General features: G+C 61.4%; 29 protein-coding genes and 2 riboswitches (1 of these 31 running past the window's edge). Of the genes, 16 read left to right on the forward strand and 13 right to left on the reverse strand.

What is annotated here, in order from left to right:
• Positions 1–218: 218 nt before the first annotated feature.
• A complete protein-coding gene (locus tag ACOZK9_RS23100; protein WP_058411687.1) occupies positions 219–1,631 on the reverse strand; it encodes a transglycosylase SLT domain-containing protein in 1,413 nt (470 codons plus the stop codon).
• 98 nt (positions 1,632–1,729) lie between these two features.
• Positions 1,730–2,497, reverse strand: coding sequence for a hydroxyacylglutathione hydrolase (gene gloB, locus ACOZK9_RS23105; protein WP_421556648.1), 768 nt, complete (start codon positions 2,495–2,497; stop codon positions 1,730–1,732).
• A gap of 65 nt (positions 2,498–2,562) precedes the next feature.
• On the opposite strand from gloB, the gene ACOZK9_RS23110 reads away from it, so the two are divergent.
• The 4 genes from ACOZK9_RS23110 to ACOZK9_RS23125 all read left to right on the forward strand — a co-directional run bounded on the left by ACOZK9_RS23110 (position 2,563) and on the right by ACOZK9_RS23125 (position 5,470).
• Positions 2,563–3,321, forward strand: a complete 759-nt coding sequence (locus ACOZK9_RS23110) for a class I SAM-dependent methyltransferase (protein WP_058411685.1) — start codon at positions 2,563–2,565, stop codon at positions 3,319–3,321.
• An 88-nt stretch (positions 3,322–3,409) separates the two neighbouring features.
• Entirely contained in the window at positions 3,410–3,862 is a 453-nt protein-coding gene (gene rnhA, locus ACOZK9_RS23115; RefSeq protein ID WP_029291380.1) for a ribonuclease HI, read from the forward strand.
• Between the two features lie 82 nt (positions 3,863–3,944).
• Positions 3,945–4,685 (forward strand): DNA polymerase III subunit epsilon, encoded by a 741-nt coding sequence (gene dnaQ / locus ACOZK9_RS23120; protein WP_183141072.1) that lies wholly within the window; start codon positions 3,945–3,947, stop codon positions 4,683–4,685.
• A gap of 212 nt (positions 4,686–4,897) precedes the next feature.
• Positions 4,898–5,470: a GNAT family N-acetyltransferase gene (locus tag ACOZK9_RS23125; RefSeq protein ID WP_058411683.1), complete on the forward strand. Its 573-nt coding sequence runs from the start codon at positions 4,898–4,900 to the stop codon at positions 5,468–5,470.
• Here ACOZK9_RS23125 and ACOZK9_RS23130 read toward each other — a convergent pair.
• Positions 5,467–6,357: a LysR substrate-binding domain-containing protein gene (locus ACOZK9_RS23130; RefSeq protein ID WP_152749452.1), complete on the reverse strand. Its 891-nt coding sequence runs from the start codon at positions 6,355–6,357 to the stop codon at positions 5,467–5,469. The genes ACOZK9_RS23125 and ACOZK9_RS23130 overlap by 4 nt on opposite strands.
• A 157-nt stretch (positions 6,358–6,514) precedes the next feature.
• Between ACOZK9_RS23130 and gspG the strand changes: the two genes are divergently transcribed.
• On the forward strand, positions 6,515–6,964 hold the full coding sequence (gspG, locus tag ACOZK9_RS23135) for a type II secretion system major pseudopilin GspG (RefSeq protein ID WP_421556633.1): 450 nt from the start codon (positions 6,515–6,517) through the stop codon (positions 6,962–6,964).
• A gap of 100 nt (positions 6,965–7,064) precedes the next feature.
• Here gspG and ACOZK9_RS23140 read toward each other — a convergent pair whose 3' ends face one another.
• On the reverse strand, positions 7,065–7,301 hold the full coding sequence (locus tag ACOZK9_RS23140; protein WP_058411680.1) for a hypothetical protein: 237 nt from the start codon (positions 7,299–7,301) through the stop codon (positions 7,065–7,067).
• A gap of 228 nt (positions 7,302–7,529) precedes the next feature.
• On the opposite strand from ACOZK9_RS23140, the gene ACOZK9_RS23145 reads away from it, so the two are divergent.
• Entirely contained in the window at positions 7,530–8,087 is a 558-nt protein-coding gene (locus ACOZK9_RS23145) for an NADPH-dependent FMN reductase (RefSeq protein ID WP_058411679.1), read from the forward strand.
• Positions 8,088–8,129: 42 nt separating this feature from the next.
• Here ACOZK9_RS23145 and poxB read toward each other — a convergent pair whose 3' ends face one another.
• The 3 genes from poxB to ACOZK9_RS23160 all read right to left on the reverse strand — a co-directional run bounded on the left by poxB (position 8,130) and on the right by ACOZK9_RS23160 (position 12,426).
• Positions 8,130–9,854 (reverse strand): ubiquinone-dependent pyruvate dehydrogenase, encoded by a 1,725-nt coding sequence (gene poxB / locus ACOZK9_RS23150; protein ID WP_152745216.1) that lies wholly within the window; start codon positions 9,852–9,854, stop codon positions 8,130–8,132.
• Positions 9,855–10,289: 435 nt separating this feature from the next.
• Positions 10,290–10,784 carry a DUF934 domain-containing protein gene (locus tag ACOZK9_RS23155; RefSeq protein WP_058411677.1) on the reverse strand — a complete coding sequence of 165 codons (495 nt, stop codon included), beginning with the start codon at positions 10,782–10,784 and terminating at the stop codon, positions 10,290–10,292.
• A complete protein-coding gene (locus tag ACOZK9_RS23160; RefSeq protein ID WP_421556634.1) occupies positions 10,768–12,426 on the reverse strand; it encodes a nitrite/sulfite reductase in 1,659 nt (552 codons plus the stop codon). Before ACOZK9_RS23160 ends, ACOZK9_RS23155 begins: the two co-directional genes overlap by 17 nt.
• Positions 12,427–12,848: 422 nt before the next feature.
• Between ACOZK9_RS23160 and ACOZK9_RS23165 the strand changes: the two genes are divergently transcribed.
• Positions 12,849–13,916 (forward strand): ABC transporter substrate-binding protein, encoded by a 1,068-nt coding sequence (locus tag ACOZK9_RS23165; protein WP_421556635.1) that lies wholly within the window; start codon positions 12,849–12,851, stop codon positions 13,914–13,916.
• 179 nt (positions 13,917–14,095) lie between these two features.
• Positions 14,096–21,331: an NEL-type E3 ubiquitin ligase domain-containing protein gene (locus tag ACOZK9_RS23170; protein WP_421556636.1), complete on the forward strand. Its 7,236-nt coding sequence runs from the start codon at positions 14,096–14,098 to the stop codon at positions 21,329–21,331.
• A 105-nt stretch (positions 21,332–21,436) separates the two neighbouring features.
• On the opposite strand, the gene ACOZK9_RS23175 is transcribed toward ACOZK9_RS23170, so the two are convergent.
• Complete coding sequence (locus ACOZK9_RS23175) at positions 21,437–26,236, reverse strand: dermonecrotic toxin domain-containing protein (protein WP_421556637.1); 4,800 nt, start codon at positions 26,234–26,236, stop codon at positions 21,437–21,439.
• A gap of 137 nt (positions 26,237–26,373) precedes the next feature.
• Positions 26,374–30,084: a methionine synthase gene (gene metH / locus ACOZK9_RS23180; RefSeq protein ID WP_421556638.1), complete on the reverse strand. Its 3,711-nt coding sequence runs from the start codon at positions 30,082–30,084 to the stop codon at positions 26,374–26,376.
• A gap of 167 nt (positions 30,085–30,251) precedes the next feature.
• Between metH and ACOZK9_RS23185 the strand changes: the two genes are divergently transcribed.
• Positions 30,252–32,558 carry a fatty acid cis/trans isomerase gene (locus ACOZK9_RS23185; protein ID WP_122249982.1) on the forward strand — a complete coding sequence of 769 codons (2,307 nt, stop codon included), beginning with the start codon at positions 30,252–30,254 and terminating at the stop codon, positions 32,556–32,558.
• A gap of 275 nt (positions 32,559–32,833) precedes the next feature.
• Complete coding sequence (gene nfuA, locus ACOZK9_RS23190; protein ID WP_017136914.1) at positions 32,834–33,418, forward strand: Fe-S biogenesis protein NfuA; 585 nt, start codon at positions 32,834–32,836, stop codon at positions 33,416–33,418.
• 135 nt (positions 33,419–33,553) lie between these two features.
• Here the strand turns inward: nfuA and cobM are convergent, their stop codons facing one another.
• The 4 genes from cobM to ACOZK9_RS23210 all read right to left on the reverse strand — a co-directional run bounded on the left by cobM (position 33,554) and on the right by ACOZK9_RS23210 (position 35,665).
• Positions 33,554–34,300, reverse strand: a complete 747-nt coding sequence (gene cobM, locus ACOZK9_RS23195) for a precorrin-4 C(11)-methyltransferase (protein ID WP_058411670.1) — start codon at positions 34,298–34,300, stop codon at positions 33,554–33,556.
• 71 nt (positions 34,301–34,371) lie between these two features.
• Entirely contained in the window at positions 34,372–34,764 is a 393-nt protein-coding gene (locus tag ACOZK9_RS23200) for a cobalamin biosynthesis protein (RefSeq protein WP_421556639.1), read from the reverse strand.
• Positions 34,761–35,465: a CbtA family protein gene (locus ACOZK9_RS23205; RefSeq protein WP_421556640.1), complete on the reverse strand. Its 705-nt coding sequence runs from the start codon at positions 35,463–35,465 to the stop codon at positions 34,761–34,763. Before ACOZK9_RS23205 ends, ACOZK9_RS23200 begins: the two co-directional genes overlap by 4 nt.
• A gap of 11 nt (positions 35,466–35,476) precedes the next feature.
• Entirely contained in the window at positions 35,477–35,665 is a 189-nt protein-coding gene (locus ACOZK9_RS23210; protein ID WP_058411667.1) for a CbtB domain-containing protein, read from the reverse strand.
• A gap of 97 nt (positions 35,666–35,762) precedes the next feature.
• Positions 35,763–35,980, reverse strand: a riboswitch (cobalamin riboswitch).
• Positions 35,981–36,205: 225 nt separating this feature from the next.
• Here ACOZK9_RS23210 and ACOZK9_RS23215 point away from each other — a divergent pair.
• The 6 genes from ACOZK9_RS23215 to ACOZK9_RS23240 all read left to right on the forward strand — a co-directional run.
• Complete coding sequence (locus ACOZK9_RS23215; RefSeq protein WP_421556641.1) at positions 36,206–37,669, forward strand: M10 family metallopeptidase C-terminal domain-containing protein; 1,464 nt, start codon at positions 36,206–36,208, stop codon at positions 37,667–37,669.
• 135 nt (positions 37,670–37,804) lie between these two features.
• A riboswitch (cobalamin riboswitch) is annotated at positions 37,805–38,004 on the forward strand.
• A 93-nt stretch (positions 38,005–38,097) separates the two neighbouring features.
• A complete protein-coding gene (cobW, locus tag ACOZK9_RS23220; protein WP_421556642.1) occupies positions 38,098–39,165 on the forward strand; it encodes a cobalamin biosynthesis protein CobW in 1,068 nt (355 codons plus the stop codon).
• Positions 39,166–39,168: 3 nt separating this feature from the next.
• Positions 39,169–42,927 (forward strand): cobaltochelatase subunit CobN, encoded by a 3,759-nt coding sequence (cobN, locus tag ACOZK9_RS23225; protein WP_421556643.1) that lies wholly within the window; start codon positions 39,169–39,171, stop codon positions 42,925–42,927.
• A 99-nt stretch (positions 42,928–43,026) separates the two neighbouring features.
• A complete protein-coding gene (locus tag ACOZK9_RS23230; RefSeq protein ID WP_058411663.1) occupies positions 43,027–44,025 on the forward strand; it encodes a magnesium chelatase ATPase subunit I in 999 nt (332 codons plus the stop codon).
• 2 nt (positions 44,026–44,027) lie between these two features.
• Positions 44,028–44,681, forward strand: a complete 654-nt coding sequence (locus ACOZK9_RS23235) for a vWA domain-containing protein (protein WP_318284168.1) — start codon at positions 44,028–44,030, stop codon at positions 44,679–44,681.
• A gap of 219 nt (positions 44,682–44,900) precedes the next feature.
• Positions 44,901–57,671 carry the 5' portion of an amino acid adenylation domain-containing protein gene (locus ACOZK9_RS23240; protein ID WP_421556644.1) on the forward strand. The gene runs 141 nt beyond the window's last position, so 12,771 of the gene's 12,912 nt are visible here — the first part of the coding sequence; it begins with the start codon at positions 44,901–44,903; the stop codon falls past the right edge of the window.

The following is a 57,671-nucleotide window of genomic DNA, read 5'->3' on the forward strand; positions in this document are numbered from 1 at the left end:
CGACGGGGCAGGGACGCCCCGTCGCGGCGGCCCGCTCCGTAATGTCGGAGTGAGGGCACACCGAGCCTAAGCGAGGTGCCGAGTGGTGGGGCGAGGACCTTTTGGTTAGTTTTGGCTGGGCCGGCTTCCGGGCCTTTCAAAAGTGACCCGCTGTAAGAGCGGAACCGATATAAGCCATAACCTCAATAAAGGATATGCACTCAAAACCCCGCAGCGCCTTATCTAGGCCCCGAAACCACCAGCATCTGCCCCGGTTTCAACGCCTGACCCGTCCGCGGGTTCCAGCGTTTGAGATGCTGCATCTCAACGTTAAAACGCTTGGCCACGATATACAGCGAGTCGCCTTTTTTGACCTTGTATTGCACCGGCTTCTTGCTGTCAGCCTTGGCCACTACCTTGCGCGTGTCCTGCATCACCAGGCTTTGGCCAACCTTCAGCGCCTGCCCATTGAGCTTGTTCCAGCGCTGCAGGTCATGCACGTCAACCTTGTTCGCCTTGGCGATCAGCGTGAGGTTGTCGCCGGTGCGCACCTTGTAGCTGCGCGTGCGCCCGGCAACGCGGGCGGTCTCAACTTCGTCGAATACTGCCTTTTTAGGGCGCATCGCCAGCAGTTCATCAGGCCGCATCGCCGAGAGGCTGCTGGCCAGCAAGTGTGCCTTGGAGCTGGGCACCAACAAATGCTGAGGGCCGTCCAGGGTTGTGCGTTGTTTCAAGGCCGGGTTGAGCTGGAACAGTTCGTCTTCGTCAATTTCGGCCAGCGCGGCAACCCGTGACAGGTCCATGCTTTGCTTGACTTCAACCACTTCGAAGTACGGCGTGTTGGCGATCGGGTTGAGGTTCACGCCATACGCTTCGGGCGCCAGCACCACTTGCGACAGCGCGAGGAACTTGGGCACGTAGTCCTTGGTTTCCTGGGGCAGCGGCAGGTTCCAGTAGTCGGTCGGCAGGCCGAGCTTTTCGTTGCGCTCGATGGCCCGGCTGACCGTGCCTTCGCCGGCGTTATACGCCGCCAGGGCCAACAGCCAGTCGCCGTTGAACATGTCGTGCAGACGGGTCAGGTAGTCGAGGGCGGCGGTGGTGGAGGCGGTGATGTCGCGGCGGCCGTCGTAGGCGCGGGTCTGGCGCAGGTTGAAGTAGCGCCCGGTGGAGGGGATGAACTGCCACAAGCCGACCGCATCGCTGCGCGAATAGGCCATTGGGTTGTAGGCACTTTCAATCACCGGCAGCAGCGCCAGCTCCAGGGGCATGTTGCGTTCTTCAAGGCGTTCGACGATGTAATGAATGTAGAGACTGCCGCGTTCTCCGGCGTTCTCCAGGAAGGATGGGTTGCTGGCAAACCACAAGCGCTGTTGCTCGATGCGCGGGTTTACGCCCAGGCCTTCCTGTAATTGAAAGCCCCGTCGCATGCGTTCCCAGACATCCTGGGGCACTTCGGGGCTAGGCTTTTCTGAAAGCCAAATAGGTTTTTGCTTGATCTTGGCGGCAAGATTGGGTTTGGGTTGCACGGTGGATTGTGCAGCGAAATTCGTCGATTGGCAGCCCGCCAGCGTCGCGGACACAGCCACCGCCACAGCTTGAGCCAGGCGGGTCAATGCGTCTGAAGAGATGGATTTACGAATAGATGACGACATTGGCTGGAAGTAAGTTCCGGGCAAAAATGTCGGGCGATTCTAGAAAGCGCGTGGGTCGCGGTCAACCATTCAGAATTTACGTACCAGATTGCACGCCCTTAGAACTTATCTTTCCATGCCCTCAAGCTAGCAAACACCTCGGCCCCAGAGCGGTTGTCGCGACCATTCCGTTCGTCCGCTTTTTGTTTAACAGATGTTTCAGCGGTGCGTAAAAAAGGGTTAGTACGTTTTTCCAGGGCCAGGTTGGACGGCAACGTTATCTCGCCGCGGGCGCGCATTTGGTTGACGTTTTGCACACGCTCGGCAATATCGGCGTTGTCCGGTTCCACCGCGAGGGCAAACTTGAGGTTACTTTGTGTGTACTCGTGGGCACAGTAAACCAGCGTATCGTCGGGCAGGGCGGCCAGACGTTCCAGCGACGTGTGCATTTGTAGCGGGGTGCCTTCAAACAGGCGGCCGCAACCGGCAGCGAACAGGGTGTCGCCACAAAACAGCACGCCTGAATGGTAAAAGGCAATATGGCCGAGCGTATGGCCCGGTATTGTATACACCTCGAAGTCCCAGCCGAGCGCGGTAATGCGGTCGTTATCCTGCAGGGCTGTGTCGCGCGCCGGGATGTTCTCGCTCGCCGGGCCGTAGACCTTCGCGCCGGTAACACTTTTCAGTTGCTCCACACCGCCGACATGATCATGGTGATGGTGGGTAATCAGGATGTCGCTGAGGGTCCACGCCGGGTTCTGCTTGAGCCAGGCCAGCACCGGCGCGGCATCGCCGGGGTCGACCACCGCGCAGCGCTGGGTTTGCGGGTCTTGTAACAACCAGATGTAGTTGTCGGTGAAGGCGGGTAGGGCACTGATCTGTATCATTCGTCGATTCGCCAAGCTGAACACATTGGTGCATCTTAGAACGTCTAGGCGAGTTGGAGAATGCAATGACTGATAAAGCGTTCGCCCAGGCCGATCCTGAGTGGCTGGCCCTGATCGGCGCAGCGCGCGACTGGCTGAACGGGCCGATCGGGCAATTTTTGCTGGATGAAGAGCGGCGCATGCTCGAAGACGAGCTGGGCCGGTTCTTTGGCGGCTATCTGGTGCATTACGGCCCCTCGGCCCAAACGCCGCCCGCCGCGCCGCAGGTGCAGCGCAATGTGCGCCTGGGCGCACCGTTGCCCGGTGTGGAAATTGTGTGTGAGGAACAGGCCTGGCCCTTGAGCGAACACGCCGCCGATGTGGTGGTGTTGCAGCACGGCCTGGATTTCTGCCTGTCACCCCACGGTTTGCTGCGCGAAGCGGCGAGCAGTGTGCGCCCTGGTGGCCACTTGCTGATTATCGGTATCAACCCCTGGAGCACCTGGGGCCTGCGCCATATGTTCGCGCATGACGGCCTGCGCCAGGCGCGCTGCATCTCGCCTTCTCGGGTGGGCGACTGGCTGAACCTGCTGGGCTTTGCGCTGGAGAAACGCCGCTTCGGGTGCTATCGTCCGCCGCTTGCGTCGACCCAGTGGCAAGGCCGCCTGGCGGGCTGGGAGCGCCGCGCAGGCGCCTGGCAGTTGTCGGGTGGCGGTTTCTACTTATTGGTGGCGCGCAAGATCGTGGTCGGGCTGCGGCCGGTGCGCCAAGTGCTGCGCCAGCCCATGGGCAAGCTGGTGCCGATGCCAATGGCCAAGGTCAACCGCAAGCAAAGCGAACCGTAACACCCTCTTTTTTGATTTCAGGCCGAACTTGTCGGCCTCGGGATACTGTCGGCCGATTGCCGCCAGCCCGTTTTGATGGATGCAACCGATGACCGATAGCGTAGAACTCTTCACCGATGGCGCCTGCAAGGGCAACCCTGGCCCCGGCGGCTGGGGCGCCTTGCTGGTGTGCAAGGGCGTGGAGAAGGAACTGTGGGGCGGCGAAGCCAACACCACCAACAATCGCATGGAGCTGATGGGCGCCATTCGCGGCCTGGAAGAACTCAAGCGGCGCTGCGATGTGCTGTTGGTGACCGACTCGCAATACGTGATGAAGGGCATCAACGAGTGGATGGTCAACTGGAAAAAGCGCGGTTGGAAAACCGCCGCCAAGGAGCCGGTCAAAAACGCCGACTTGTGGCAATTGCTCGATGAACAATGCAACCGCCATAACATCACCTGGAAATGGGTGCGTGGGCACATCGGCCACCCTGGCAACGAGCGCGCCGACCAGTTGGCCAACCGTGGCGTGGACGAAGTGCGGGGCTACAAGCAGAGCTGAGGCCGGCTGACGTGTTAACATCGCGCCCTTTGATTCACACCACACTGCATAACACACCGTTGAGAGCTGAACCCTGATGGCCATCCGATCTGTTGTACTCGATACCGAAACCACCGGCATGCCGGTGACCGATGGCCACCGGATCATTGAAATCGGCTGTGTCGAACTGATGGGGCGCCGCCTCACCGGGCGTCACTTCCACGTGTACCTGCAACCGGACCGGGACAGTGATGAGGGCGCCATCGGCGTGCACGGCATCACCGACGAATTCCTCAAGGGCAAGCCGCGTTTCGCCGAAGTGGCCGATGAGTTTTTCGACTTCATCAACGGCGCGCAGCTGATCATCCATAACGCGGCGTTCGACGTCGGCTTCATCAATAACGAGTTTGCCCTGATGGGGCAGACCGATCGGGCGAATATCGCGCAGCACTGCTCGATTCTCGACACCTTGATGATGGCCCGCGAGCGTCACCCAGGCCAGCGCAATAGCCTGGATGCGTTGTGCAAACGCTACGGCGTCGACAACTCTGGCCGTGAACTGCACGGCGCGTTGCTCGACTCCGAGATTCTGGCCGACGTTTACCTGACCATGACCGGTGGGCAAACCAGCCTGTCACTGGCCGGTAACGCTTCGGACGGCAGCGGTTCGGCGGAAGGCTCGGGCAACCGCGCTTCGGAAATTCGTCGCCTGCCGGCGGAGCGCAAACCCAGCACGATTATTCGCGCCAGTGAGCAGGACCTGGCTGAGCACGCGGCGCGGTTGGAGGCTATCGCCAAGTCGGCGGGTGCACCGGCGTTGTGGGCTCAGTTGACCCAGCAATAAGCCGGTTGAGTGGTTGGGTCAAAAGTGCTTTTTTGTGGGAGCGGGCTTGCTCGCGATGCAGCCAACTCGGTGTACCTGACAGACCTAGGCGCCTGCATCGCGAGCAAGCCCGCTCCCACATAAGGCGCATTGCAACAGTGAAGCGGGTGCCTTAAACGCCGAGTCGACAGGGTCGATTGCATCAAGGGTTAAGTATGTTTATGCACGCTGTAATGAACCCGAAGTACCCGGGGCTCAGTGTACGGGTCGCCGACGAGGGCTTTGATGCCTACGTGTGGGGCAATGATTTCAGCTTTGAGGTCAGTGCCTACGGCGTGCCCGAAATGGGCCTGCGCGTCGACCAATGGCCCGTCGAGCGCATCGTGCCGTACCGCAAGTGTTATGGCATCGACCCGGAAGAGTTCAGGAGTTTTCGCGACGCACCCGACAGCGCGATCTTCATGGCTTACCTGGATGACCGTGCGGTCGGGCATATCGTGGTCAGCACCAACTGGAACGGTTTTGCCCATGTTGATGAACTGGCGGTGGTATTGCCTGCACGGCGGCATGGCGTGGCCAAGGCGTTGCTCGATGTGGCGCAGTTCTGGAGCCGCAAGAAAAACCTGCCGGGCATGATGCTCGAAACCCAGAACAACAACCTCGGCGCGTGCCGCTTGTACGAGCGTTGCGGCTATGTGATGGGCGGCATCGACCACCTGCGTTATCGCGGTATTGACCCGCAAACCCGCGAAGTGGCGATTTTCTGGTATCGGTTGTTCAAGTCAGAACGGGACGCGGCGGGCTAGGTCAGCAAGGCCTCGGCCTTGAGCGCGATGATCTGCAGCAGCGCGTTCAGCGCTGGCGTGGGTTCTGCACCCTTCAAGCTCAATGCGTAAAGAACCACCGGGATCGGCGGCGATAACGGGCAGGCGTCCAGCCCGGCCTCGCGCGCGCCGGAGGCGGTGAACGGGTCGACAATCGCCAGGCCTTCGCCGGCTTCGACCAGGCTGCGCATCATCTGATAAGTCTGCACGCGTGTGTGCACCACCGTCAGTGGGCGCAGCGCTTGCAGCTTGGCGTCCAGCAGGCGGCTCAGCGGGTCATGCCCTTCAAGCCCGATCATCGACTGCCCGGCGAGCTCCTGCAACGCGATGTACTTTTGCTTGGGTTTGAGCCAGCCGTGGGGCGCGAGCAATTGCAGTTTGCCCTGCGCGAGTACTGTGCTGTGGATGTGCGCATGTTGCGGGTCATGCAGGCTCAGGCCCACATCGGCTTCGTGCAGCAGCAGGCTTTTGACAATCTCACGCGTCGGCTGGCTGGACACGTTGCACGGTGTGTCCTGAAAGCGTCGGCGCAGCAGCGCGATGCTTTGCGGCAGCAGTTGGTTGGCCAGCGGTGCGGTACACACCGCACGCAAGGCGGGGGCGTGAGGGTGTTTCAAGCGGCTGGCCAGGCGTTGTAGCGGCTCCAGCGCCTCGTAGAGCTGGGCGATGGCGGGCTGCAACTCAAGTGTTTCACGCGTCGCTTGCAAACGCCCGCGCACACTGGCAAACAGCATGCAGCCCAGTTGTTGCTCGGCGTCCTTGAGCGTCGCGTCCACATCGCCCACGGGGAGTTGCAACCATTCGGCGGCCGTGCCGAGGTGTCCGGTCTGCAAGATCGCCTGAATCACTTCGATATGACGTAAACGCATCGCGGGAGTCTATGTTCAGTGCGGTGTGGTTTCAATGGCTGGGTAAAAAACAGCGCGGGCGTGGGTGTGGTTGCGCTACCGTTAAGCGCGTAGGCCGCTGCAAACAGCCTGTCACACCGCGCGTGTAATAACCGACCAATAATCAGGGAGCCTTGCGATGTCCGGCAAAACCGCAGTCAGGGGTAACGTGCGCAATCAGCGAGGGCTTACGCGTTGGGCAGTGCTGGTGGGGTTGATCGTCATCGGGCTGTTGGCCCTGGCCGTGGGGCCGCGGCTGTTTGGCGATGTGGCGCTGGCGGAAATCGCCCAGACCAAGGCTCAGTTGGGTGATTTGGGCGCAGCGCTCGAACGCTTTCACCAAGACACCGGTCGTTATCCCAGGGACGAGGAGGGCTTGGACGCGTTGACCACGCAACCCGCCGGTGAAGCGAAATGGAAAGGCCCTTACATCACCGAAGACCAGCTCACCGACCCATGGGGCGTTGCCTTTCAGTATCACTACCCGGCAACCCAGCCCAACACGCCCTTCGACCTGTTTTCGTTCGGCAAGGACCGCACGTTGGGCGGCGTCGGCGATAACAAGGATATTACCTACGGCGACCACTGATTCATCTGGGGTTTAAGTGAAGGAGATCCGTCGGCCGTGATCACCCGGCCCAGTCAACGCCATCAATGGCCAGGACTGAGCAGGTCGATAAGGCGAGATCTTATGAAGCGAGGGTAGTTTGCGATTCGCGGGTGATAATGGTGCCCGACTGGATCAATCTGAATTCATCGCCTTCCAGTTTTTCTACACGATCGCCAATGGCCAGCTTGTAGGTTGTGGAGGGCGCCGAGCCAGCCAGGTCGCCTTGCACCGGGTTGGATTCCTGGAACTCATGCACCGAATACACGCGTCCTTCCGCGTCTCTGGCATGGAACTGTCCGACAAGTACTGCAGCCATCTGTTTAGAACCTCTGGAGATAAACACTCGATTTGCGGTTCTGTAGACCGTCAGAGAGCGGGGTAGTTTACCTATGGAAAAAAAATACTATTCGTTGATACTTCCAGACGCTTCCTACGCATGGGAGGGCGTGGCAAGCCTCTGCGGGATTTTGAAAACCTGCTGGTGAACGCGGCGCGAAGACTTTATAACTACAAGCCCCTTTAGTCAGACGTCAGGAAAACCTCAATGAGCAAGGTCTACACGGTTGCCGTCCTGGTTGGCAGCTTGAGAAAAGCGTCGATCAACCGCAAAGTCGCCCTGGCCTTGGCCGAACTGGCCCCGGCCAATCTCAAATTGAACATTGTCGAAATTGGCGATTTACCGCTCTACAACGAGGACATCGACGGAGCATCGCCGCCAGCAGCGTACAGTACTTTCCGACAACACGTGAGTTCATCCGACGCGGTGCTGTTTGTGACCCCGGAATACAACCGATCCGTGCCCTCCGCGCTGAAGAATGCCATTGACGTAGGCTCGCGTCCTTACGGGCAAAGCGCCTGGAGCGGCAAGCCGGGCGCGATCATCAGTGTGTCGCCGGGTGCGATTGGCGGCTTTGGCGCCAACCACCATCTGCGCCAGTCGCTGGTGTTTCTTGATGTGCCGTGCATGCAGCAACCCGAAGCCTACCTGGGTGGCGCGGGCAGCGTGTTTGATGACGCGGGCAAGCTGTCGGAGAAGACCGCGCCATTTTTGCAGGCGTTTATCAATGCCTATGGCAAATGGGTCGAAAAACAGCACGGCTGACCGCGAGAACCCGGCCCCCAAAGCCGGGTTCTTATGACGTGCTCAGCGTAGCCAGTTGGTGCGCGCCAGCTCGATCACTTCGTCGCCGCGCCCGCTCATCACCGCTTTGAGCATGTACAAGCTGAAACCCTTGGCCTGCTCCAGCTTGATGGTGGGCGGCATCACCAGTTCTTGAGTGGCGGTGACGACGTCCACCAACACCGGGCCATCGTGTGCCAGCGCACGACGCAGCGCGGGTTCAAGGTCTTCAGATTGCTCTACACGAATCCCCAGAATGCCCATGGCGTTCGACATCGCCGCAAAATCCGGGTTTTTCAGCTCGGTGCCGGTGTCCAGGTAGCCAGCAGCTTTCATTTCCATGGCGACGAAACCCAACGATGAGTTATCGAACACGATGACTTTAACCGGCAATTTCAACTGCGCCAGCGAGATGAAATCGCCCATCAGCATGGCGAAACCGCCGTCGCCCGACATCGAAATCACCTGCCGCCCCGGAAACGCTGCTTGCGCACCGATGGCCTGCGGCATGGCATTGGCCATCGAGCCGTGGTTGAACGAACCGATCAGGCGGCGCTTGCCGTTCATCTTCAAATACCGTGCGGCCCACACGGTGGGCGAGCCAACGTCGGCGGTGAAGATCGCATCGTCGTCCGCCAACTCGCTGAGCAACCGCGCAACATATTGTGGGTGAATCGGGCGGCCGGCCTTTGACGGCTGCGCCAGGTCATCCAGGCCCTGGCGAGCTTTCTGGTAATGCTTGAGCGAGGTGTCGAGGAAGCTGCGGTCGGTCTTGCGCGTCAGGCGGGGCAGCAGGGCGTCAATGGTTTCGCTGACGTCGGCGGCAATGCCCAGGTCCAGCGTGGCGCGACGGCCAAGTGCCTGCGGGTCGCGGTCGACCTGAATGATTTTTGCGTCGGTCGGGTAGAACTGACGGTAAGGGAAATCGGTGCCGAGCATGATCAGCGTGTCGCAATCGAGCATCGCGTGGTAGCCGGAGCTGAAGCCGATCAGGCCGGTCATGCCCACATCAAAGGGGTTATCCCATTCCACGTGCTCTTTGCCGCGCAGGGCGTGCACCACGGGCGCGCCGAGGGTATCAGCCAGCGCCAGCACTTGGTCGTGGGCACCGGCACAGCCACTGCCGCAGAGCAGGGTGACTTTTTCGCTGCTCTGCAGAATCTCGCTGAGGCGTTGCAGGTCTTGTTCCGCCGGCAACGTGCGCGGCGCGTGCAGTGCTGGCCACGGCTTTAGCGTGTCTTCGACTTCAAGCAGCGACACGTCGCCTGGAATCACCACCACTGCCACGCCCCGGTTGAGAATCGCCGAGCGCATGGCGCGGTGCAGCACGTGGGGCATTTGTTCGGGGTTGGTGACCAGCTCGATAAAGTGGCTGCACTCTTTGAACAGCTCTTGGGGATGGGTTTCCTGAAAGTAGTTCAGGCCAATTTCGGTCGACGGAATTTGCGCCGCAATCGCCAGCACCGGCACATGGTTGCGATGGCAGTCGAACAGCCCATTGATCAGGTGCAGGTTGCCCGGCCCGCAGCTGCCGGCGCACACGGTCAGCTCGCCGGTGGCAGCGGCTTCGGCTCCGGCGGCGAAGGCGGCAACTTCTTCGTGGCGCACGTGCATCCACTCGATGCTGTCCATGGTGCGCAGGGCGTCGGTGAGGCCGTTGAGGCTGTCGCCGGTCAGGCCCCAGATGCGTTTGATGCCCGCCTGTTCAAGGGTGGTCGCCAATTGCTGGGCCAGGTTTATTTTCGCCATGAAGAACTCCAATCGTCAGTAAGGTAAAAAATTGCTGATCAATAGGGGACAGTTCGATTACGGCGAATGCTCCGTTTTTAATGTGAAGATTGCGTTAGGGAGGGGGGGCGTAACGGGGCGCTTCTCAGATCAAAAGCAAAAGCACGGCGACCTGAGTGGTTGAAGCAGATCAAAACCGGCTTGCATACACAGCAGATCTGCTTTTTTTGCTTTTTGTGGGAGGGGGCTTGCTCCCGATAGCAGTCTTACAGTTGATACATGAATTGACTGACCCACCGCCATCGGGAGCAAGCCCCCTCCCACAGTTTGACCACATTCTGCTTGAGGGATTGGGCCAGCTTCCGGGCCTTTCAAAAGTGATCCGCTGTAAAAGCGCAACCGATATAAGCCATTACCCCAATAACGGATATGCCTTCAATCTAAACGTAAGGAGCCCTAGCGACGACGAAACAGCGGCAGCGGCTCATCCGTGGCCGCCTGGTACGTCACCGAGAAATCCTTGAGGCTTTCCAATGCTTCGTACGGGTCTTTGTCCGCGCGCAAGGCGAAGGCATCGAACCCGCAGCGGCGCAGGTAGAACAGTTGGTCGCGCAGCACGTCGCCAATCGCCCGCAGCTCGCCTGTGTAACCATAACGGTCACGCAGCAGGCGCGCGTTGGAGTAGTTGCGGCCGTCGGTGAAGGCCGGAAAGTTCAGCGCGATGACCTGGAAGTGTTCCACGTCAGCGCCTATCTCTTCAGCTTCTTCATCGGCGTCCAGCCACACACCCAGGCCGCCGTCGCGGGCCTTGAGGGCGTGGCCGTGTTCGCGCCACAGCGCCAACGGCACGATCAGGTCGTCGCAGTTGGAGATGCCGTCGAAGCTCGCGTCCTTGGGCAGCAGGTGCCAGGTTTCGTCGAGCACTTCGTTGTTCTTAATGATTCGCTGCATAGACGCGCTCCTTGAACAGGTCAATGCCGATGCGCTGGTAGGTGTCGATGAATCGCTCATCTTCGGTGCGCTGCTCAACGTACACGTCGATCAGTTTGCCGATCACCTCGGGCATGGCTTCCTGGGCGAAGGACGGGCCGAGGATCTTGCCCAGGCTCGCGTCGCGGCTGGCGCTGCCACCCAGGGACACTTGGTAGAATTCTTCGCCTTTCTTGTCCACGCCCAGGATGCCGATGTGGCCAACGTGGTGGTGACCACAGGCGTTCATGCAACCGGAGATGTTCAGGTCCAGCTCGCCGATGTCGAACAGGTAATCCAGGTCGTCGAAACGGCGCTGGATTGATTCGGCAATCGGGATCGATTTTGCGTTGGCCAGCGAGCAGAAGTCGCCGCCCGGGCAGCAGATGATGTCGGTCAGCAGGCCGATGTTCGGCGTGGCGAAACCTTGCTCGCGCAGTTCGCCCCACAGGCTGAACAGCTGCGACTGTTCAACGTCGGCGAGGATGATGTTCTGCTCGTGGGAGGTGCGCAATTGGCCGAAGCTGTAGCGCTCGGCCAGGTCGGCAACGCCGTCGAGTTGCTTGTCGGTGATGTCGCCCGGTGCAACGCCGGTCGGTTTAAGCGACAGGGTCACGGCCACATAGCCGGGTTTTTTGTGGGCCAGGGTGTTGCGGCTGCGCCAGCGCGCGAAACCTGGGTGTTGCGTGTCGAGTTCGGCCAACTCGGCGTCCTGATTGCTCAGGGCCTTGTAGTCCGGGTCGACGAAATGCTTGGCAACGCGATGCACTTCGGCGTCGGTCAGGGTGGTCTGGCCGCCGCGCAGGTGTTCCATTTCCGCGTCGACTTTTTGCGCAAATACCTCAGGGGTCAGCGCTTTGACCAGGATCTTGATCCGGGCCTTGTATTTGTTGTCACGACGGCCGTAGCGGTTGTAGACCCGCAGGATCGCGTCGAGGTAGCTCAACAGGTCCTGCCATGGCAGAAATTCGTTGATGAACGCGCCGACCACCGGCGTACGGCCGAGGCCGCCACCCACCAGCACGCGGAAGCCCAGCTCGCCGGCCGCGTTGTGCACCGGCTCCAGGCCAATGTCGTGCACTTCGATGGCGGCACGGTCCGAGGTCGAGCCATTGACGGCGATCTTGAACTTGCGCGGCAAATAGGCGAACTCAGGGTGGAAGGTGGTCCACTGACGCACAATTTCACACCAGGGGCGTGGGTCGATCAGCTCATCTGCCGCCACACCGGCGAATTGGTCGGTGGTCACGTTGCGCAGGCAGTTGCCGCTGGTCTGAATCGCGTGCATCTGCACGGTCGCCAGTTCAGCCAGAATGTCCGGCACGTCTTCCAGCGCCGGCCAGTTGAACTGTACGTTCTGGCGGGTGCTGATGTGGGCGTAGCCCTTGTCGAAGTCACGCGCAATTTTGGCCATCATGCGCGTCTGGCGCGAAGTCAGTTGGCCGTAAGGCACGGCGACCCGCAGCATCGGCGCAAAGCGCTGAACATACAGGCCATTTTGCAGGCGCAGAGGGCGGAACTCTTCTTCGCTCAGCTCACCTGCCAAGTAGCGTCGGGTCTGATCACGGAACTGCTTGACGCGGTCCTCGATGATGCGCTGATCGTATTCGTCGTATACGTACATATAGGTCCTGTTCTCGGCAAATCTGCGCGCACGGCCGCGCACTCCAAACGGAGCCGGCGCACGATACCAGTTTGCGTTTATGCGCAAAAGTGATGTTTGAGTATATGCAAAGAACCAAATCGACTAATGAGACTGATTATCTTCATATCCACATTTGTCACAGAGGCAAGCATGAACTTTACTGTGAGCGTGTCTTGATGCAATCACCTATAAAACCGACAAGAGGCGATGCGATGAGCAATTCGACAAAAGCCCGTAAACCCGAGAGCAGCGTGGACGCCTGGGCCATTCTGTTCTTGATAATTTTGGTGGTGGGAACCGCCGTGTTCTGGGTCAGCCACCCGTAAAGTCTGTTGATTGAGCCTCGATTGAATGTCGCATTGCCATTATCATGGCGGTCAACATTCAAGGCTTGAACAACCATGTTGAAGGGTCTTATTACGTGCGTGTGGTTGCTGGGATCGACGTTCGCGGCGATGAGCCATGCCTCGTCGGTGGTGTTTCTCAACCCCGGCACGTCCACCGAAACCTTCTGGGTTGACTACGCGCAATTCATGCAGGCCGCCGCCAAGGACCTCGGCCTGGATTTGCGCGTGCGTTATTCCGAGCGCGATGCCCGCAACACCCTGGCGCAGGCCCGCGAAGCGCTGCAAGGCGCCGAGCGCCCCGACTACCTGGTGCTGGTAAACGAGCAATACGTCGCCCCGCAAATTCTGCGCATGGCCCTGGGCAGCGGGGTCAAGTTGCTGATGGTGAATAACGCGCTCACTCCCGACCAAGTGCACTTGCTGGATGCCGGCGAGGACGCGCCCTGGATCTGCAGCCTGGTGGCCGATGACGAGCAGGCGGGTTACCTGATGCTCACCGACCTGCTGCGCCAGCATGGCCCGGTCGAGCCTGGCGATTCCCTCGACCTGCTGGCGTTTTCCGGCGCCAAGAATACGCCCAGCGCGCAACGGCGTGAGCAAGGCCTGCGCCGCGCCTTGGCCGAGCATCCCGAAGTGCGCCTGCGCCAGTTGGTCTACGGAGAATGGAGTCGCCAACGCGCGTTCGAACAAGCGACGCAATTATTCAAGCGCTACCCGCAGACCGCGCTGGTGTGGTCGGCCAACGACGAGATGGCGCTGGGTGCCATGCAGGCGCTGCAGGAGAGTGGGCGGCTGCCGGGCAAGGACGCGTTGTTCAGTGCAATCAACAGCTCGCCGCAGATTTTGCAGGCACGCCTGGACGGGCGGCTGACGACATTGGTTGCCGGGCATTTCACCTTGGGCGGGTGGGCCATGGTGCTGATCAACGACGACGCCAAGGGCGTCGACATCAGCGCCTATGGCGGACGTGACCGGCAGCAAGCGTTATTCCAACTGATTGATGCAGCCCAGGCGCAGCGCTTGCTTGCGCCAACGCAACCGGTGAATTTTCAGGCGCTGTCGGCCCAAGGCAAGCCTGCGTCCTACCGTTACCCGTTCAGCTTGCAACTGCTGCTGCGCTGAACACCCGCAAAGGGCAGCACCCGTTTGACGATGCCGAACAGCATCAGCGCAAAAACCGCCGTGAACAGGATGCCCAGCATCACAAACTCCGCGCGCGTCGTAGCCGTGTCGTAGCTATGCACCACCGGCCTGGCGCCGGCCGGTGGTGTGCTGTCACTCCACATCACAGGAGTGACAGCATGTCCGTATACCCCCGTTCTACCCGCAATAAACCACCCGCTGCGACCTTGAGTATTCACGGCGACTTCCTGGAAAAGGCCGTTCCGCAATGGCTGGTTGATGCCACGCCCGCTAGAAGGTCGGCGGTTAAACAGGCCGCCCCGGTGTTGCCGGGCTGGTACAAAAATGCCTCGCCTGCGCAGCGCAAGGTAGTCGACGCGAGCTTCAAGGCCAGCGCCACGGCTCAGAACCGGCTGGATAAAACCCTGTCGACGCTGCTGGACATTGATGCGTTCGCCGAACCGCTATTGCGTAAGGAACTGAAGGAGCGTTTCAGCGTAGAGGTGGACGTCAACCAGACCTTTTTACGCCTCAAGCGCGCACTGACGGTGAGCATTTTGGAAGTGGAGGCGGCGTCGTACAAAGTCCTCGCGCTGCCAATGCTGCAGGCCGCTTTGCATAACTTTGAAGCAGCGGAATGTGAAGCCGGTGCTTATCACAGCTCATCCGGTTTCACGGTGGCAGGTGCCGAGCCCGACACGTTCCAGTCGGTCAATGTGAACCTGAGCGTCAGCCAGTTTTTAACCCTGTGCCGCCGCCTGGATCTGGGCGCGAAGTATCAGGCTTACCTGCGGTCGTTCTTTTATCCGACCGATGCGGTGACTGAAGCCACCCTGCGCCGGCACTTCATCGCCAGCCAGAAAACGGCCATGCGCGCGGCTGCCGAACAGGCGCTGTTGACCCAGGACATAGAGCCTGCGGACTACGCCATGATTGTGTCGGTGATCAACGGCGAGGTTCATCCCCGGATGGGCGACAAGCAAGTCTGGTTCAAAGACATGGGCTTGATGAAAAAAAGAATGGTCGGCTGTATGGCCTTTGTTATCTGTGAAAAGTACCGCTATAGCGACGAGGTGATTCTTTATATCCCGCATGACCGCGCCCATCCACTCAAGCGCTATACCTCGTCGCAGATGCGTGCCGAATTCAAGCGGCTGTTTACCGCCAGGGACAGCCTGGCGCCGACCGATCCCAGCCCGACTGAGTACCAGCGGTTTTACAGTCAGTTCGTGCCCTACCATCATCGCCCTTACTATTTCAGTCAGTTCAGCAAAAAAACCGCCGACTCACCGAGTGGCCCGCTGACGTCTCCCTGGCGCACAGTCATTGAGGTTTTCAGCGGGGTGTCGAACATTACCCGTCTGGGGCCGCTACCGCCTGAGCCTGCGGCCAAAATGGAGCCGGAACCCGACCCCTACATTGCGGCCTCGACCGTTACCCGCAAAGGCGCGGGCATCTGGGCTGACAACGTCGACCCGTGGACCTACCTTTACGAGCAGAACCGCGACAAGGTCTTGGCCGATGCGCGCAGTCACGCGGTGCCCACCGAAGACGTGGATGTGAAGGCGCGTGAGGCCAAGCTGGCGCATCTGCTGGAAATCGGCATGCTGGCGCTGAACGCTGTGTCCATGTTTGTGCCGGTGTTGGGCGAGATCATGCTGACGGTGATGGCCGGGCAACTGCTTTACGAAACCCTTGAAGGGTCGATCGAATGGGCCGAGGGCGACAAGCGTGCCGCCAAGGAACATCTGGTCGACGTGGCAGAAAATCTCGCACAGATCGCAGTGATGGCGGCAGTAGGTGCCGGCGTCAGCAGGTTCAGGGCGGTCAAGCCTGAGCCGCTGCTTGAGCGCCTTAGCCCGGTGACGTTACCCAATGGCGAAACGCGCCTGTGGCGGCCCGACCTGAGGCCTTATGAAAGCTCGGTTTCGCTGGCCAACAGCTCAGGCCCGAATGCCTTGGGGCAGCACGTGGTCAACGGCAAGACGTATATCCGCCAGGGCACCAAGGTCTACGAAAAAACCTTCGATGAATCGATCAAAAAGTGGCGCATCGTGCATCCAGCGGATGCCAGCGCCTACCAACCGCTGCTCGACAGTAATGGCTACGGCGCCTGGCGGCACAGCCTTGAGCGCCCGCTGGAATGGGACCGTTTGACCCTGTTACGGCGCATGGGCCATGTGACCGAGGCTTTTTCCGATGTTGAGCTGATCAAGGTCGCAGATGTGAGTGGTGTCACCGACAACGCCCTGCGCAAAATGCACATGGATCATGCCGCGCCACCGCCCGAACTGGCGGATGCCTTGCGGATGTTTCGCGCAGATTTGGGCGCAGGCCAAGTGATTGAACAACTGCGCGGCACGCAGCCGATTGATGAGCGGTATTTGTATGTGTTGCCGCTGGTGGCGGAAATGCCGCGCTGGCCCGCCAACCGCGTGCTTGAGGTGTACAAAGGCCCAGGGCTGTCGGGAGAGTCCGTTAAATATGGTTCCGAACGCCTGTTTCGTGAGGTCGCGGCAAAGCCGTCGATCAAGGTCAGCCGCGCCGATATTTTGAGTGGTGAATTGCCCGCGCGTATCCTCGCCAGCCTGGACGAGGCCGAGATCCTCGGGCTGCTCGGTGAGCGCGGCGCGCGCCTGCGTGAGGCCAGGGCGCAAGAGTTTGGCAAACGCATCACTGATTATGCGCGGACCCGCAAACCGGCGATTTTCGACAGCATCTACCAGGGCACCGAAAAGCTTGACCGCTACGTGCAGCTATTGCAACGCACTTGCCCTGGGCTCAGCGAGTCGGCGGCCGAGGAGGTGCTGGCGCATGCGGCTGCCGATGACCTCAAGCAACTGCACAGCACACGCCGGGTGCCGCTGAACCTGCTGGAAGAGGCCCGCTGGTATGCGCGGCAAGGGCGTCAAGCGCGAGCCTATGCCGGTTTGCGCAGCGACAACATCGCTTCGGCAGACAGCCGGCGGCTGGCGTTGCACACCCTGGAAAAACTGCCGGGTTGGCCGCAAACACTGCGCCTGGAAGTGCGCGACGGCAGTACCCGTGGCCCGCTGCTTGACAGCATTGGCAGCGAGACTGCGCCAGACAAAAAATACCTGGTCAAAAAAGGCCCGAGCTTTCAGGCGTTTGACGAGCGTAGCGAGGCCCTCAACAGCGTGCGCATGGAGGGCGATAATTTCTATATTTCGCTGATGCATGCCATGCCCGATAACGCCCGGCAGGGGCTGGGTGTGCCGCAGGTCAGTCAACATGCTCAGTTGAAACAAAAAATCATCGACTTTGCCGACGCTTATCGCAGTGAAGCGGTAACGGTGCTGGAGCCGCAGAGCCAATGGTTCAGGCCGCCCGTGCGGGTTAACGGCAAGTTGCTCGGTTATTACGCCAGTGGCCGTGCCCCCGGCCTGAAGTTGAACCTCTCGGCTCGGGCGCGAGCGATCTACCCGGAACTGAGCGACGCGCAGGCCGATGGCTTTATTCGCCAGTTGTCGCAGGCCGGTAAAAGCGACAAGGAGATATTCAATCTGTTGCAGAACCGTGAGCGTGAGTACACCGCGCTGACGTCGACACTCGACCAATGGGTAGGCCAGCCTGCGGTGGCACCTGACCCATTCAGTGCAACCCCCAACAATTCGGCGTATTACCATAGAAATCAACTCGCGCAGTTGTTCAAAGCGCTATGGCGGCGTGCACCGTTAGCCGCAACGGACAGCAGCGCCGCGCGTTTTTCCATTGTCATGAATGAGTCGCCACCACCGCTTGCGGCTGACTTTTCACATATTCGCGAACTGTCGGTGGGCGGGCGCGGCCTCAACGATGTTAATGCCGATGGTTTTCTCGCACGGTTTCCCAACGTAGAAACCCTGTCGGTCGGCGAAAATGGCCGCATATGGGACCCGGTCATATTCGCCAAGCCCTCTCTGACGACAGTGCCACTGGCCTTGGAGGGCATGACGAAACTCAAGAGTCTGACGTTCAAGGCGGACTCTTCGTCGTTGGCAGCGGACTTTTCCTCAAGGCTCAATGCACTGACGTCGCTGGAGGAATTGCATATTGATTGCACCGGATTTGCCCGTTCCGAACGCCTCAATAGCCTCGATTTGTCAGCGTTGGTCCAGTTGAAAACATTGCGCTTCAATGCGCCCCATACGCTGTCGGTGTGGCCTGCCTATGTTGAGAATCTTGCCCGCCTGGAGCGTCTGGATCTGGTCAATACCAGTATCCGCGAACTCCCTGAGGCGCTTTATTCCGGGCATGAAAAGCTCTGGGCCGGCTTGTCGCTGGACTGGTCAAACTTCTCCCGCGAGGCGTTCAGGCCCGCGAATGACTACGTCAAAAACTATCGGGGTGAGAGGGAGCATATTGCTGACCTGCATCAGATGGTCAGAGGGTACGCCAAGGGCGAGTTGCAGTCCCTGATGGGCATTTCCCGTACGACCACCGCTCTGCATGCAACGATAATGGAGACCTGGGACACGCCTGAAACGAGGTTTGCTGCTATCGAGGCCCTTAGCGAGGAGTACAGCGGGCTTTTCGAGGGGTTTTATGATCCGAATGCCAACACCGGGTCGCGCTTCAGGCTGCGTTCAGCAACCTGGCAAGGGGGGCCAAATGCCGACGTTATCAGTGCCCTTGAAAACAGCTGGCGCGGGGCTGTGGCCCAGCGCTACAACTTGGCAGCCGACGTGTCGGTATTTGAGTTGCCACCGCCGGAATTTCAAGTGACACCTCCGCTTCTTGTTGTGGAAAACGTTGTACTGCCTTCACTGCCGGCCGGCAGTTTTTCCCATGTACGCACGTTACGCCTGGGCTGGCCGGGTGAGTCTGTCGAGCAGACACGCAGTTTTATCCGGGCATTCAGCGGCACACAAACCCTTGAGCTGCGTGGTCATGGTTTGACCGAAGTACCGATTGGTCCGGGCGATCTTCCCACCTTGACCCAGCTTGATCTGTCCAATAACCGCCTGGTGGTTACGCCAACCGTCCAGCAGCAACTCAATGACCTCAACAGCCTCGAGCTGCTGGACTTACGCAACAACCCCTTGAATGGCCTGGATGTCAGTGGGTTGACGCGGCTAAGGGCGCTGCACCTGCGGGCGACGCAATTGCAGGCCTGGCCGACAGGGGCTGAGGGTTTGCCACAATTGGCCTGGCTCGACTTGCGCGACAATCAGATGCCGACATTACCTGCACAGGTCTTGGCTAACGATGAGGCGTTGATGAATACCAACTTGGCCGGTAACCGGTTCAGCACCGAGGGCGAAGTCGCGATGACAACGGCGCGTCGGCGTGTCGAGGCAGCCAAAGGCTTGCCCGAGGGCACGTTGAACCAGCTTGATCGGGCAGCCATGCCGTCGGTATTTCCAGCGCAAGAAATCGACTTATCCATCGCTCGTTACTTACTGCCGTTACCCCAGCCCGCGATTGGCCTTGAAGAGGCGGCCGGGCTTGCACAGCGCTTGCAACATCTGAGTCCGGCGCTTACCGATGAGCAGGCTCTGCAACGACTGGAGCAACTGCGTAACGATGGGCTGAGCGACGCGCAAATAGATACGCAACTTAGTGCATGGCACCAGGACCTTGAATCGCTGACGCGCAAGCTCAATGGCTGGCTCTACACCGCCGAGCTACGAATCTGGGCTAAGAAGACCGAGGTTGAGGGGCGCAGGCTGATTGCCTTGCGTATCATTGAGTGCTGGCAAAGCAGCTTGGCAGCCGACCCAGGTTCTGAGCTGAGCCTGCAGGGCCTGCAAACCGAGCGTTTGCCTGAATTGGATATTCAATTTACGCAGGTCCGAACGCTGGATTTGACCGGCGTGCGGTTCTCGGGGCAAAGCGTCAATGGCTTCCTCAACAGCTTTCCGGCACTGCGCAGATTGGTCCTGAGCGGTAACGAACTGACCGCGCTTCCTGAGGCGGTTGAGCGTATGAACCAGCTCGAGCGACTGGAGCTGGCTGCCAACAGGCTCAGCGATCCCGAGGCGCTGTATCGGCAACTGGAGGGTGCACGCTTGCGGTGGTTGGACCTGAGTCACAACAACCTGAGTGCTTTCAGCTCCCGCGCCTTCAGCCTGCTTGAGACATTGGACCTTAGCTACAACGGTATTACGCACTGGCCCGACGGCGTACTTGAGGCCACAGATCTGCAGACGTTGAATCTCAGTGGCAATGCCCTCACGACTTTTCCGGACCGCTTGCTGGGCGGCAACCACGAGAGGTTGGTGGCGGTCACCGATCTTTCCGATAACCATCAGCTATCCCTCACCAGTTTTGAGCAACTCAGGCACTACAGCGATACCCATCAAGGTGGGGCTGTAATGGGGCTTGCGCGGCACGAGATTGACACCAGAATTAGTGATCTTGAGAGTGACTCCGATATAGGTACGGGCTCTGAAAACAATTCTGGCTCTGATTCGGACGGTGACTCCGACGATGATGGTGCCGGTTACCAGCCCTTGGAAGTCATCCCTGACCCGGCGGGGGAAACAGGCGAAGCGGTGCTGGCATCCTGGCTGCTGAACACACCCGAAGCGCTGGCCGCGTCCAGGCGGCAATTGTGGCTGCAATTGACGCAGGAGCCGGGTCATGCGCCGTTCTTTCATTTGCTCTCGCAACTACGCGATACCCATGAGTACCGCTTCACCCGTGTTGATCTTACCCGGCGGGTATGGGTTGTGATCGACGCCGCAGCCGCCACTGCGCATCAGCGTGAGCTGTTGTTCGTCGCGTCGCAAACCCACAACACCTGTATCGACGGGCGCACCCTCACGTTCAGCGCAATGGAGGTGCTGGTGTTCGAGGAGAATGCGCTACGTGACGTTCCGGTTCGCAACCTGAAGCTTCGGGGCCAGCGTTTGTTGGCGCTGTCCCGGCAATTATTTCGTCTGGACCAGATCGACACATTGGCCGAGGCTCGCGCGCGAAATATGGACCGCGCCGAGGTACGCCTGCAGTATCGAATCGGCATGACCCACGGTTGGCCTGACGGGCTGGAGTTGCCAGGGCAACCCACGCATATGGCGTTTGGTACGCCGATCAGCGGGCAGGTGTTGATTGGCGCTCGCGCCCAGGTGCTCGCGGCGGAAGCGTCCGACACGTTTTATGAAAGCCTGATTGCGCGTGATTATTGGCTCAACTACCTGCGCACACGCTATCGCGAAGCGTTCGATGCGCTTGAGGATAATGCGCTAACGCGTCAAAACGCGCTGGAAGATGAACACAGTGCCAGGGAACCGGGCACCGACAGTCAGGAGCGCTACGAAGTGGCGTTGAACCTGTTGGAGATTGAGCTGGGCAGTGCACGCGCGCAAAAGCTGATTGAACTGTCACGACAGGAGGTGCTGGAGCTATCGACCGGCGCTGTCGAGACGCCAGCGCCTGCGTCGCCGCAACCCGGGCCGTCTTCGCGTCAGTAGTGCATCAAGCTGCAATACCCGCACTGCGTGTTTGTGCGGGTATTGCAGCCTTGCCGTAGACCTGCAGATCCCAGCCTTTAACCGGCTGGGATTTTTTCGGTTTAATCAGACCCGTGCGGGTTCCAGGCCAAGGAACAACGCTTGCCCCAGGGGCTCTGTGATCGTGGCTTTATCCAGATTGACCACGGCACGGTTGTCTGCAGCAGCCTTCTCGATCAGTTGCTTGCGCGTGAAGTAGCGCTGCGCCGGCAGCTTCAAGTGGCCGAAGGTGTATCGCGCTGCTGGAGTTTCGACGCTGGGATAGTGGAAATGCGCGTACCACAACACCTTGAGCAGGTTTTTTTCGCGCACCGAGTATTCAGTCAGAAAGTCACCGGCCGCGAGCGGCGCCCGGCTGCTGACCAAGTTGATATCGACAAAGCCGTGGCGCCACAGATAGGCGATGTTGGACGCTTTGGGCAGCTGTTGCTTGTACCCCTCAGCGCACACCTCACGGGCCAGTTTCAATATGGCGGACGCCTCGTCACGGTAAGACTCGATCAAGGCCTCGGCGTCGGCATGGTTGGCGTGGTCGCGTTTGATTTCATCGGCCAGTGCTTCGATCTGGTCCGCATGCTGGGTCAACATGTCTTCCCAATCCAGCGGGGTGAGGGTTTCGCGTCGTGCGGGGTCCTGGAGTTTTTTCTGCTGGGTGCGCACCGTGCGTTCGGTTTGCGCCCGTTGGGCAATCACGGTTTCGGCTTGGGTTCTGATCGCGGCCAACGGACGAATCAGTGGCGCTGTCGGCGGTATTGCCGGCGTTGCGGGGGCAACCTCGACCCACACACCTTCATCGGCGTGTTCCAGGTAGGTGGCGACGGTCTGCCCAGTGGTCGAGTCCTTGATGTCGACAAAACTGCCGGGCGTTTCAGGTTGGGACGGGCGCAAATCGCCCACCAACGTACTTTTGTTGCGCGTCTTGAATACCTTGCGCGTGGCTGGCTTTGCACGCGTGGGCGCGGCCACGCTTGGCTGGTGGGCGAAGCCTTCCTCCCTGAGGATCAGGTCGGCCAACTGTGCTTCCAGGCTGGTACGGGCGGCGATGAGTTGGTCCAGAAAGGCTGCCCGATATTCCTCGCGCACGAAGCCGGAACCCATGTCCACCAGTGAACTGACGGCGTTCTCCAGTCGCTCATACCGCTCAAGGGCGCTCTTGAGCACATCAATTTGTTCTACCGTCGAGTAGCCGCTGGTGGTGCGCATTTCCGTATGCGCCAATACGCTGCTGGTGGTTTTGGGGTCGGTGAGTTCCTTGATGAAAGGAAACTCCGCCATGTCTCGGGAGCCATGGCTGCGATTCAGTACCAGTTCGACAAGCAGCAGCAGTGCGTGTTGTTTGGCGACGACTGAAGATATATAGCGATCAGAAGGTCGGTCTCGCAAGAGAAACTGGCGCAGTTGCGGGTCGGCCTGCTTGAGGGCGGTTTCAATTTTTTCTGCGGGTTCGAGCATCTGTTGGCGCGCTTCAATTTGCAGTTTCTTGGTCTGGATGTAAGTCTCGTAGGCGTTTGTAATGTTTTGGGCCATTTCGCGATTGAGCCGTTCACCGAGCTCGTCTGAATTTTCGCCGTGATCGGTTTCAAGGGTGTCGGTAAATTTTTGCAGCAGGACCTCGTAGACTGAACCCCAATAGTCATAGAGGGACTTTGCAGCATTATTTCGCGCTTTTGTGTGTTTCGGATCGGTCCTGTCGGCGTCCATCAGCTCGCCAGCTTTGGTTTCGATCTGCTGCATCATGGCATTAACCGCCTGAGCGCTTTGCCGGTAGTTTTCGAACGCGACATCCCAATCGGCTTTGGCCTTTGCCGTCAGGCGGCGTCGTTGCTCATGGCGAGCCTCGATGCTGGTGCGAAGCGCTGGAATCTGCGCTGAAGTGCCGAGTCTTAACCAATCTTCGCGCAAGCTTTTTTTCTGCTTGACCACTTCGGAGCGGGCAACGTCCAGCGTTTTTTTGAACGAAAGCGAAGACATCGCCAATGGCAGGAATTTCACATCCAGGCTGATCAAGTCTCCCTTTAGCGCGGCGATCCGATCTCGATTCTTTCGCTGCCACTTGTCCAGTTTTTCCCTGGGCATTCCGCCCTCCAGCCGCGCCTTGCGTTCCAGCCGCCAATGCCCCTGAGCGTCGCTGGCCAGCTTGAAACCGGGGCGTAGCGGGTGCTGTGGATCCACCAGAAAGACCTCGCCGAAGCCGGGCACCACGCTGACTCGGAACAGCAGCCCGCCGACGCTGGCGTGCCAGGTATCGCCAATGCGGTACAACCCCTTGAGCGTGCCGCTGGCTTCAGGCGATGGCAAGGATTCGGGCCAAGGCACGTGCACATCGAGCAACGCTTTCAACAACTTCGCACTGGCCTGAGGGCTGGCAATCGAGCGACTGAAATCCAACGGCGTGTGGCCTGTCGCCGGCGGCTCACCGGGCAGCGCCACGCGGCCATGGTGAACCCGCTGCGCGCCTGGCGCATTGGGCAGGCCTGCGGCGCGGCGCCAGGCTGCCAGGTGCAGGGCGTTGTCTTCAGGGGCGAGTTGCGGCAATGGCTGGCCGGTTCTGCTGGCGGGCGCAGCGGCGTGCAACAACACCATGGCGGTATTGATCAGCAGATCAATCAGCGCCAACTCGCGGGTGGTCGGATCATCGCTGCTCAGGCCCGTCAGATCCTGCTCCAGGCTGGCGACCAATACCAGCAGCCAGCCGGCTAACATCGCCGGGCCGCTTGCCAGTGGCAACAACAGGCTGTTGAACAGCAGCCAGGCACCTTCCATCACAATGGCCCAGCGGCTCTCGCTGTTGGATACCGATTCGCGATCCGCCAGGTCCACCAAGGCTCGTGCGGTGCTACCGAACAAGTGATTAAGCAGTTGGCCGTTGACTTGCGACTGTAGCCATTCTTCGGCGCCTTCATCGACTGCCAGCGTCGCGGGTACAGGGCTTTCAGGGGGCGCGAACTCATCCCCAGGCAAAAAGCGAATAATGTGCGGCTCTTTGATCCCACCGTTATCGTAGACCGGACGCGCCTTGTCACTCAGCCAGGTCAGCACACTGGTCTGCAACGTGCCGGGGGTGGCAAGTGCATCCAGCAGGGCCTGGCGTGTGGGGTATTGATACAGGGTGTCGGCATACAGCGGTCGATACAGCAAGTGCGGGCCCGTTCTGGTATCGCGCGGCTCGATCACGAAAAAATTGTTGACGGTATCGGGTGCGGCACCCGGCTTTCGGCACAACGCCAGGGGGCGCAGGACGATCTCCTGACTGTCGACGATTCTGTCTGCGGGGGTTTCGCCCATCAAGGCTTTTATATACCGGTAGCCGGTGGTGGTGATGCTGTATTGCTGCCTGATCGCATACTCCAGTGCGAGCGTCGGCAGCTGCACCTTGAGTTCGCGGGTAAACAGGTTCTCCCGTTGGCGTGCGTCGGCGGTATCGGACAGCAACAGGTCCTTGATTTTCTGCGGGTAGGCGGTGCCAATGTCTACACGCTGGATCAACCCCTGGCTGCCCAACAGGTAGTTTTCGTTCAGCCAGTCGGGGAGCGTCGCAGCGCTTTTGGACGACAGCTTCAGCGTACCTTTAGGCTTGCCGGCGAGATTCTTCAGGGCCAGTTCCGTGAGTGACATCGGCACGTGTTCGATAATGCCCGCACCGCCAGGGAAACCGGCCGCCACGGCGAAGTCCAACAGCACATCGTCGGGATCGTAATCCGCATGGTCGGTTTGCATCTGTTTGCGCAACGCGTTGCGGCTGAAAACCTGGATATTTTCAATGCCCTCGTTAAATGAGCGACCTTGGTTGAGTTGCAACACCAGGGCCATGTCCTGCAGATGGCGGTGGTAGGCAAAGCGGTCGTCGGCATTGGCGTGCTTGAGCCACGCCGGTAGTTGCGCGTCAACCTTTTGCAAAAGCTGCGGGGCGGCCACGCGGGCTTGGGTAAACAGCAGGGCCGGGTCCGTGAGTTTTTCCAGGGCACGATCAAGTGCTGCTTCGCTTTGCCCCTGGAAGGCCAGTGTTTCGAGGTCTTCCAGTTGCTGATTGAGAATAAGCCCGGCCTGCTGTTCGAACACGTTGCCATCGGGCTCATTGCGCCGCCAGGTGAGGCTGTCAAACTGGAACTGCGCGCGCATTCGGGCGCTCCAGGCTTCGCCAAAGGCATCCAGGCAGTCAAACGACTCGACAGCTCCGGCCACGCTGCACAGCAGCACCTGCCTATTGCACACCAGCAGCAGGTCCGGGGTCAGCAGGCGTACTTCCTTCCCGGCTCCAGACAGCGTGGATTCAATGAAATAGGCATACGTGGTGGGCGTGGAGTGGCGCAGACGTTCGAGGCGCACCGGCCAGGCAGCGGTGATCGCCAACATGTCCCGTTGTGTTTCGCTCAAGCGTGAGGGGCCGGCTGCGGCTGCGGTCATTTGACCGTTGAGAAACTCGCCAAGCCACTGCCAGCGACTGCTGCCGTAGTTATCGGTTTCGCTCCAGTAATCGGCAAGGTCCTGCTGGTAATGCAAGTAAAGCGATCCGGGCAACTCGTCGATAATTTGCGCAATCACCTGCATGTCGATGTCAGCCAGGCCACTGCCCGGTGCGGGCGAGAGATAGAACGGCATTTCGCCCCGTGGTCGCAGGTCAAGCAACTGGGGGGTGCGGACATGCGCGACAGCGACATTCACCAACAGTGGGAAGGCATAACCGCCGGAGGGTGTGGGGCTGGCCAGCTTGAGTGTGAGCAGGTCGAACTCAAGGGCTGGATAACGCGCCCTGATGCTCGCGCGCAACGCTTTGAAAACCACTGAAAACAAGGCGGGACGCGTGGCGAAATGTTCGTGGATTGCCTGGCTGGGCAATAGGCCGAGTGCCATGGGTGTATCTGACATGACGAAATCCTTTTTCTGTAGGTATCCGGTGCTGGGTTGGCTGCCGGGTCAGCGGACCGATGATCGGTCCGGCACAGAAAAGCGGATTTCGTCGTCACAGGTGCGGCATTGGAATACCGCAACTGTTGCGCAAGTATTTAGTTGTCATACCCCAGGTTAGGTGCCAGCCAGCGCTCGGTCACGGCCAGGTCCTGGCCTTTGCGGGCGGTGTAGCGAATGACTTGGTCCTTGTCGACTTTGCCCACGGCAAAGTACTGCGCCTGCGGGTGGGCGAAGTACCAGCCGCTGACAGCCGCCGCCGGGAACATCGCGAAGTGTTCGGTGAGGAATACGCCGCTGCGGCCTGCGTGCATCTCGCGGGCTTCGGGGTCAAGCAGTTGGAACAACTGGGCCTTCTCGGTGTGGTCGGGGCACGCGGGGTAGCCGGGGGCAGGGCGGATGCCGATGTATTGCTCTTTGATCAGTGCTTCGTTATCCAGCACTTCATCCTTGGCGTAACCCCAGTGTTCTTTACGTACTTGCTGGTGCAGCCATTCGGCGCAGGCTTCGGCGAGGCGGTCGGCGAGGGCTTTGACCATGATCGAGTTGTAGTCGTCGCCCGCGTCTTGATAGGCCTTGGCGACTTCTTCGGCACCGATGCCGGCGGTGGTGATGAAACCACCGATGTAGTCGGTCACGCCGCTGTCTTTGGGCGCCACGAAGTCGGCCAGCGAAAAGTTCGGCTTGCCGTCGGTCTTGATGATTTGCTGGCGCAGGTGATGCAGCCTGGCAATCGGCTGGCCGTCGTCGCCGTACACTTCCAGGTCGTCGTCCTGCACCTGGTTGGTCGGCCAGAAACCGAACACTGCGCGGGCACTGATGAGTTTCTCATCGATCAGCTTGGCGAGCATTTCCTGGGCGTCAGCGTAGAGCGCAGTGGCGGCTTCACCGACCACCTCGTCTTCGAGGATGCGTGGGAATTTGCCGGCCAGGTCCCACGAGATAAAAAACGGCGTCCAGTCGATGTATTCGGCCAGCACCTTGAGGTCGATATTGTCCAGCACCTTGGCGCCGGTAAAGGTCGGTTTGACCGGCGTGTAGGTGCTCCAGTCGAACTGCGGCTTCTTGGCGATTGCCACCGGGTAGCTCAGGCGCTCAGTGCGCGCGCTGCGGTTGGCTGTACGCTCGCGCACATCGATATATTCTAGGCGGGTTTTCTCGACAAAACCGGCCTTCAGTTCCTTGGACAGTAACTGCGTCGCCACGCCCACCGCACGCGAGGCGTCGGTCACGTAGATCACCGCGTCATTGCTGTACTTCGGTTCGATTTTTACCGCGGTGTGCGCCTTGGAGGTGGTCGCGCCGCCGATCATCAGCGGCAAGTGGAAGTCCTGGCGCTGCATCTCACGGGCCACGTGGACCATCTCGTCCAGCGACGGCGTGATCAGGCCGGACAGCCCAATAATGTCGCACTTCTGTTCCTTGGCCACCTGCAGGATTTTTTCGGCCGGCACCATCACGCCCAAATCGACAATGTCGTAGCCGTTGCAACCCAGCACCACGCCGACGATATTCTTGCCGATGTCATGCACGTCACCCTTCACCGTGGCCATCAGGATCTTGCCCTTGGCTTCGGGCTTGTCGCCTTTTTCCAGCTCGATAAACGGGATCAAGTGGGCCACGGCCTGCTTCATCACGCGGGCGGATTTAACCACCTGCGGCAAGAACATTTTGCCGGCGCCGAACAGGTCGCCAACGATGTTCATGCCGGACATCAGCGGGCCTTCGATCACCTCGATCGGGCGCGCGAACGACTGCCGCGATTCCTCGGTGTCTTCAACGATATGCGTGGTAATGCCCTTGACCAGCGCGTGTTCCAGGCGCTTGTTCACCGGCCAGCCGCGCCATTCTTCGGTCTCGGCTTCTTTTACGCTGCCGTCGCCCTTGTACTTGTCGGCGATGGCGAGCAGGGCGTCGGTGCCCTCCGGCGTGCGGTTGAGCACCACATCTTCCACGGCGTCACGCAATTCGGCCGGGATCTGGTCGTAGATCTCCAACTGGCCGGCGTTGACGATGCCCATGGTCAGGCCGTTGCGGATCGCATACAGCAGGAACACCGAGTGGATCGCCTCACGCACCGGGTTGTTGCCACGGAACGAGAACGACACGTTGGACACGCCACCCGAGGTCAGCGCGTACGGCAGTTCGTCGCGGATGTAGGCGCAGGCGTTAATGAAGTCGACGGCATAGTTGTTGTGTTCTTCGATACCGGTGGCGACCGCGAAGATGTTCGGGTCGAAGATGATGTCTTCCGGCGGGAAGCCCACCTCATTCACCAGGATGTCGTAGGAGCGTTTGCAGATCTCTTTTTTGCGCGCTTCGGTGTCGGCCTGGCCGGCTTCGTCGAACGCCATCACCACCACCGCCGCGCCGTAGCGCTTGCACAGCTTGGCGTGGTGAATGAACTGCTCGACGCCTTCCTTCATGCTGATCGAGTTGACGATGCCCTTGCCCTGAATGCACTTGAGCCCGGCCTCGATGACTTCCCACTTCGAGGAGTCGATCATGATCGGTACGCGCGAGATGTCCGGCTCGCCGGCAATCAGATTGAGGAAGGTCACCATTGCCTTCTTCGAATCCAACATGCCTTCGTCCATGTTGATGTCGATTATCTGCGCGCCGGCCTCCACCTGTTGCAGCGCCACTTCGAGCGCTTCGGTGTAGTTGTCTTCACGGATCAGGCGGGCGAAACGCGCCGAGCCGGTGATGTTGGTGCGCTCGCCGACGTTGACGAACAACGAGCTGCGATCAATCGTGAACGGCTCCAGGCCCGACAAGCGGCAGGCCTTGGGGATGTCCGGAATCGGGCGCGGCGCATACCCGGCCACGGCCTTGGCGATGGCTTCAATGTGGCCCGGTGTGGTGCCGCAGCAGCCGCCGACAATATTGAGGAAGCCGCTCTGGGCGAACTCTTCGATGACCTTGGCAGTTTGCGACGGCAATTCGTCGTACTCGCCGAATTCGTTGGGCAGGCCGGCGTTCGGGTGCGCGGAAACGTGGGTGTTGGCTTTGTTCGACAGCTCTTCCAGGTACGGACGCAACTCGCTGGCGCCCAGTGCGCAGTTGAGGCCCACCGACAGCGGCTTGGCGTGACTGACCGAGTTCCAGAACGCTTCGGTGGTCTGGCCCGACAAGGTCCGGCCGGAGGCGTCGGTGATGGTGCCGGAGATCATGATCGGCAATTCGACATGCAGTTCTTCGAACACACCTTGCACGGCGAAGATCGCGGCCTTGGCGTTGAGGGTGTCGAAGATGGTTTCGATCAGGATCAGGTCGGCGCCGCCCTCGATCAGGCCTTTGGTGGCCTCGGTGTAGTTTTCCACCAGCTCATCAAAGGTCACGTTGCGGTAGCCGGGGTTGTTCACGTCCGGGGACAGCGAGCAGGTGCGGCTGGTCGGGCCGAGCACACCGGCAACGAAGCGCGGTTTGTCCGGGTTCTCGAGGGTCTTGGCGTCGGCGATTTTGCGCGCCAGGCGGGCGCCTTCGACGTTCAATTCGTAGGCCAGTGCTTCCATGCCGTAATCGGCCATGGAAATGCGCGTGGCGTTGAAGGTGTTGGTTTCGAGGATGTCAGCCCCGGCGTCCAGGTAAGCCTTCTCGATGCCGCCGATCACGTCCGGGCGGGTCAGCACCAGCAGGTCGTTGTTACCCTTGACGTCGCTCGGCCAGTCGGCGAAACGTTTGCCACGGTAGTCCTGCTCCTCCAGCTTGTAGCTCTGGATCATCGTGCCCATACCGCCGTCGAGGATCAGGATGCGTTCCTTGAGGGCTTGGTGAAGGGCGTGCAGACGAGCGCTACGATCGGACATGGGACTACTCTGGTCAGGCATTACGGAGGGCATGAATCATAGCAAACCTGTGCCGATTTGGAGCATGTCAGGGTTTTACATGAATATCGTTCATGTTGGTGGTGGCCATGGCCCGGTAGAATCATCGCCACTTTATAGACCGCACGCATTGAATCGGGACCGGGTACATGTCATTTCGTCTTATCGTCAGCGCCGTCCTGGCCTTGATCGCCAGTACTGCTCAGGCAGGCACGTTACCGGCCAATCCCTCCGCTCCGGCGATTTCCTATACCCGTGACATCCAACCGATTTTCACCGAAAAGTGCGTGGCCTGCCATGCCTGTTACGACTCCGCCTGCCAACTCAACCTCGGCAGTGCCGAAGGCGCGGCGCGTGGCGCGAGCAAAACCCCGGTGTACGACGGTGAACGCAGCGAGGCTGCGCCCACCACCCGATTGTTCTATGACGCGTTCGGCAAGCAAGCCTGGCAGCGCAAGGGCTTCTATTCCGTACTCGACGCCCAAGGCAGCCAGGCGGCGCTGATGGCGCGCATGGTGGAGCTGGGCCATAACGCCGCGCTGCAACCGAATGCCAAGTTGCCCGCTGACATCGCGTTGGGCCTCAACCGCGAAAACATGTGCGCGATGCCCGCTGAGTTCAACGCCTACGCCGGCGCCCACCCCAAGGAAGGCATGCCGCTGGCGGTGACCGGCCTCACCGACCAGCAATACCAGACCCTGCAACGCTGGCTCGCCTCGGGTGCGCCGATTGACGCGCAAAGCCTCGCGCCAAGCGCCAAGGAAGCCTTGCAGGTGCAGCAATGGGAAAACCTGCTCAACCAGCCAGGCGCCCGTGAAAGTCTGGTGGCGCGCTGGTTGTACGAACATCTGTACTTGGCGCACATCTACTTCGAAAACGGCGAGCCGGGGCATTTCTTCCAGTGGGTGCGCTCGCGTACGCCGAGTGGGCAGCCGATTGACCTGATCGCCACGCGTCGCCCCAACGATGACCCGGGCACCCAAGTGTATTACCGCCTGTGGCCGGTGCAGGGCGTGATTGTGCATAAAACCCACATCACGTATCCGTTCAGTGCCGAGAAAATGGCGCGCATCAAGCAACTGTTCTACGCCGGCGACTGGCAGGTCAGCGCCTTGCCAGGTTACGGGCCGGGGCGCCGGGCCAACCCGTTCGAGACCTTCGAAGCGATCCCGGCCAAGGCGCGCTACCAGTTCATGCTCGATAACGCCGAATACTTCGTGCGCACCTTTATTCGCGGCCCGGTATGCCGTGGGCAGATCGCCACGGACGTGATCCGCGACAACTTCTGGACCCTGTTCCAGGACCCGGACCACGACCTGTACATCACCGATGCGCGTTACCGTGGCCAGGCCACGCCCTTGCTGGCGATGCCGGGGCAAAATGATGACGTGGGCAGCGTGCTCAGCCTGTGGCTGGCCTATCGCGACAAGCGCAACCAATACGAAGCGCTGCGCCGTGACAGCTACGCAGACCTGCCGCCGCCAAGCTGGTCGACGCTGTGGGCGGGCAATGACAACGCCTTGCTGAGCATTTTTCGCCACTTCGACAGCGCCTCGGTCAACAAGGGGCTGATCGGCGAAGTGCCGCAAACGATGTGGCTGTTCGACTACCCGCTGCTGGAGCGCACCTATTACCAACTGGCGGTGAACTTTGATGTGTTCGGCAACGTGTCGCACCAGGCCCAGACGCGGCTGTATTTCGACCTGATCCGCAATGGCGCCGAGCAGAACTTCCTGCGCCTGATGCCCGCCGACACGCGCGATGCCTTTATCGATGATTGGTACCAGAACAGCGGCAAACTCAAGCTGTGGCTGGACTATGAAGCGATCGATGACGACACGCCGACCGGTTTGCATCTCGATGAAAAACACCCGAAAGGCGATTTTGCCAACCAGTTATTGGCGCGTTATGGCTATTTGAACGCCAGCCCGGACCCGATCAACCGCTGCACCGGCGCGTATTGCTCGCGCGCGGGGGTTGAGCCAGCATTGCGCGATGCCGAGCAGGCGCTGAGCCGACTGACCTCGCGCCCGGCGGCGGGGCTCAAGGTGATTGATCAATTGCCCGAAGCGACAATGCTGCGCGTCGAAACGCCCAGCGGTAAACGCGTGGTCTACAGCCTGTTGCGCAACCGGGCGCACAGTAATGTGGCGTTCCTGTTGGGTGAGGCTTATCGCTATCAGCCGGGGCTGGATACGTTGACCATCTATCCCGGCGTGCTGAGTAGTTACCCGAACTTCATGTTCAATATTCCGGCAGCCGAAGTGCCCGCGTTTGTGGATGCGATGGAGAATGCCAAGGATGCCAATCGGTTCGAAAAAATCGTCGATCGTTGGGGGATTCGCCGTAGTCATCCGTTGTTTTGGCAATATTTTCATGACTTGTCGGCGTACATCCGGGAAACCACGCCAGTGGAAGAGGGCGTGTTGGACATGAACCGGTACGAGAATTTGTGAGGTCACCCCCTCAAGCCGAACTCGGTCAACTGCGGGAGCGGGCTTGCTCGCGATTACGGTGTGTCAGCTAAGTATTTTTCAACTGATACACCGCCATCGCGAGCAAGCCCGCTCCCACAAAGAGCATATCTGTTGTGTCTGCAAAATCCGCTTTTGATCGGTGTGATCTTGATCTTGCAAGCGCTCCGCCAAACCCTATCCCGACAAAAACACTAGGACTTTGTACCTGCGTAATAATTTGGCGTAAACTCCCGTCAAGCCTGTGAGGAGTTTCCATGACTGCCATAACCATTACCGACGCCGCCCACGATTACCTGGCTGATCTGCTGTCCAAGCAGAACACCCCAGGCATCGGTATCCGCGTCTTTATCACCCAACCCGGCACCCAATATGCCGAGACTTGCATCGCCTATTGCAAGCCCGGTGAAGAAAAGCCTGAAGACACCGCGCTGGGGCTGAAAAGCTTCACCGCGTACATCGACAACTTCAGCGAAGCCTTCCTCGACGACGCCGTGGTCGACTACGCCACCGATCGCATGGGCGGCCAGTTGACCATCAAGGCGCCCAACGCCAAGGTGCCCAACGTCAACGCCGACAGCCCGGTCAACGAGCGCATCAACTACTACCTGCAAACCGAGATCAACCCGGGGCTCGCGAGCCACGGCGGTCAGGTCAGCTTGATTGACGTGGTTGAAGACGGCATCGCCGTGCTCAAGTTTGGCGGCGGCTGCCAAGGCTGCGGCCAGGCCGACGTTACCTTGCGCGAAGGCATCGAGCGCACCTTGCTCGAGCGCATCCCCGAGCTCAAGGGTGTACGTGACGTGACTGACCATACGCAGAAAGAAAACGCCTACTACTGAGTAAGGTGTTCACTGCGAGGATAAAAAACGGCGCCCGTGAGCGCCGTTTTTTTATGCTTTAAATTCAATGGCCTGCGCCATCTATCTAACAAACAGGATTAGAGTCGGATGAGGTGGTTTTGTTAATGCCAACCGTCACGGTCGATAAAGGTGCGCATGCCCTGCGCGGTACAGCGACGATTCGCTGAAACTGTCATTCGTCAGTACCCGACCGACCACAATCAACGCCGTACGCCGAAAGCCTTTGGCGGCGACCTTCTCGGTGATGTCCGCCAGCGTACCCAGCGCCCAGTCCTGATCCGGCCAGGTCGCGCGGTGCACCACGGCAATCGGGCAATCCGCGCCATAGTGCGGCAGCAGCTCGGCAACAATCTTGTGTAGATGGTTAACCCCCAAGTGAATCGCCATGGTCGTGCCGTGGCGCGCCAAACTGTCGAAAGCCTCACCGGCCGGCATGCTGGTTTTATCCGCATAGCGGGTCAAAATCACGCTTTGCGCGATGTCCGGCAGGGTCAGTTCGGTCTCCAGCAACGCTGCGCAGGCGGCCACGGCGGTCACGCCGGGAATAATCTGAAACGCTATGCCCAGCTCACGCAAATGACGGATTTGTTCGCCAATCGCCCCATACAGGCTCGGGTCGCCCGAGTGCACGCGGGCTACATCCTGGCCCTTGGCATGCGCGGCCTGAATCAAGTCGATGATCTGTTCCAGGTGTAATTCGGCGCTGTTGACCACCTGTTCCGCATGATGGCCTTCCAATACCGCAGCGGGCACCAGCGAACCGGCATAGATGATCACCGGGCAACTGCGGATCAGCCGTTGGCCTTTGACGGTGATCAATTCCGGATCGCCGGGGCCTGCGCCGATAAAGTAGACGGTCATGCGAAATTCCTGTTGAAAAAGCCGCTGAGCATGAAGGTTGCTCATGATCGAGGCGGGCGATTATCGTGTTTTTAACCGGCGCAGGCTAATGCAAAGGTGGCATGGGCGGTTTTTTGGCGGGTGATCAGCAAGCGCGCAGGCGCGTGATAGAGCTGCTCGGCCAGTGCCAGCGCGGAACTTTCGGCGACGCCATAACAGCCGGTATGTGCAAAGGCGACCTCAGACCTGTGGCTCAGGCGCTGTTCATACGCGGCCAGTTGCGCGGTGCTGAAACACTGCAACGGCAGGTTCAGCCACTGCGCCAGCGCGAGAAGCCCCGGTTCATTCTGTTTGTGCTCGATACTCGCCAGTGCACTGACGCGCTGGCGCTCGATGCTGGCCTCGGCGAGCGCGCTGTCGAACAGCGCCAGCAGGCTCTGAACATCACAGCCGCGCTGGCAGCCCAGGCCAACGATCAAGCTCATGCCGCGTAGTGCGCGTCGCGGTTGCGGCGGAACAGCCAGGCGCTGATCAGGCCCAGCGCCAGCCAAAATGCCACGTTGGTCAACTGCGAGGCGATCTTGAACTGCGCTTCCAGGGCTTCTGGCGCCAGCATCGCGTGCACCTCGGGTTGCGGCGCGCCGACCAGATGCGGCACCGCAAGAATCGCCACGCCCAACACTTTCAGCAGCCAGTTGCGACCAAACACCAGCAGCGCGATACCGGCAGCGGTGGACGCGGCAGTGCCGATCCACCAAATCTGACGCAGCGCCAAGTCGGCGGCGGCGGTGCCCGGCAACTCAGGCGGCAGGCCCAGCGTGGGCGCCAGCACAAACGTCGCGTAACCGGCCAGGCCCCACAGCAAGCCTTGTGCGGTACGCGTCGGCGCGCGCAACGTATAAAGGCCGGCGAGCATCAGCGCAAACCCCACCGCAACCACCAGGTTACCGCCGGTGGTCGACAGCACGCGCTGCCAGCCGTCTTCCGGTTCCCAGGCCTGTGCGTCGTGAGTGTGGGCGGCGGCGCCCTCGGCATGTACGTGCGCCGCTTCGCTGGCAGCCGGGGCGTGCTCGAAGGTTTCCGCCTGCAAAATCAGCGGGGCCACCCAAAAGCTTTGCAGCAGGGTCAGCAGCAGGGCGGCAAGCAAACCGGTGAAACCTGCGGTTTGGGCAATACGCTTGATCATCTCGGCAGGCCTCAGTGGCACGGGAACGCGGCGCTGTGGCGGGTATCGTGCGCGGCGTTGTGCACCGCCTCGATATGCGAGAAACCGGCGAAATACACCAGGCACGCGCCAAGGATCGAGGCGCCGATGGCGGCGCTCAGGCGTTGGCTCAGGGTGGCGGTGTTGCTGGCGGTGGGCGAGGTGCTGCTGATGATCGACATGGCGCGTCCCTTCAGGTTTCAGGGTGACACGAGCGCATGAAAACCCCGCGAGCCGGGCTCGCAGAATTTTAAACAGCGCCCGCCCACCGCGGGTTTGTTATCTGAAATTTTTCGGGCCGGTCTCCGGGCTTGCGAGGGACGCTGGGTCTGGAAAGCATCGCCTTCCCATGCCGTACAGGCACAGTGGATCTGACGCTTCACTCGCTTACCGTTGCGGGGGCAGCACCGGACTTGCCATGCCTTTGAGTATAAAGAAGGCGACTCACCGGTTTCCCGTTTCACCCTCTGCAGGGCACCCGAAACAAGGCGTATAGGAGAACACGGGCAAGCGCTGGGCGTCAATTGGAAGGGGCAACGCTACAGGTGACGGTTGGATTGGTTTGTATTTGAAATAGGTTGTTATGTTGTTTTGCTGGAACTAGCGAGTAACACTTTCAGCTAATCATAAGGCGTGAAAGTTCTTTATTTTTATCGTCGAGTATTGGAAGGTGAGCGCCTTGAATGTGTATGTGTTATTAAATTTTTAATGGGGGTCAATGGGTGTCGTCTATATCTAGAAACGCTTTTAGCTCGCCTGTTTTTGTTGACAGTAATGAGCCGGCTCAACCCCCTCTCGACGCTCATTCTCATGCATCGTCGCAATGCTCTAGCCAGCAATGCCATTCCAACGCCAACGCGCCTAATCTTTCGCAGGCCGCCCAGCGCGCCGACGATCCGTATTATCGGGCAGGCTCCGGCAAACCGTCACTGTCAATTAGCGACGTCGCTGGCCAAATAGATCGAAAGGGCCGTAAATTCAACGATACCAATGGCGATAACGTGCTGCAGGTCGCCTATACTTTTCGTAATGTTGCAGCGGGAGAAAGAGGTTTTAGTACGGCGCAAAAAGAGCAAGCCAGGCGTTCGATGCAATCGTGGGCTGATGTTGCAAATATTACGTTTGAAGAGGATGCCCCGCGAGCCGATGGCCGGCTCAGCCTGGTTAATAGTCAGGTGCCAGCAGTGGCTGATTCCCGATTTTCAACATTATGGGGGCGGGTGCGCGTGAATCCCGAGTACGCTGATAATCGTACACCTTCAGTTAATAATTATGGGCGCCACACACTCACTCACGAAATAGGGCATGCATTGGGGGCTGCGCATCCGGGCGACTATAACTACGACGCTGAAAGCGAGCCGTTGAACTATAAGGACCATGCGACCTACCTTCAAGACAGTCAGGCCTACTCTGTAATGAGTTATTTCGATCCGAGCAATACTCATCATGACTTTAAAGAACATTATGCGTCGTCACCCCTCATGGCCGATATTGCCTGGGCTCAGAAAGTCTACGGAGCCAACCATACGACGCGCAATACAGACACCGTCTACGGATTTAACTCCACTACTGGCCGAGACGACCTTTCTTTGAATTCATCTCGTGACGACGCCGTGTTCAGTGTCTGGGATGGCGGCGGCAACGATACGTTGGACTTCTCCCTTTATCACCAGAACCAGGTAATCAACCTGCGCGCTGAATCGTTCTCCGATGTGGGTGGAATGAAGGGCAATGTCTCTATCGCCAAGGGCGTCACCCTGGAAAACGCGATCGGCGGTTCAGGCAGTGATGTATTGATCGGTAACCATGCCGACAACCTTCTCACAGGTGGAGCTGGCCCTGATCAAATGACCGGTGGCGCAGGCAGCGACACATTTGTATATGCCAACGCCAGCGATTCAACGTTATATGCCCCCGATCAGTTGACGGACTTTGTCAGTGGTCAAGACAAAATCGATATTTCCCAATTGCTGAGCAAACATCACATCAACACCCTGACTTTTGTTAACCGCTTTTCTGGCACGCCGGGGGAGGCGGGAGTCGGCTACGATCCCCAAAAGAACGAGTCTTGGCTTGTGATTGATTTGAACGGGGACCGCCAGATTGACTTTTACCTTGAGAGCCAGGGTCGGATCAGGGCTTCCGATATTATCGGGCATGTGCCTTTCAAGCACCGATACGTATAAGTGACTCGTCCTGAACACTTGGAACGACACCGGCATACCCTGACATTCCTCTGTGTTTGACGTGCCACGCGTTGCGATTGTGCAGCCGCCGGACGAATCTCCGGCGCCGGACATTGACCGCTCGCCATGCACTGCGTAGCCTTGGCCGTTCGAGGTTCTTCGGCCCAGGCCGAAGCTAAGAAGGGAACGCGGTTCAAGCCGCGGCTGCCCCCGCAACTGTGAAGGGTTTAGCTTGCTGCCACGCCACTGCCATGCCGGCGGGAAGGCGCAGCCGGCGCCGGTCGCAAGACCCGCACGCCCCAAGCCAGGAGACCTGCCTCGTGACCGATTTTCTACTTCAACCGGGCGGGGTGATCCGGTGACGAAACCCGCTACTGCGCGCCGCCGCAGGGCTTATCGTCCCGTATGCCCGCCCCAAAGGGCATCCGATGAAAACACTGGCTAAACTCCCCGTCACCATCGTTACCGGCTTCCTCGGCTCGGGCAAAACCACCTTGTTGCGTCACATGCTCGACAACGCCCAGGGCCGTCGTATCGCGGTGATCGTCAATGAGTTCGGTGAGTTGGGCATCGACGGTGAAATCCTCAAGCAGTGCTCCATCGGGTGTACCGAAGAAGAAGCCAACGGCCGTGTCTATGAGCTGGCCAACGGCTGCCTGTGCTGCACCGTTCAGGAAGAATTCTTCCCGGTGATGCGCGAATTGGTCGCGCGTCGCGGTGACCTTGACCACATCCTGATCGAAACCTCGGGCCTGGCCCTGCCAAAACCCTTGGTGCAAGCCTTCCAGTGGCCGGAAATTCGCAGTGCCTGCACGGTTGACGCGGTGATCACCGTGGTCGACAGCCCGGCCGTGGCCGCCGGCACCTTTGCCGCATTCCCGGACCAGGTCGATGCGCAGCGCAAGCTCGACCCGAACCTTGACCACGAATCGCCACTGCACGAGCTGTTCGCCGACCAACTGGCCAGCGCCGACCTGGTGATTTTGAATAAATCCGACCTGATCAGCCCCGAAGACCTGGCCCGCGTGCGCCTGGAAGTCGCCGAGGAGTTGCCGCCTGCCGTTAAAATCATCGAAGCCAGCAGCGGTCGCGTGCCGTTGGACGTGCTGATCGGCCTGGGCGCCGGCGCCGAAGAACATATCGACGGCCGCCATAGCCACCATGAAAGCCACCACGACGGCGGCGATGAGCATGACCACGATCATGACGCCTTCGACTCGATCTCCATCGACCTGCCGCAAGCCGACGAAGCTTTGCTGCTAGACGCGCTGGCGCAGTTGGTTGTGCAGCACGGTATTTTGCGCGTCAAAGGCTTTGCGGCGATCCCGAACAAGCCGATGCGCCTGCTGATTCAGGGTGTGGGTACGCGTTTCGACAAACATTTCGACCGTGCCTGGGGCGCCGATGAAGCGCGCATCACGCGGTTGGTGTTGATCGGCCAAGACCTCGACGCGGCCGGCCTTGAAGCGCAACTGCGCACCGCGCTCAGCGTTTAAGCCATGCACCTGCTCAGGACTCAGCCGGGCGGTTTCGTCTCGGACGATAATATTGCCGACTTGGGCCAAACCCCTGCCGAGCTGGTTATCCTGTGCAGCGGCGATTCCAGCTTGGCGCTGCTCGCCGAAGCGGCCCGGCAACTGCCCGACGATTACCCGAGCTTTCGCCTGGCTAACCCCATGCAGGTGCAAAACCATGCGTCGGTCGACCTGTACGTCGACGAGGTGCTACAGCACGCCAAAGTCATCCTGATCTCGCTGCACGGCGGCATCGGTTATTGGCGTTATGGCGTCGAGCGTCTGGTGGCATTGGCCGAGCGTGGCGTGCAGTTGATCCTGGTGCCGGGGTGTGATCGCCCCGACCCGGAGTTGAGTGGCCTGAGTACCGTCAGCGTCGAAGCGCGTGAGCGCCTCTGGCATTTTTTGCGCCAGGGCGGCTTGGGCAACGCGCTGGATTTTTATCGCTGCCTGGCCAGCACTCACTTTGGCCGCGACTACGCGTGGGCCGAGCCGCAAACACTGCCGCGCACGGCGATTTATCACCCGCATAAAACCAACGCGCGGCTGAATGACTGGCAGGCGGATTGGCACGCCGAGTTTCCGGTGGCTGCGGTACTGTTCTACCGCTCGCATTTGCAGGCGGCGAATACCGGTTTTATCGACGTGTTCTGCCAGCGCTTGCAAGCGGCGGGCCTTAACCCGTTGCCCATCGCGGTGGCCAGTTTGAAAGAACCCGGTTGCCTAGCGGTGGTCGAGGACTTGCTGGATGAGGTGCACGCGGCGGTGATTCTGAACACCACCGGCTTTGCCCAGTCCAGCCCTGAAGCGCCGGATCTGCGCCCGTTTCGGCGTAATATTCCGGTGATCCAGGCGATTTGCGCGCAAGACAATCAGCCCGGCTGGGAGGCCAGCGCACAAGGCCTTGGCCCGCGTGATTTGGCGATGCACATCGCCTTGCCGGAGCTGGATGGGCGCATCATCAGCCGGCCCATCAGCTTCAAGGATTTGGCCTGGCGCAGTGAGCGCAGCCAGTCGGACGTGGTGTGCTACCGCGCAGCGCCCGAGCGCATGGATTTTGTGGCCGAGCTGGCGCGCCGCTGGGTCGAGTTGGCGCGGGTGCCGAATGCGCACAAGCGCATCGCGCTGATCCTCGCCAACTACCCGACCCGCGACGGCCGCATCGGTAACGGCGTGGGCCTGGATACCCCGGCGGCGGCGTTGAATATCCTGCGCGCGTTGCAAGCCGAAGGCTATCCGCTGCCGGACGCGCTGCCCGACAGCGGCACGGCGTTGATTCATGAGTTGCTCGGCGGCGTCACCAACGACCTCGACAGCCTCGACCTGCGCCCGTGCCACCAAAGCCTCAGCCTGGATGACTACGAGGCGATGTTCAGCCGCTTGCCAGAGGCCAATCGCCAAGCCGTGCTGGCGCGCTGGGGCACGCCGCACAACGACCCGATGTTTCGTGACGGCCGCCTGATGATCGCCGGCCTGCGGCTGGGCCTGACCTTTGTCGGCATCCAGCCGGCGCGCGGTTATCAGGTGGACCACAGCGCGGTCTACCACGACCCGGACCTGGTACCGCCGCACGGCTATTTAGCCTTCTACTTCTGGTTGCGCCACACCTACGGCGCTCACGGCGTGATTCACGTCGGCAAGCACGGCAACCTCGAATGGTTGCCGGGTAAAGGTGTGGGCCTGTCGCAACACTGCTGGCCCGACGCGCTGCTGGGGCCGCTGCCGAATATCTACCCGTTTATCGTCAACGACCCAGGTGAAGGCGCCCAAGCCAAGCGCCGCACTCAGGCGGTGATCATCGACCACTTGATGCCGCCGCTGACCCGTGCCGAAACCTACGGGCCGTTGCGCGACCTTGAGCTGTTGGCGGACGAATACTACGAAGCGCAATTGCTCGACCCGCGCCGCGCGCTGGAACTGCAAAAAGACATTCTCAAGCTGGTGCGCGAAACCCGGATTGATCAAGAGCTGCAGATGGGCAGTGAGGTTGATGCGGCAGTCTGGTTGCCGCGCCTCGACACCTACCTGTGCGACTTGAAGGAATCGCAGATTCGCGACGGCCTGCATATTTTTGGCGAGTCGCCGCAAGGCCGCTTGCGCATCGACACCCTGCTGGCCTTGCTGCGCATCCCGCGGGGCGATGGGCGTGGCGCGCAATCGAGCTTGCTGCGCGTATTGGCCAAGGCCTTCGAACTGGGCTTTGACCCGCTCGATTGCGCGCTCGCCGAGCCCTGGACCGGGCGCCGCCCGCAGGTGCTGCAGCAAATCGATCAACAGCTTTGGCGCACCGCCGGTGACACCCGCGAGCGGTTGGAGTTGTACGCCGCGCGGTTGATCGAGCAAGCCCTTGAAGGCCCGGTCGAGCCGCTTGAACAGCCGGGTTGGGAGGCTGTGAAGGCCGTCATCGAGAACCTGCGCATTGTCGTTGCGCCGCGCCTGGACGCGTGCGGGACAGCGGAAATGCGCGGTTTACTCGACGCCTTGAGTGGGCGCTTCGTGCCGGCAGGCCCCAGCGGTGCGCCCAGCCGTGGGCGCCTCGACGTGCTGCCCACCGGGCGCAACTTCTTCAGCGTGGACGTGCGCAATTTGCCCACCACCACGGCGTGGCGTATCGGCTTTCAATCCGCCAACCTGATTCTTGAGCGGCATTTGCAAGACCACGGCGACCATTTGCGCCAGATCGGCCTGTCGGTGTGGGGCACCGCGACCATGCGCACCGGCGGCGATGACATGGCTCAGGCCATGGCGTTGATGGGCGTGCGCCCGGTGTGGGCCACCGGCAGCCAGCGCGTGGATGACTTTGAAATTTTGCCGATCAGCCTGTTGGATCGCCCGCGCGTTGATGTGACGCTGCGCGTGTCCGGGTTCTTCCGGGATGCGTTTGCCAACCTGATCCGCCTGTTCGACGCGGCGGTGCAAGCGGTGGCGGCGCTGGATGAGCCGGACGCGATGAACCCGCTGGCCGCCAAAGTGCGCAGCGAACGCGAAGCGCTGCGCCTGTCGGGCCTGGATGAAGAGGCTGCGGCCAAACAGGCCGGCTGGCGCATTTTTGGCGCCAAGCCCGGTGCCTATGGCGCGGGCGTGCAGGGCGCGATTGACGGTCGCCTGTGGCAGAGCCGCGAAGACTTGGCCGAGGTCTACCTGAACTGGGGCGGCTATGCCTATGGCGGCTCCGATGAAGGCACCGCCGCCCGCGAACAATTCGCCCAGCGCTTGAGCCAGGTGCAGGCCGTGGTGCAGAACCAGGATAACCGCGAGCACGACCTGCTCGACTCCAACGATTATTACCAGTTCCAGGGCGGCATGCTCGCCGCCGTGGAAACCCTGAGCGGTGACAAGGCCGCCAGTTATCACGGCGACCATAGCCAGCCGGACCTGCCGAAGATTCGCACCTTGAAGGAAGAGCTGAACCGGGTGATCCGTTCCCGCGCCGCCAACCCCAAGTGGATCGAAGGCGTAAAACGCCATGGCTATAAAGGCGCGTTTGAAATGGCCGCGACTGTGGACAACCTGTTCGCCTTCGACGCGACCACCGCGCTGATCGACGACCACCAATACGCCTTGCTCGCCGACGCCTATTTGCTCGACGCCGACACCCGCGCCTTTGTGCAGCAGCACAACCCCGACGCCTTGCGCGACATGACCGAACGCATGCTCGAAGCCCAACAGCGCGGCATGTGGCAAGAACCGGGGGCGTACCGCGAGGCGCTGGAAAACCTGTTGCTGGATATAGAAGAAGGATGAGGCGCTTGTTACAGGCTAATAGTTGGTAGCTGCAAGCTACAAGCTGCAAGCTGCAAGCTGTAAGCGTCTGCTGCGCGATGATATTCACCGAGGGCTCGCATGACTGATATTCCGCATTTCCCGCTCTGCGCCGTCGTCGGTGCCGATGCGCTTAAACTGGCCCTGTGCCTCACCGCCATCGACCCAAAAATCGGCGGCGTATTGATCGAAGGCCCGCGCGGCATGGCCAAGTCCACACTCGCACGCGGCCTGGCGGACCTGTTAGCCAGCGGGCAGTTCGTGACCTTGCCGTTGGGCGCGACCGAAGAGCGCCTGATCGGCACGCTGGACCTGGACGCCGCGCTCGGCGAAGGCCGCGCGCAGTTTTCCCCCGGTGTGCTGGCCAAGGCCGATGGCGGCGTGCTGTATGTCGATGAAGTCAACTTGCTCGCCGACCACTTGGTCGACCTGCTGCTGGACGTGGCCGCCAGCGGCACCAACCTGATTGAGCGCGACGGCATCTCCCACCGCCATTCCGCACGTTTCGTGCTGATCGGCACCATGAACCCGGAGGAGGGCGAGTTGCGCCCGCAACTGCTTGACCGCTTCGGTTTCAACGTGGCGCTGAGCGGGCAAACCGTGCCTGCCGAGCGCGGGCAAATCATCCGTCGTCGCCTGGATTTCGACAGCGACCCGGCTGCGTTCTGCACGCAATGGGCCGAGCAGCAAGCGGCGTTGCGCGAGCGCTGCACGCAAGCGCGGGCGCGGCTCGACAGCATCGACCTGGATGACCACAGCTTGGCGCAGATCACTGAGCGTTGTTTCGCTGCTGGGGTCGATGGCTTGCGCGCAGACCTGGTGTGGTTGCGCGGCGCACGCGCGCACGCGGCGTGGCGCGGGGCTAGCGCGATCGCCGAAGAAGACATTGACGCCGTGGCCGAATTTGCCTTGCGCCATCGCCGCCAGCCACACTCGCCACCCGCCAGCCAACCCCATCAGGGCCAGGCGCCGCAACCCTCAGACACCTCACCCGGCCAAGGCCAGTGGGGCGACACGCCTGCACCGGCGTTGCCCACCGGCGCGCGCCGTGAAGTGCCCGCCTGGCCAAAAAAGCCCTAGGCATTCGCCCTCGACCTGACGCGGGGGCGGATGCCCGGCCCAAGGCGGGCCGACTCGATAAAGGCAGGCACGGCAAGGCGCGCAGCGCCCGGCAAGGCTCGATCAACTGGCCGGGCACTTTGCTCGGTGGCCGGCCGCACAGTCGTGAAGATCTGCGCTACCACCTGCGCAGCCGTTCGGCCGATGAATTATGGCTGGTGATTGTCGACGCGTCGGCGTCCACGCGGCGCCATCGCGCGTTAAGCGATGCCAAAGGGTTGTTGGCCCAGCTGTTTGACGACGCCTACCGGCAACGCGCGCGCATGGCGTTGTTGACCGCCAGCGGGCAATCGCCCACGTGGCAAGTGCAGGGCCTCAAAGCGGCGAAAAGCTTGGCCGGCTGGCTCGATCAACTCGGCGCGGGCGGCGGTACGCCGTTGTTGGCGGCGCTGTGCGAAGCCGCGCATTGGCTGCAGGCGCGGCGCCGGCGTTACCCTGCCGAACAGCAGCGCTTGCTGGTGATTACCGATGGGCGGCTGAAAGCCCTCGCCGGTTTGCCGGTGCTTGATTGCCTGGGCTTATTGGTCGACATCGAGCGTGGCCCGATCACGCTGGGGCGCGCAGAACAACTGGCGCGCGCGCTGCACCTCGACTACCGGCATATCGATAACCTCTAGCGCGCACGTTGTAAAAGTTCCCCCTGCCAGATTCCCGCTTGTCCCCAGTTCCCATGTCACCCCCCAGTGGCCAAACGCCTTAGTTTCCCAAGTTCGCTGCAAGCCTCTCAAGGCTTTCGGCTGCGCCTGTTTTTTTAAAGGCGCCTGGAACACCCGATTCAAGCGGCAGCTGAAAACGGACTTTCTCCTTCACCGTGACTTATCAGGCAGGTTACCCCCATGCAGTTCAGCGAATTATTGGCAGCGATTTCCACCCACGCGATCCGTCTTCAACTGGAAGAGGGCGACTTGATCATACTGGGCGACGATGACGCGCTGGGGGATGCGCTGTGGGATCAACTGATCGCCCACAAGCCTCGCCTGCTGCAGTTTGTAGCCGAACATGGCGGCGACTGGCTCAGCCCGGCCTACCGCATCACCCCGCAGATGCTGCCGCTGGTCAACCTCGACCAGCCGGCCATTGAGCGTATCGTCGCCGCCATCCCCGGCGGCGCCGCGAATGTGCAGGATATTTACCCGCTGGCGCCGCTGCAGGAGGGCATGCTTTATCACCACCTTTCGGCCGAGCAGGGCGACCCCTACGTGCTGCACGCACAGTTTGTGTTTGACAGCCGCGCGCGGTTGCAGGCATTTGCCGAGGCGCTGCAGTGGGTCATCGACCGCCACGATATTCTGCGCACCTCAATGGTCTGGGAGCGCCTCGATGAGCCACTGCAAGTGGTGTGGCGCACAGCAACCCTGGCCTGCGAAGAGGCGCACTTCAACGGCGCTGACGTGCTCGCGCAGTTACTCGCGCGGTTTGATGCACGCACTTATCGCATGGACCTGGGCCAGGCGCCGCTGCTGCGCCTGGTGTTTGCCGACGACCCGGCCAACCAGCGCGTGGTGGCGATGCTGTTGTTCCACCACACGATTCTGGACCACACCGCGCTGGATGGCGTGCGCCATGAAATCCAGTTGTACCTGGCCGGCGAGCAAGCCCTGGCCGCTGAGCCGGTAGCGTTTCGCAGCTACATCGCCCAGGTGCGCGATGGCGTCAGCGCGCAAGCGCACGAGGCGTTTTTCCGCGAGATGCTTGCCGACATCGATGAACCGACGTTGCCGTTCGGCTTGCAGGATGTGCAGGGCGATGGCCAGGGCATCGATGAAGCCCGCCTGCCTGTCGACAGCGCCTTGAGCCGCCGCCTGCGCAGCCTGGCGCGACCGCTCGGGGTGAGTGTGGCGAGCATCATGCACGTGGCGCTCGCCCGCGTATTGGGCGTGGTCGCCGGCCGCGAGGCGGTGGTGTTCGGCAGCGTGATGCTCGGGCGTATGGGCGCAGGCGAGGGCGGTGAGCGCGCGTTAGGCATGTTCATCAACACGCTGCCGTTGCGTGTGGATGTCGGCGAGCAAGGCGTGCGCGCCGGGGTCAAAGCCACGCATGCGCGGCTGAGCACGTTGCTCAACCACGAACATGCGTCGTTGGCGTTGGCCCAGCGCTGCAGTGGCGTGGCCGCGCCGACCCCGTTGTTCAGCGCGATACTCAACTACCGCCACAGCGCCGCTACCGACATGGCGGCGGTGATCGAAGTGGCCGAAGGCATTCAGGTGCTCGGCGCCGAAGAGCGCACCAACTACCCGCTGACGGTTAACGTGGATGACCTGGGTGAAGACTTTGCGCTGACGGTGATGGTTGACACGGCCATCGGCGCCCAGCGCGTCGCCGCTTACCTGCATACCGCGCTGCAGAGCCTCGCCGACGCGCTGGAACAGCGACCGGATTCGCCGCTCAGCGGCCTGAATATACTGCCTCACGATGAACGCCTGAACCTGCTGCACACGCTCAACCAGAGCCCCTCGCACTACGCCGACACCGCGCTGATTCACCAGCAGGTTGAAACCCACGCCGCCGCCCAGCCCACCGCCATTGCCCTGCGCTTTGACGACCAGCGCCTGACCTACCGCCAACTCAACGAACGCGCCAACCAGGTTGCCCACCGCCTGCTCGCGCAAGGCGTGCGCCCGGATGACCGCGTGGCCATCTGCGTAGAGCGTGGCCCGGAGATGATCATCGGCCTGTTGGGCATTCTCAAGGCCGGCGCCGGGTATGTGCCGATCGACCCGGCGTACCCGCTGGAACGCATCGCCTACACCCTGGCCGACAGCCAGCCGTTGGCCGTGCTGGTGCAAGCCAACACCTGCCACCTGGTCGGCGACCTGGCGCAAATCGACCTCAACAGCCTGCGCCAGGAGTCCATCGTCAACCCTCGGCTCACCCTCAGCGCGGCCAACCTTGCCTACGTGATCTACACCTCCGGCTCCACCGGGCTGCCCAAAGGCGTGATGATCGAACACCGCCAGGTCGCGCGGCTGTTCACGGCCACCGAACACTGGTTCGGCTTTAACCACACCGATGTGTGGGCGCTGTTCCATTCCTTCGCGTTTGACTTTTCGGTGTGGGAAATCTGGGGCGCGCTGATGCACGGCGGCCAGTTGCTGATCGTGCCGCAATGGGTCAGCCGCTCGCCGCAAGACTGCTATGCGCTGCTTTGCGACGCGCGCGTGAGCATTCTTAACCAGACGCCCAGCGCGTTCCGCCCATTGATCGCGGCTCAGGCACACAGCGCTCAAGCGCATTCGCTGCGCCAGGTTATTTTCGGCGGCGAAGCGCTGGAACCGGGCATGCTCAAGCCGTGGTATGCGCGCGCCATGAACGCCGGTACGCAACTGGTGAACATGTACGGCATCACCGAAACCACCGTGCACGTGACGTACTGCGCGCTGCAAGCGGCCGACGCGCAGCGCGTCGGTGTCAGCCCGATTGGCGTGCGCATTCCCGACCTGCAACTCTACGTGCTCGACGAACACCGTGAGCCGCTGCCGTTTGGCGTGGTCGGCGAGTTGTACGTCGGCGGTGCCGGCGTAGCGCGCGGTTATCTGAACCGCGATGCGCTGAACGCCGAGCGCTTCCTGGCTGACCCGGCCACCGGCCTGCGCATGTACAAAACCGGCGACCTCGGCCGCCTGCTCGCCGACGGCAGCGTTGAGTACCTGGGGCGTAACGATGACCAGGTGAAAATCCGTGGTTTCCGTATCGAGTTGGGCGAAATCGAAGCGCGCCTGGCCACCGCGCCGGGCGTGCGTGAGGCGGTGGTCATCGCCCGCGAAGATGAACCGGGTGACAAGCGCCTGGTGGCCTACGTGGTGGCCGAGGGCGAACTCAGCGTCGCCGCGTTGCGTGACCATCTGCTGCTGAGCCTCGCCGAACACATGCTGCCGAGCGCCTTCGTGCGTTTGGATACCTTGCCGCTGACCACCAACGGCAAGCTCGACCGCAAGGCGCTGCCCGCGCCGGATGCCGACGCATTGGCGCGGCGTGACTACGCCGCCCCGCAAGGCGCGGTGGAAACTGCCATCGCCGGCCTCTGGCAGGAGCTGTTGAAGCTCGACCGCGTCGGCCGCGACGATAACTTCTTCGAACTCGGCGGCCACTCGCTGCTGGCGGTCAAGCTGATCGAACGCATGCGTCAGGTCGATTTGAGCGCCGATGTGCGCGTGCTGTTTGGTCAGCCGACACTGGCGGCACTGGCTGCGGCGGTCGGCGGGCAACAGGAAGTTGTGGTGCCACACAACCTGATCACACCCGCCAGCCAGCACATCACGCCCGACATGCTGCCGCTGGTGAACCTCGACCAGGTCGCTATCGAGCACATTCTCGGCAAGGTCCCCGGTGGCATTGCCAACGTGCAGGACATCTACGGGCTGGCGCCGTTGCAGGCGGGTATTCTTTACCATCACCTGGCAACCACCGAGGGCGACCCCTACGTGTTGCAGGTGCAGTTCAGCTTTGCCGACCAAGCGGCGGTGGACGCGTTTGTTCGCGCGCTGCACAGCGTGATCGAGCGCAACGACATCCTGCGCACCGCGATTATCTGGGAAGGCCTGGAGGAGCCGGTGCAAGTGGTGGTGCGCCAGGCTTCATTGGCCGTCGAGCGTATTCAAACCCAAGGCAGCGATGCCTTGGCGCAACTGCAACAACGCTTTGACCCGCGCCACTATCGCCTCGACCTGTCGCGCGCCTCGCTGATGCATTTTGGCTACGCGCAGGAGCAAAGCCGCTACGTCGGTATTTTGCTCCTGCACCATATCTTGCTCGACCACACGGCCCTGCAAGTGCTGGTGCAAGAGATGAGCGCCAGCCTGGCTGGCAGCAGCGCGCAACTGCCCGACGCGGTGCAGTACCGCAACTACGTGGCGCAGGCGCGGCTGGGTGTCACGCAGGCGCAACATGAAGCGTTTTTCAGCGACATGCTCAGCGATATTGACGAGCCGACGTTGGCCTTCGGCTTGCACGACGTGAATGGCGATGGCAGTGGCATCGTCGAGGCGCATCTGCCGCTCGAACCGGCGCTGAGCCATGGGCTGCGCGAGCAGGCACGGCAACTCGGCGTGAGCACTGCCAGCCTGGTGCACCTGGCGTGGGCGCAGGTGTTGGCGCAGGTGTCCGGCCAGCAAGACGTGGTGTTCGGCACCGTGCTGCTGGGCCGCATGCAAGGCGGTGAGGGCGCCGACCGCGCGTTGGGGATGTTCATCAACACCTTGCCGCTGCGCGTCAGCCTCGGTGCCGTTGGCGTGCAAGCCGGGGTGCGTGCCACCCACGCGCGCCTCGCGCAATTGCTTGGGCATGAACATGCTTCGCTGTCGCTGGCCCAGCGTTGCAGCGGCGTGCCCGGCTCTTTGCCGTTGTTCAGCACCTTGCTCAACTACCGTCACAGCGCGCCGGGCGAAGCGCCGGGGGACAGCCCGTTTGCTGCCTCCGGTATCGAAATTCTGAGTTCTGAAGAGCGCAGCAACTACCCGCTGGTGTTGAACGTCGATGACCTCGGCACAGGCTTTGCGCTCACCGTGCAAGGCGTGGCCACCCTGGATGTTCAGCGCGTGGGCGACTACATGCTTACCGCCTTGCGCAACCTCGTGACCGCGCTGCAACAGGCGCCCACCACGCCGTTGCACGCGGTGTCGATTGTGCCGCCTGCCGAGCGGCAGCAACTGTTGGTGGGCTTCAACGCGACCGCCCGTGAATACCCGTCGCAGTTGACCGTGCAGCAACTGTTCGAAGCCCAGGTGCTGGCGCGTCCCGAAGCCATTGCGGCGGTGCAGGGTGAATTGTCGTTGAGTTATCGCGACCTCAACCACCGTGCCAATCGACTCGCCCATCACTTGATCAATCAGGGGGTGCAGCCCGGCGAAAGCGTGGCGATTGCACTGCCGCGCTCGCTGGATTTGCTGGTGTGCCAACTGGCGATCCTCAAGTGCGCGGCGGTCTACGTGCCGCTGGACGTCAACGCCCCGGTGGAACGCCAGGCGTTTATCGTGCAGGACAGCGGTGCGCGCCATGTGCTGAATAACCTCGCCGAGTTGAACCTGGAAGCACTGTCGCCACGCAACCCCGAGGTGGCGCAGTCTGCGCAAAGCGTTGCGTACATCATGTACACCTCCGGTTCCACCGGCGCACCGAAGGGTGTGCAAGTGCCGCACCGCGCGATCTCGCGGCTGGTGCTGAACAACGGCTACGCCGAGTTCAACCCGCGCGACCGTGTGGCGTTCGCGTCTAACCCGGCGTTCGACGCAAGCACCCTTGATGTGTGGGCGCCGCTGCTCAATGGCGGTTGCGTGGTGGTGGTCGAGCAGGCAGTGCTGCTGTCCCAAGCTGCGTTTGCTGCGCTGTTGCAAGAGCAAGCCATCAGCGTGTTGTGGATGACCGCCGGGCTGTTCCATCAGTACGCCGATGCGTTGATGCCGGTACTGCGCCAGTTGCGCTACCTGATCGTTGGCGGTGATGTGCTTGACCCGCTGGTGATTGGCCGCGTGCTCACCCACGGCAAACCGCAGCACCTGTTGAACGGCTACGGGCCGACCGAAGCCACCACGTTCTCCACCACCTTTGAAATCACCGCGCTGGCTGCGGGCGGCATTCCGATTGGCCGGCCGATTGCGAATGCGCAGGCCTACGTGCTGGATGCGCGCCAGCAACTGCTGCCGTTGGGCGTGGTCGGCGAGTTGTATATCGGTGGTGCGGGCGTGGCCATCGGGTATTTGAACCAGCCGCAACTGACCGCCGAAAAATTCATCGCCAACCCGTTTGGCGAAGGCCTGCTGTACCGCAGCGGCGACTTGGCCAGTTGGCAGGTCGACGGCACCTTGTTGTACCAGGGGCGCAATGACCTGCAAGTTAAAATTCGCGGCTTCCGTATCGAGCCCGGCGAAATCGAAACCTGCCTGGCCACCTGCGTCGGTGTCAAAGACGCGGTGGTGCTGGCCCGCGAAGACGAACCGGGAGACAAGCGCCTGGTGGCTTACTACACCGCGCAGGCGCCGTTGGACATCGAAGCGTTGCGCGCGCACCTGCAAGGCCAGTTGCCGGATTACATGGTGCCTTCGGCGTATGTGTGGCTGGCGCTGCTGCCGCTGACCGCCAACGGCAAGCTCGACCGCAAGGCCCTGCCGGTGCCGGACCAGAGCGCGCTGCTCAGCCGTGGCTACGAAGCGCCGCAGGGCGAGGTAGAAACCCTGCTGGCGCAGATTTGGCAAGACGTGCTCAAGCTGGAACGCGTGGGTCGGCACGATCATTTCTTCGAGCTGGGCGGGCATTCGCTGCTCGCGGTCAGCGTGATTGAACGCATGCGGCAGGTCGGCCTGAGCGCCGATGTACGCGTGTTGTTCAGCCAGCCAAGCCTGGCAGCGCTGGCGGCGGCGGTGGGCAGCGGGCGCGAAATTGTGGTGCCGGCGAATGGCATTCCGGCGGGATGCACACAGATCACTCCAGCCATGCTGACGCTGGTGCAGCTCGACCAGGCCGCGATTGACCGAATCGTCGCCAGCGTGCCCGGCGGCGCGGCCAATGTGCAAGACATCTACCCGCTGGCGCCGTTGCAGGAAGGTATTTTGTACCACCACATCAGCGCCGAGCAGGGCGACCCGTACTTGCTGCAATCGCGCATGGCGTTTGACAGCCTTGAGCGCTTGCACGGGTTCATGCGTGCGCTGCAACAGGTGGTGGCGCGCCACGACATCCTGCGCACCGGCGTGGTCTGGGAAGGCCTCGACAGCCCGGTGCAAGTGGTTTGGCGCGAGGCGCAACTGGTGGTGCAGGACGTTGCGCTGGACGCGGCACAAGGCGGCATCATCGAACAATTGCACGCGCGCTTCGATGCGCGGCACTACCGCCTCGACATCACTCAGGCGCCGCTGCTGCGCATGGTCTACGCCGAGGACCCGACGAATAATCGGGTCGCGGCGATCCTGCTGTTCCACCACTTGGCGCTCGACCACACCGCAATGGAAGTGGTCGGCGAAGAAATGCGCGCGTTCCTGTTCAACCAGGCGGATGCGCTGCCGCACGCCGCACCGTTCCGTAACTATGTGGCCCAGGCGCGCCTGGGTGTGAGCGTGGCGGAACACGAGCAGTTCTTTTGCGACATGCTCGCCGACATCGACGAGCCGACCCTGCCGTTTGGCGTGCAGGATGTGCAGGGCGATGGCCGCGACATTGAGGAAGCACACGTGCCACTGGACGCGGCACTGGCGGTGCGCGTGCGTGAGCAAGCGCGGGTGCTGGGCGTCAGCGCGGCCAGCGTCATGCACCTCGCTTGGGCGCAGGTGCTGGGGCTGGTGTGCGGGCGTGACGAGGTGGTGTTCGGCACCGTATTGATGGGCCGCATGCAGGCCGGTGAGGGCGCCGACCGTGCGCTGGGCATGTTCATCAACACCTTGCCGCTGCGCGTGAATGTGGCCGCCGGTGCCGCCATTGCGGTCAAGGCGACCCACGCGCGACTCAGCGCATTGCTCGGCCATGAACATGCCTCGCTGGCACTGGCCCAGCGTTGCAGTGGCGTGCCGACGGCGGTGCCGCTGTTCAGCGCGTTGCTCAATTACCGTCACAGTAACCCCGGCGAAATGGCCCGCGATGGCCACGGCATCTGGGAAGGTGTGCAACTGTTGGGCGGCGAAGAGCGCAGCAACTACCCGCTGACCCTCAGCGTCGATGATTTTGGCGCAGGCTTTGGCCTCAGCGTGCTGGCGCTGCCGCAGATCGGCGCCGAGCGTGTGTGTGGTTACATGCACAACGCCGTGGCGCAACTGGTTGGCAGCCTGGAAAACGCACCGCGAACAGCGCTGAATCAATTGGATATTCTGCCCGCAGCGGAACGCGAAACGCTGCTGCGTGAATTCAACGCCAGCGCCGCGCATTACCCAACCGGGCACACGCTGCACGCGGCCGTTGAGGCCCAAGCCGAGCGCCAGCCGCAGGCGATTGCCGTGCAGCAAGGCGACGAGTCGCTGACCTATCAGCAACTCAACCAACGTGCCAACCAACTGGCCCATCACCTGCTGGCACTCGGTGTGCAACCGGATGACCGCGTGGCGATTTGCTGCCGGCGTGGCCCGCAAATGTTGGTGGGGCTGCTGGGCATTCTCAAGGCCGGTGCAGGCTATGTGCCTATCGACCCGGCGCACCCGGCCGAGCGAATCGCCTACCTGTTGCAGGACAGCGCGCCGGTGGCCGTACTGGCCGAGCCAGGCACCCGCGAACTGTTGGGCGCCGTCACAGCGGTCAACCTGCTTGACCACCGTTGGCAGCACCACGCGGTGACCAATCCTCAGCTCGAAACGCTGACCCCGGCGCACCTGGCCTACGTGATCTACACCTCAGGCTCCACCGGCCAGCCCAAGGGCGTGATGGTCGAACACCGCAGCGTGGCAAACCTGGTGCACTGGCACTGCGCAGCCTTCGAGCTGGATGCGCGCAGCCACACCAGCAGCGTCGCCGGTTTCGGGTTTGACGCGATGGCCTGGGAGGTCTGGCCAGCACTGTGCGCAGGCGCAACCCTGCACCTGCCGCCGGCCGATGTTGGCAATCAAAACATCGACGCGCTGCTCGCCTGGTGGTTGGCACAGCCGCTGGAGGTCAGCTTCCTGCCGACTCCGGTGGCCGAATACGCGTTCAGCCAAAACCTGCAACACCCGAGCTTGCGCACCCTGCTGATCGGTGGCGATCGCCTGCGCCAGTTCACACAGGAACAGCGCTTTGCAGTGATCAACAACTACGGCCCCACCGAAGCCACGGTGGTTGCCACCTCGGGCCGCGTGCACGCCGGGCAGGGCTTGCCGATCGGTCGGCCGATTGCCAATACCCACGTCTACGTGCTCGATGCACAACTGCGCCCGGTGCCGGTGGGGGTTGTCGGCGAGCTGTATGTGGGTGGCAGCGGCGTGGCGCGGGGCTACTTGAACCGGCCTGAGATGACTGCCGAACGCTTCCTGGATGATCCGTTCAACGGCGGGCGCATGTACCGCAGCGGCGATTTGGTGCGCTGGTTGCCCGACGGTAATCTCGACTACGTGGGCCGCAACGATGATCAGGTGAAAGTGCGCGGCGTGCGCGTCGAACTGGGCGAAATCGAAAGTTGCCTGGCCGCGCTTGAGGGTGTCGGCGAAGCGGTGGTGCTGGTGCGTGACGGCCGTTTGGTGGCGTGGTTCAGCGAACATTACCCGCTTGCGATTGAACACCTGCGCGCGCAACTGCAAGCGCAGTTGCCCGAGGCGCTGGTGCCGGTGGCCTATGTAAAACTCGACGCGCTGCCGCTGACCGCCAACGGCAAGCTGGACCGCAAAGCCCTGCCGGAACCCGACCACACCGCGCTGCTGAGCCGGGACTATGAAGCGCCGCAAGGTGAGGTCGAGACCACCCTGGCACGCATTTGGGCCGAGGTGTTGCAGGTGGAGCAGGTCGGTCGGCATGACCACTTCTTCGAACTCGGCGGCCATTCGTTGTTGGCCGTCAGCCTGATCGAGCGCATGCGCCAGGTCAGCCTCAGCGCCGATGTGCGCATCCTGTTCAGCCAGCCAACCCTGGCGGCGCTTGCCGCCGCCGTGGGCAGCGGGCGCGAAGTGCAGGTGCCGCCCAACCGTATCGCTGCCGACTGCCGGCGCATCACCCCGGACATGCTGTCGCTGGTTGAGCTGGACCAATCGACGCTCGACGAGGTGGTCGGCCGCGTCCCCGGCGGCGCCGCGAATGTGCAAGACATTTACCCGCTGGCGCCGTTGCAGGAGGGCATTCTTTACCACTACATCACCGCCGAGCAGGGCGACCCTTACCTGCTCCAATCGCACTTGGCGTTCGACAGCATCGAGCGCCTGAACGCCTTTGCCCAGGCGTTGCAATTAGTCATCGACCGGCACGACATCCTGCGCACCGGCGTGGTCTGGGAAGGCCTCGCGCAACCTCTGCAAGTGGTGTGGCGCAAGGCTGAGCTGAGCGTGCAGGAACTGCACTTGCAAGGTGATGTACTGGCCGGGCTGCACGCGCGGTTTGATGCGCGGCGTTTTCGCCTCGACATCAGCCAGGCGCCGCTGATTCGCCTGATGTACGCCAACGACCCGGCCAACGCACGCGTGGTGGTGGTGTTGCTGTATCACCATATTGCCCTCGACCACACCGCATTCGACGTGGTGCTGCACGAAATGCAGGGCCATTTGCTCGGCCACGCCGCCCCGACGACGGCGCCGATGCCGTACCGCAACTACGTGGCCCAAGCGCGTCTGGGCGTGAGCGAAGCCGAACACGAGCGCTTTTTCTGCGAGATGCTCGGTGATGTCGATGAACCGACCTTGCCGTTCGGCTTGCAGGACGTGCGCGGCGACGGCAGCGCCATCCAGGCGCATAGCCTGCGCCTGGACGCAAACCTCAACCGCCGCCTGCGCGCTCAGGCACGCCTGCTCGGGGTAAGCACGGCCAGCCTGTTCCACTTGGCCTGGGGCCAGGTGTTGGCGGCCACCGCAGGTCGCCACAGCGTGGTGTTCGGCACGGTATTGGTCGGCCGCCTGCAAGGCGGCGAGGGCGCCGACCGTGCCCTTGGCGTGTTCATCAATACCTTGCCGTTGCGCCTGGACATAGATGAGCAAGGTGCACGCGCTGCGGTGCGGGCCACCCACGCGCGGCTCACCGCGTTGCTCGGGCATGAACACGCCTCCTTGGCGCTGGCCCAGCGTTGCAGCGGGGTGGCGGCCCCGGCGCCGCTGTTCAGTTCGATGCTCAACTATCGCCATCGCGGCGCGGCAACCCGCTCGCACGAGGCGCAGCAAGCGTGGCAAGGCATGCAAACCCTGGTCAATGACGGGCGCACCAATTACCCGTTGACCTTGAACGTGGATGACTTGGGCGACGGCTATGACGTGACGGCCCTGGCGCAGGTTGACGCGCAGCGGGTCTGCGGCTACATGCAGAACGCCTTGGCCGGGTTGGTTGAAGCCTTGGAGCAGGCGCCGCACCAGGCGCTCAATCGCCTGCCGGTACTGGGCGCCGAGGAACGCCAAAAACTGCTGGTGGAGTTCAACGCCACCACCGTCAACTTCAACCTCGACCAAACCCTGCACGGCCTGTTCGAAGCCCAGGTGGCGCGCACGCCAGACGCCGTGGCGGTCAAAGCCGGTGAGCAACACCTGACCTACCAAGCGCTCAACGAACGCGCCAACCGCCTGGCGCATCACCTGCGTGAACGCGGCGTGCAAGCCGATTCGCGCGTGGGTATTTGCCTGGAGCGTGGCCTGGACATGGTCATCGGCCTGTTCGCCATCCTCAAGGCCGGCGGCGGCTACGTGCCGCTCGACCCGGCGTATCCAGCAGAGCGCATTGCCTACATGTTGCACGACAGCGCACCTGTGGTGGTGCTCGCGCAGGGCGCAACCGGTGGCTTGCTCGGCGATGTGGCGGTGATTGATCTGGACCACAACACCTGGCAGCACCAGCCCGCCAGCAACCCTCAAGTGCCAGGCCTCAGCGCCCAGCACATGGCCTACGTGATCTACACCTCTGGCTCCACCGGCCAGCCCAAGGGCGTGATCAACGAACACGCAGGCGTGGTCAACCGGTTGTTATGGATGCAGGACGCCTACGGCCTTAACGCGCATGACGCGGTGCTGCAGAAAACCCCGTTCAGCTTCGACGTGTCGGTGTGGGAGTTTTTCTGGCCGCTGTTCACCGGCGCGCGGCTGGTGATGGCGCGCCCTGGCGGGCACAAGGAGCCGGCGTACCTGTGCGAAGTGATCGAGGCGGAGCAGATCACCACGCTGCACTTTGTGCCGTCGATGCTCGACGTGTTCCTGGCGCATGGCGAGATCAGCCAGGCGAGTGGGCTGGTGCGCGTGATGTGCAGCGGCGAAGCCTTGCCGGGCAGCCTGGTGCGGCGCTTCAAGCAGCAATTGCCAGCGGTTGGCTTGTACAACTTGTATGGCCCCACCGAAGCGGCGGTCGATGTGACCGCGTGGAACTGCGCCTGCGCCGAGGTGCCGGACAATACCCCCATCGGCAAGCCGATTGCGAACACGCGCATGTATGTACTGGATGCGCAGTTGCAGCCGCTGCCATTGGGTGTGGTCGGCGAGCTGTTTATCGGCGGCGTGCAAGTCGCGCGCGGCTACTTGAACCGCCCTGAGCTGACCGCCGAGCGCTTCCTCAACGACCCGTTCACCGACGGGCGCCTGTACCGCACCGGTGACGTCGGCCGTTACTTGCCCGACGGCAATATCGAGTACCTGGGCCGCAACGATGACCAGGTGAAAATCCGTGGCTTGCGTATCGAACTCGGCGAAATCCAGGCGCGGCTGCTGGAGCATCCGCAGGTCAGCGAAGCCGCCGTGGTGGCGCGCGAAGACCGGCTGGTGGCGTACTACACCGGCCAGCCAAGCGACATCGAACAACTGCGCCTGCACCTGCTGCAGCACCTGCCGGACTTCATGGTGCCCGCGCTGTTCGTGCACCTCGACGCCTTGCCGCTGAGCCCCAACGGCAAACTCGACCGCAAGGCCCTGCCGGCACCGGGCATGGATGCGTTGCAAGTGCGTGAGTACGAAGTGCCGCAAGGCGCGACCGAAATCCTCTTGGCCGAACTTTGGGCCGAACTGCTGAAGGTGGAGCGGGTAGGGCGGCATGACAATTTCTTTGAACTG

Source organism: Pseudomonas kitaguniensis (assembly GCF_049199985.1).
Lineage (GTDB): Bacteria > Pseudomonadota > Gammaproteobacteria > Pseudomonadales > Pseudomonadaceae > Aquipseudomonas > Aquipseudomonas kitaguniensis.

Excerpts from the sequence above, each read along its gene's own strand:
- ACOZK9_RS23100 (WP_058411687.1), bottom strand. The coding sequence starts at position 1,631 with ATGTCGTCATCTATTCGTAAATCCATCTCTTCAGACGCATTGACCCGC.
- gloB (WP_421556648.1), bottom strand. The coding sequence starts at position 2,497 with ATGATACAGATCAGTGCCCTACCCGCCTTCACCGACAACTACATCTGG.
- ACOZK9_RS23110 (WP_058411685.1), top strand. The coding sequence starts at position 2,563 with ATGACTGATAAAGCGTTCGCCCAGGCCGATCCTGAGTGGCTGGCCCTG.
- rnhA (WP_029291380.1), top strand. The coding sequence starts at position 3,410 with ATGACCGATAGCGTAGAACTCTTCACCGATGGCGCCTGCAAGGGCAAC.
- ACOZK9_RS23125 (WP_058411683.1), top strand. The coding sequence starts at position 4,898 with ATGAACCCGAAGTACCCGGGGCTCAGTGTACGGGTCGCCGACGAGGGC.
- ACOZK9_RS23130 (WP_152749452.1), bottom strand. The coding sequence starts at position 6,357 with ATGCGTTTACGTCATATCGAAGTGATTCAGGCGATCTTGCAGACCGGA.
- gspG (WP_421556633.1), top strand. The coding sequence starts at position 6,515 with ATGTCCGGCAAAACCGCAGTCAGGGGTAACGTGCGCAATCAGCGAGGG.
- ACOZK9_RS23140 (WP_058411680.1), bottom strand. The coding sequence starts at position 7,301 with ATGGCTGCAGTACTTGTCGGACAGTTCCATGCCAGAGACGCGGAAGGA.
- ACOZK9_RS23145 (WP_058411679.1), top strand. The coding sequence starts at position 7,530 with ATGAGCAAGGTCTACACGGTTGCCGTCCTGGTTGGCAGCTTGAGAAAA.
- poxB (WP_152745216.1), bottom strand. The coding sequence starts at position 9,854 with ATGGCGAAAATAAACCTGGCCCAGCAATTGGCGACCACCCTTGAACAG.
- ACOZK9_RS23155 (WP_058411677.1), bottom strand. The coding sequence starts at position 10,784 with ATGCAGCGAATCATTAAGAACAACGAAGTGCTCGACGAAACCTGGCAC.
- ACOZK9_RS23160 (WP_421556634.1), bottom strand. The coding sequence starts at position 12,426 with ATGTACGTATACGACGAATACGATCAGCGCATCATCGAGGACCGCGTC.
- ACOZK9_RS23165 (WP_421556635.1), top strand. The coding sequence starts at position 12,849 with ATGTTGAAGGGTCTTATTACGTGCGTGTGGTTGCTGGGATCGACGTTC.
- ACOZK9_RS23170 (WP_421556636.1), top strand. The coding sequence starts at position 14,096 with ATGTCCGTATACCCCCGTTCTACCCGCAATAAACCACCCGCTGCGACC.
- ACOZK9_RS23175 (WP_421556637.1), bottom strand. The coding sequence starts at position 26,236 with ATGTCAGATACACCCATGGCACTCGGCCTATTGCCCAGCCAGGCAATC.
- metH (WP_421556638.1), bottom strand. The coding sequence starts at position 30,084 with ATGTCCGATCGTAGCGCTCGTCTGCACGCCCTTCACCAAGCCCTCAAG.
- ACOZK9_RS23185 (WP_122249982.1), top strand. The coding sequence starts at position 30,252 with ATGTCATTTCGTCTTATCGTCAGCGCCGTCCTGGCCTTGATCGCCAGT.
- nfuA (WP_017136914.1), top strand. The coding sequence starts at position 32,834 with ATGACTGCCATAACCATTACCGACGCCGCCCACGATTACCTGGCTGAT.
- cobM (WP_058411670.1), bottom strand. The coding sequence starts at position 34,300 with ATGACCGTCTACTTTATCGGCGCAGGCCCCGGCGATCCGGAATTGATC.
- ACOZK9_RS23200 (WP_421556639.1), bottom strand. The coding sequence starts at position 34,764 with ATGAGCTTGATCGTTGGCCTGGGCTGCCAGCGCGGCTGTGATGTTCAG.
- ACOZK9_RS23205 (WP_421556640.1), bottom strand. The coding sequence starts at position 35,465 with ATGATCAAGCGTATTGCCCAAACCGCAGGTTTCACCGGTTTGCTTGCC.
- ACOZK9_RS23210 (WP_058411667.1), bottom strand. The coding sequence starts at position 35,665 with ATGTCGATCATCAGCAGCACCTCGCCCACCGCCAGCAACACCGCCACC.
- cobW (WP_421556642.1), top strand. The coding sequence starts at position 38,098 with ATGAAAACACTGGCTAAACTCCCCGTCACCATCGTTACCGGCTTCCTC.
- cobN (WP_421556643.1), top strand. The coding sequence starts at position 39,169 with ATGCACCTGCTCAGGACTCAGCCGGGCGGTTTCGTCTCGGACGATAAT.
- ACOZK9_RS23230 (WP_058411663.1), top strand. The coding sequence starts at position 43,027 with ATGACTGATATTCCGCATTTCCCGCTCTGCGCCGTCGTCGGTGCCGAT.